Here is a 57671-nt window from a genome sequence, read left to right on the forward strand (position 1 = left end):
AATCAACAGACTTATTCATTTAATTAGTGATTTAGAGCAGTTAAATAATTTGGAGTCTCCAGATTTCAAAATCAGGTTGAAAAACGGAGATTTTAAAGATGTCGTTACTCAAAGTGTTGATTCCGTTAAAGAAGCATTTATTCAAAAAAATATTAAACTGGAAATAAGTGATATTGAACATACCATCCTCTATATGGATCAGGAAAGAATGGTACAAGTTCTTATTAACCTCTTAACCAATTCGTTGAAATATACGAATAGTGGTGGGAAAGTATCGGTTTCTTTTAAGACAAGAGACCAAGTATTGCTTGTATTAGTTAAAGATAATGGCGTAGGTATGAAAGAAGAAAACTTGTTGAAAGTGTTTGATAGGTTATATCGTGAAGACCCTTCTAGGAGTCGTAGTTCAGGGGGAAGTGGAATTGGTCTAGCCATTGTTAAACGTTTGGTGGAAGCACATAAAGAACAGGTGTGGATAGACAGTAAAGAAAATGAAGGTACAACGGTATTTGTGCAATTGCCAAAGACATGATAGTAAGAAAAGCCTCGCTTATCCTCCTTGTTTAGCTAATTCAACTTATGAAAATGACTTTCTTCACAAGTTCTTCATATTGTTGAGGTAAATTAAGGCTATATGATGAACTTTATTAGTTATGGAGGTAAGAGCATGCAATTTTTTAGAATCAGAACCATCATGAATATGTTAGTTTTGGCTTTTGCTTTATCGGCTTGCAGTAATAATAATAACGAGCCTAAGGAAGAAATGAATCACGAGAATATGGACCACGAGAATATGGAACAAAATACGGATGAAAGTTCAAAGGGGAACGCCAGTCAGGACAAAATGGTAGCCACTCCACCAAGTGAATTTAACGACAATGCCGCATCAAACTTAATGGTCTCCAATACCAAGAATGTAACAAGACTGGATACAGATGACCCAATCGCAATGGCAGTGATGGTGTCACAGACCGTTTGGGCATCAACACATAAGGAAAGCCAACCGGGTGCTGTCATCTTAGCTCCTGTAGACAACTGGGCTATCACTTTAGCTAGTGCTGACTTAATTCATCACCCAAATAATGGACCCATTCTTTTTATGAACAAAGATGGAATTCCTGAAATAAGCATGAATGAAATAAAAAGATTGAATCCGACAGGAAATATGAATGGTGTTCAAATCATGGTGATGGGTGATGTGGATGATACTGTTCTAGCTTCACTAAAAGATTATAAAGTTGAACAAGTGAAGGGCTCAGATGCTGCAACTTTTGCAAAAGATATTGATGAAACATATGCGAAGTTGACTGGCAGTTATCCGATAAGTGTTATCGTTGGTTCACTCGAAGATGATGCAAGACTTTACACAACGCCAGCTATTCATTGGATTGCACATATGCCTGAACCGATTCTTTATGTAAAGAAGGAAGAAATTCCAGAGGCTACAAAACAGGCATTAAAAGAAAGAAAAAACAAAGCAAATATCTATGTATTAGGACCTGAATCTATCGTTTCAAAAGAAACCGAGAAAGCTCTTAGTGAGTACGGGAAAGTAACGAGAATAAGTGGCGAAACACCTGTTTCTAATTCTATAGAGTTTGCTAAATTTAGAGATGAAGAAGCAAAATTCGGATGGGGATTACAAGACTCGGGTCACGGAATATCCATAATTTCTTTATCAACACCTGACCTTGCACTAGCTGGAGCCCCATTTGCTCATTTAGGAAAACACGCTCCGATGATTTGGACGGATGGCGAACTTACGCAGGAACATTATGATTTCTTTGCTACTATTAAACCAATGTTTAAAGATAATCCAACGGTTGGGCCATATAATCATGCGTTCTTATTAGGTAATCTCAACAACATTCCTTTTAAAACACAAGGAATTATTGACGAACAACTAGAAATTGTTTCAGAAGATGGAATGGGACATGGGGGACATTAACTATAAAGGCCGATTCCTTCACAGGATCGGTTTTTTAGGTTGATATCTGCATAGTCATAATAGATGATCAAAGATCGGCCTCACATTCCCGATTGAATAGGATCTTTGTGAAGCCGATCTTTGTTTATTGTTGCTTCTGTGATTGGTTCTTAGCGGAGGTATGTTCTTCAAACACCTCTGCGGCTTCTTCTGCGGAAAATTCAGGTTCGAATTTACCTGGAATAGGCAGTTTGTTTAGCTTTGTTGCTTGTACTTCTGCTTTAGTCGGTTCATTATTATTTGAGCTGCTCATAATAGACACCTCCTTTCGTAAGGAACAACATTTTATAGTTTTCCAGAAAGGTGAATATTTTATCCAGAAGCACCTTGAGATTCTCTTGTAATACGTGTGAACATCGTCTAACATGTAAACTATTCTTATCACGGAAACACCGAGTTCCTGTTCAACAATTATTTTAATACACATATGATTGGGAGGATATTAAATGGTACAAACCATTAAAGTTTTGGCGATATCGGGGAGCCTGCGTCACAATTCCTCCAATACGGCATTAATGAACGCGATGATTGCATTAGCTCCGGCTAACATGGAATTCATTACTTATGGCGGATTAGGCGACCTTCCGCATTTTAACCCCGACATCGATATCGACGTTGGACCAGCTCCGGTAGCAGGGCTGAGAAAACAACTTAAAGAGGCGAATGGTGTTCTTATATGTACACCCGAGTATGGGAACGGTGTGCCTGGCGTTCTGAAAAATGCCCTTGACTGGATTGTGTCCTCAGGTGAGTTTGTGAATAAACCTACAGCGGTAGTTAGCGCTTCACCAACTCCTATGGGGGGTGATAAAGCACATGATTCACTTCTGCTTACGCTTAAAATGATTAGCGCTGAGATTGTAGAAGGGGGGACGATGATGATACCGCACATCACTTTGAAACTGAATAAAGAAGGTATTATTACGGACCCTGAAACAAAGCAGGAGTTATTAACTGTGATCCGGACGCTCGGGCAAGCTTGTACAAATAAGTAAACAAGTGACTTTTGAAAATCATCCATGAACGACTTTACATAATCGTCATTGTACAAGACAACAGTCTGCTGTTGTAATTCTTAAACGGCTTCGCCGTCCCTTCAAGGACGGCGAAGCCGTTTCTTTTTGCTAGATGGTAGTAAGTTAACCGCATTTCTATCCATACGTTAGCCTGATTTATGTTCAATTTTAGGCTTTGTCGCTTTTTATCAATATAACTGATAGATCCTATAAGAACATTCTAATTGACCCCTTCTAGCTGCTGTGTTAGTTTCAAGAGAGAATAAAATTAATTTGATCGTATTACTGAGAATTAATACATTGCATCCTACGTGAGGTGGAAACTGTTGGAACTCCAAGTAATAAATAGTCCTTTTAATCAGGAGCAAGTGGAACTGCTCAATCGTCTTTTGCCAACGCTAACAGATGGACAACAACTCTGGTTGAGCGGGTATTTAACGGCTCTTCAGGGAACGACAGGAGCGGTGGCATCCGACTTAACACCAGTAGCGCCTTCGGCATCAAATATACCAGTAATTTCCAAAGAGGTGACAATCCTCTTCGGATCACAGACTGGCAACTGTAATGGATTGGCACAGAAGGTGTCCAAGAAACTGAAGGATCGTGACTTTCAGGTCACACTTTCCTCGATGGGCGATTTCAAAACGAACGGCTTAAAGAAGGTACAAAACTTACTTATTCTGGTTAGTACTCACGGTGAAGGAGATGCACCGGACAACGCTATTCCTTTCTATGAGTTCCTTCATAGCAAGAGAGCGCCTCAATTAGAGGGCTTATCGTTTTCTGTACTCGCACTGGGGGACACTTCTTATGAGTTTTTTTGCCAAACGGGTAAGGATTTCGATAAGCGCCTAGAAGAGCTAGGCGGGAAGCGGATAATTCCACGTGTCGATTGTGACGTGGATTTTGACGAATCGGCGGCGGAATGGATGAATCAAGTCATCAGTTCCTTAAGTAAGACATCGGTAAACTCATCTAGCGTCAGTGGCGTCAGTGGAACCTCCCCGATGGAGACGGAATCAGAATACTCAAGAACGAATCCCTTTCAGGCTGAAGTTCTAGAGAACTTGAATCTGAATGGCCGTGGGTCAGACCGTGAAACACGTCACCTTGAGATATCACTGGAGGGATCAAATCTTCAGTATGAACCGGGAGATAGCTTGGGCATCTTTCCGGAGAATCATCCTCGTTATGTAGACGAGTTGATCGAAGCCATGGGCTGGAATGCAGAGGAGTTTGTAGCGATTAATAAGAATGGTGAAGAGCGGAAATTACGCGAAGCATTACATCGTCATTATGAGATCACAGTGCTTACGAAACCGCTGCTTACACAAGTGGCTAATCTTACTTCGAGCAATGAACTAGCAGTGTTAATAGGGGCTGGGAACGAAGCAGAGCTTCGACATTATCTAGGTGAGCGGGATCTATTAGATTTGGTGCAGGACTACTCGCTGAAGGGAATCTCTGCCGGAGATTTCGTTTCAATCCTTAGGAAATTGCCTGCACGGTTGTACTCGATTGCTAGCAGTTCCAAATCATTTCCGGATGAGGTACATGTTACGGTTCGAACCATTCGTTATGAGGCACAAGGGCGCGAACGTTATGGCGTCTGTTCCACGCAACTATCAGAACGAATACAGTCAGGTGATACTCTACCGGTTTTTATACAGCACAATCCGAATTTCAAGCTTGCTGAGAGCCCAAATACACCAATCATCATGATTGGACCTGGCACAGGTGTTGCACCGTTTAGAGCTTTCTTAGGAGAGAAGGAGGAGACGGGATCTGAAGGGAAAACTTGGTTGTTCTACGGTGACCAGCATTTCTCAACAGACTTTCTTTATCAGACAGAATGGCAGCGCTGGCTCAAGGATGGCGTGCTGACACGAATGGATGTTGCATTCTCACGAGATACAGACAAGAAAGTATACGTACAACACCGGATGCTTGAGAAGAGTCAAGAGCTCTATCAATGGCTGCAGGACGGTGCATGCATATATGTCTGTGGTGATGAGAAGAAGATGGCACATGATGTGAACGCGGCATTATTAACGATCCTCGAACAAGAGGGCGGTCTCAGTCCAGAGAAAGCAGCGGAGTATTTAACAGATATGCAACAGCAGAAACGTTATCAACGGGATGTTTACTAAATAGATATTCCATAGATTGCGAGAGGAGAAACCTTATATGTCAGATAATAATTTGATGTCGTCGCATAGTGCTCCGCACAGCGATGTAGAAGAAATCAAGCGCAGGAGTCAATACTTGCGGGGAAGTCTTACCGAGACATTACAAGACCCTATCACGGGATCTATACCCGAAGACGATAATCGATTGATGAAACATCATGGTAGTTACATGCAGGACGATCGGGATTTGCGCAATGAGCGGCTGAAGCAGAAGCTCGAACCCGCTTATCAGTTCATGCTCCGAGTGCGTGCGGCTGGTGGCGTTGTCACGCCGGAGCAGTGGCTCATGATGGACAGTGTTGCACAACAATATGCCAATGGAACCATTCGGCTGACGACCCGTCAGTCCTTTCAACTACATGGTGTACTCAAGTGGAACCTGAAGAATACGATCCGTGAAGTTAATGATGCGTTGTTAAGCACATTGGCAGCTTGCGGAGATGTGAACCGTAACGTGATGTGTAACCCGAATCCATACCAATCCGAGGTTCATGCACAAGTGTATGAGTGGGCTGCTAAGGTTAGTGATCATCTTAATCCACGAACTAGAGCCTATCACGAGATCTGGCTTGATGGTGAGAAAGTGGTGGACAGTCAGGCTCATGATGTGGAAATAGAACCGATCTATGGTGCTGTTTATCTACCTCGTAAGTTTAAGATTGGTATCGCTGTCCCTCCATCTAATGATGTTGACGTGTTCTCCCAGGATCTGGGTCTAATTGCTATTGTCGAAGAGGGACGCCTGATCGGATTCAACGTCGCGGTAGGTGGTGGGATGGGGATGGCACACGGTGATCCTAAGACGTATCCCCAAGTAAATAAAATAATTGGGTTCTGCACACCGGAACAGATGATCGACGTAGCAGAGAAGACGGTCACAATCCAACGGGATTACGGTGATCGTGCGGTGCGGAAGCACGCTCGGTTTAAGTACACCATCGATGACCGCGGCTTAGATTGGTTCATCAATGAACTTACGAATCGTCTGGGTTGGAGTCTTGAGGAAGCACGTCCTTACCATTTTGACCATAACGGGGATCGATATGGCTGGGTGAAGGGCAGTAATGGGAAATGGCATTTCACGATGTTTATTCAGAGCGGCCGGATCAAAGACGAGGATGACTATCTTCTGATGACGGGACTTCGGGAAATTGCCAAAGTGCATACAGGAGATTTCCGACTAACTGCGAACCAGAATCTGATTATCGCCAACATAAGTACACAGAAAAAGAAAAAGATCGAGAGAATGATCAAAGAATATGGACTCACGGATGGGATCCACCATTCTGCATTGCGGAGAAACTCGATGGCCTGCGTATCTTTTCCAACCTGTGGACTCGCAATGGCCGAATCGGAGCGCTACCTACCTACGCTGATGGACAAAATCGAGCCTATGCTTGTGGAATCCGGTCTGCGTGAGAAGGAAATCGTCATCCGTATGACCGGTTGCCCAAATGGATGTGCTCGACCGATGTTGGCGGAGATTGCGTTCATTGGTAAGGCTCCCGGAAAATACAACATGTATTTGGGCGGCGGATTTACTGGAAATCGTCTAAATAAGCTGTACAAAGAAAACATCGGTGAGACGGAGATTCTTGCGTCATTGAATCCGATTATTAGTCAATATGCGAAAGAACGTCAGGAAGGCGAACATTTCGGTGATTTTGTTATTCGTGCCGGCTATGTCAAAGAAGTCCTTTCGGGACAGGACTTTCATTCGTAGACCCGTGTCTTCCATACTGGATCAACCAGTCTCAATAGCTTTCTTTAGAAATAGGCTCAAAAAAACCGAAGTGTCACATCCTATGAATCATAGGTGGCACTTCGGTTTTTTTGAACATACTGCTCAAGCACTGATTTTGGTGTTGAGCCTGTAAATAAGTGAATGAGTTAAAGGCTCATCCGTAGACAAAAATGTTGACTTAGAGTAGACTCCAAGTTATATAACTTATCCAGATAAGAAGCACTATCACAGGTTAAAATAATCGAACACTACACCATTTAGAATAATTGGAACTGCATAATCTCAATGACAAAAGAATGGAGCTAAATAATTATGTATCGCAATTTAGAAGAATGTATCATCGATTTAGAAAAGAATGGACATTTAGTCCGCATTAAAGAAGAAGTCGATCCCTACCTTGAAATGGCTGCAATTCACATGAAAGTTTATGAGGCTGGCGGTCCAGCGTTGTTATTTGAGAATGTAAAGGGTTCAAAGTTTCGTGCGGTATCTAACATTTTCGGAAAAATCGAGCGTAGTAAGTTTATCTTCCGAGATACCTGGGCATCGGTACAGAATGTAATGGCTCTGCGGGACGATCCCATGAAAGCGTTAAAACAACCATTTCACAATATTGGAAACGGGTTGGCAGCTTTGAAAGCTCTCCCGTTGAAAAAGTTTGGTAGCCTTCCGGTTACTGCACAGGAAATCCAAATAGCAGACCTTCCGCTGATTCAGCACTGGCCTATGGATGGTGGGGCTTTTATCACCTTGCCCCAAGTGTATACTGAAGACCCAGCAAAACCAGGAATTATGAATTCCAATCTGGGTATGTACCGTGTTCAACTGAGTGGCAATGAATATGAGATGAATAAAGAGATTGGTTTGCACTATCAGATTCACCGTGGTATCGGAGTACATCAGGACAAGGCGAACAAACTAGGAGTCCCTCTAAAAGTGAGTTGTTTTGTAGGGGGGCCACCAGCGCACACGTTGTCAGCTATCATGCCCTTACCAGAAGGTCTGAGCGAGATGACGGTTGCCGGCTTGCTTGCAGGACGTAATTTTCGCTACAGCTATGTCGATGGCTTCTGTATTAGTAATGATGCTGATTTTGTGATAACTGGCGAAATTCACCATGGGGAGACGAAACCAGAGGGACCTTTTGGTGATCATTTGGGCTATTATAGTCTCACTCATCCTTTTCCATTAATGAAAGTACATAAAGTGTATGCCAAGCCAAATGCGATATGGCCGTTTACCGTTGTGGGTCGTCCGCCGCAGGAAGATACCGCATTCGGAGAACTCATTCATGAGTTAACAGGGGATGCGATCAAACATGAAATTCCTGGTGTCAAGGAAGTTCATGCTGTTGATGCTGCGGGTGTACATCCGTTACTTTTTGCGATTGGTAGTGAACGTTACACACCCTATCAGCAAGTCAAACAACCGGCCGAGCTGCTCACGATAGCCAATCGTATTTTAGGAACAGGACAACTGAGCTTGGCGAAGTATTTATTTATAACGGCTGAAGAGAATCAACCCATAGATACGCATCATGAAGTGGATTTTTTGAGATATATATTAGAACGTATTGATCTACATCGCGACATTCATTTTTATACAAATACGACCATCGATACGCTAGATTATTCAGGCACAGGATTAAATAGTGGTAGCAAAGTTGTCTTCGCCGCTTATGGAGATAAGAAGAGGGATTTATGCAAAGAGGTACCTGACGAATTGAAAGACATTCGAGGCTTTGAACATGCACAACTCATAATGCCAGGTATTGTGGTCATCCAAGGACCTGCATTTATTGATTATGCACAAGCACAACAGGAACTACAAGGGTTAAGCAATGCTATTCAATCCAAAGGACCTATCCCATCTTGTCCGATGATCATTCTGAGTGACGATAGCTCATTCATGAGTGCAACAATCCAGAATTTCTTATGGGCTACATTCACGCGCAGCAATCCTTCACATGACATTTATGGAGTGAATGGTAATTACGAGAACAAGCATTGGGCTTGTGATAATGTGATTATTGATGCACGTAGTAAGCCACATCAAGCACCGCCATTAATACCCGATCCAACGGTAGAGAAGAACATCGAACGATTATTTGCCAAAGGGGCTAGCCTGGGTGAAATAAAGTTAGGGTAAATGAACAGATTTGAAAAAAAGCCGACAATCTCAAGGATGAGTTTGATCGGCTTTTTGGTGTTGAGTGTTGTTATTTATATAGATTGAACTAAAGTTTACACTCTCCAAACTCTATAGATTCTAGTAAAGATCATCAATATGAGGGTTCGTCTTTAGTTCATTCTATCTATTTAGCTTTAATATACATCTCGTTAAAATATTGTTCAAGCATACGCTTGGTTGCGAACTCCTCGCGGGTCGTCTCAATACTCTTCTTCATCATGGAGACCCACTTTGGACGGTTTTCATAGTACGTTGGTAGCACTTTGGTAAGTAACGTATTGTACAAAGCTGCCGTATCATGGCGGTCTAATTCCTCGAAATCGGTTGTCTCGTAGCCATCCCCGATCTGCCAACCATTCTCACCATCGAGACAGGCCTCTGGCCACCATCCGTCCAGAATAGAGCAGTTGAGTACGCCGTTCATCGCTGCTTTCATCCCTGAGGTTCCGCTGGCTTCAAGCGGTCTACGTGGATTGTTAAGCCAGATATCTGAGCCTCGGGTAAGCATGGCTCCAATGGTCATATCGTAATTTTCTAAGAACACGACGCTCTTCGGATATTTCTTCATCATAGCTACCAGGTTGCTAACTATTTTCTTACCAACATCGTCTAAAGGATGGGCTTTACCTGAGAAGACGATCTGAACTTTCCCAGATTCCAGATAGGGTTCAATAATTTCAGGAGTTGAGAAAATGAGATCACTTCGTTTATAGGGCGCCGCTCTACGGGAGAAGCCGATGAGTAGATTATCTACGTTTAACTGGATACCAGAGCGTTCTTTAATGAAATCAATCAACTCTTGCTTCATTTCCATATGTGTCATCCACAGATCACCGTCATTCTCGAAGGTACGAGTGATACGCTCATCGACCCAAGTAGGTGTATGGATGGCATTCGTGATGCCGATAATAGGAGACCTACCAGCAACCTCCTTCCACATTTTGTTGGAGGTATCGGCATGCAGTTGAGCTACGCCATTAGAGATACGTGAAAGACGTAACCCAGCTACGGTCATATTGAATGGATTGCCACCTATACGCTCCATCTGGTCACGGGTCAAGCCATTGAAAGCCGTCATATACTCAAGACGTTCGAGTGGATGAGTTTCGTTACCTTCTTTGATTGGTGTATGTGTGGTGAATACGACTTCTTCTTTGGTCGCTCTCCAAGCCTCTTCGAAAGAATGACCAGCACACATCTTTTCGCGGATTAGTTCGGTAGCCGCAAGAGCGGCATGCCCTTCATTGAAATGGTAGACGTCTATCGGGATTTCCATCGCACGCATCGCCTTGACGCCACCAATGCCGATTACGATTTCTTGCGCAATTCGTTCTTCACCAAACCAACCGTATAGCTGACCGGTAATCCAAGCATCGTTGTTCTCAGGTATATCTGTATCAAGCAAATAGAGTGGGGTATTGCCAAAATGCTCTGTTTTCCATACTTTGCACACCACATCGCTATTTCTAACTTTAACCGTTACTTTAACACCAGTATCCTCAAGAAAATCGTAAACGTAGTTATGGTAAGTGTCGTAAGGTTTTCCCTCTGCATCAATTCTTTGATCTGTATAGCCTTGTTTCCATTTCAGCCCGATTGCTACAATAGGCATGTTGATGTCTTTTGCTCCCTTGATATAATCTCCGGCAAGAATGCCTAGACCACCTGCATACATTTTGAAATCCGAATGAAGTCCATACTCCATGCTAAAGTAAGCTACGGTTGGCAATTTTTTCTCACTCAATGGACAAGCCTCCTAATCATTTCATTGTGGGGGTCCGTATACAACTTGAAGTGTCACAATGTAGGTGCAAACGTTTGCTCGAAAAAAATTACTCCAAATTATTCCAAGTGATTCCACCCATAGGTTAGCATATCTCTAAGGAAAAAGTCTATAAAGAATAGCCGAATGGGTTAGTTCTTTTATTAGCTTTTTTATAATGTGAAACAGTTGTGGTTTCCTTCGCTAGCAATCGAAGTTGCATTATTTGTAAAACAAAAGTAATATCTTTCTAGTGGTACCTTGCAAAATATAGTACTAAGCAAAGTGGTGATGTGTACTTATGAACGTACAGTTTAAAAAAGGTGTATTGGAATTGTGTGTATTAAGCTTGACTGCCAAGAAAGATATGTACGGATACGAATTGGTTGAAGAAATTTCAAAAAACTTTGAGATTTCAGAGGGCACGATCTATCCGTTATTAAGAAGGCTTACTAAAGAAGGGTTATTTTCCACCTATCTTATGGAATCAACAGAGGGCCCCCCAAGGAAGTACTACAAATTAACGCCAAAAGGATTGGATCTAAAAAATGAACTCGTTATGGAATGGAAGGAATTTGCTAAAGGCGTAGAAAAAATGACTGAGGAGGAGTAAGGGGTGAACAAAGAGGTCTATTTAGCCGAAATTCGCAAATATTTAACAATACTCCCCAAACAGGAACAGGATGAAATATTAACAGATTATGAGGAGCATTTTGAACAAGCACGATTAAGAGGTCGTACGGAGAGTGACACTATTCAAAGTTTCGGGGAACCTCATGTGATTGCGAAGGAAATATTAGTTCAATATGAAATTACTAAGGCGCAAGTGAATCCATCATTGAATAGCGTGACGAGAGCCGTGTTTGCCGCATTGGGATTAGGAGTTCTGAACTTATTGTTTGTTTTAGCTCCATTTATTTTGGGTTTAGCAGTTCTTGTTGCATTGTTTGCGTGCTCTATCTTTCTGTTAGCCTCTCCCATTCTCTTGTTAATCCAAGACGGCTTCACATTCACGTATGTCAAAGAATTGTTTTCTATTATCGGTCTTGTCGGTATTGGTCTACTCATACTTCTAGGGGCGCTGAAAATCACGACTCTTTATTATAAATGGATGATTAACTATTTGAAGTTCAATCTGAGAATGGTAAGGAGGAATGAGAGTTGAAGTGGAATACGAAAAAGATCATCCAAATCGCTTTCGGTTTGGTTGTAGTAGCCATCATTGGAAACGTCCTGTTGTACATGTTCAATCTATCTCCGTTTAATTTAGCAGTGATTGATCAATCGCGTTCAGTATCTGCTGCTAACGTAACTGATATTCACGTCAATTCTAATACGGCTAATGTTAATATCGTACCGTATGACGGTACAGAAATTCAAGTTCATATGAAAGGCAAGTCAGAAGAGAGATGGGCAGATGACTTCCAATTATCGGTTGAGGAGAATGGAAATCAGGTCACCATAGAAGCAAACGAATTGGAAAAGACACGAATATTTGTACTCTATTCTGGTGATTATGAACTTCTGGTTCAATTGCCGCAGAAAAACTTTGAACGACTTCAGGTACAGACGGAAGCAGCGGATATAGACGTTGAGGGAGTGCAGATTAAGCGATCGTTCTTAGAAGCAGGTGTTGGCAATATAACAAGCAAGCAATTGCAAGGGATCATTAACGGTGTAACGGGAGCTGGGGATATTTACGTACAACTGCAATCCGTCGAGAATGATATAGAAGCAAAAACATCAGTTGGAAATATAACGGTAACAACGGAGATTGCGCCTGAAGCTATCCAAACGGAGTTAAGGAATGGTTTGGGCGAACGAACAATAGATTTTCCAGGCTTACCCAACGCTGAAGACGGTTCAGTAGGGACTGGAGGACCGAATGTTAAACTATCGGCGGAAGTGGGCGACTTGGCACTATTGATGGCAGATCATTAACCATTAGGCATGTGATCTCTATTTAAAATGACAAAAGTAGTCTGCGATCTATACAGTTTGTGAATGGATGATTTTGGACGGCAAGACCACCACGAAATTCGTGCTGGTCTTTTTTGTGGTACATCTGGCATGATGAGGTTGGTCGCCTTTCAGTGAATGTACAGCTAAACGGCTCTCACATGCGCAATTTATGATTGCATAGCGTAAGCACTTTATAATAAATGAATTTAAGTTTACATAGTTACCAAATTTAGTAAGTTACCATGTAATAGCCGCCCCATGTAGAATAGTTCAGGTCACCATAATTACGGTTAGCTGTGTTTGGATCAACAATAAAATTTGAACTAGCATCTCTATAATCAATTGCAGTAAGTCCACGTTTATGTGACCAACCACCATCAGAATCTTGTCTATACCAGTGATAGTCATAGCCTGGCGAAATTACTAAGGCCACTTTATATTGATGATAACCTGGAACTTCAGAGTAAGAAGAATTACTAATAGATTTACCTAAGTAAGGCATATCTGCTAAAGTAGCATTATAGATGTTGGATGTAGTTAGACTCGTAAACTGACTCCCAGCAAGTTCGCCTGGCTGTAATTTATGTCCTGAATAAGTAGATACATTCAACATATAAGCATAACAATTTGCTTTATCTGTTAAGTTTGCCCATGTACTAGGTGAATATGGATGTTCCCACCCTCCTGTTGGCATGGATTGAGCAAATGGCACGATTGGTGGTTCTTTAGATGATTGTTTTAATTCGGCGGGACTATTTGGAGTTTCTTGGAAAGATATTGAACTTTTAGTCAGTGAAGCAAACTCAGCTGGTCTATAATTAATCTGCAATTGTACTTCTTTTGGTAAACTGTTAAACCATTTTAGCCATTCCTGAGTATCAGGAGAAAAATTTGCTAAAGGATCAATGAATTTTTTCGATTCTGCATTGCCTGTTGGAGTTTCTTGGTTAGAAATGAAGTTTTCATTTAATGAAGTAAACTCGGCTGGTCTATAATTGACCTGCAATTGTTCTTCTTCTGTTAAGCTGTTTGACCACTTCATCCATTCCTGAGTATGAGTAGAATAAGTAGTTAAAGTGGAAGCGATTCCAGTATAAATGACCTTATTATTTACATTAGGACTAGCAAAAATGGGATTTGTGAGTAATGCCAGCATTACTACAGACAAAAGAACTGAAAACAATTTCTTCATATTTCTCTCCTCCTTGGAATAATTAAATTGTTGTTAAAATAAAACCTTTACACATCCTGATTTAGTTTCACTAGTAATCACCTCCTTGTTAGTAGTTAAAAAAAAGTAAACAGTCTATCAACTTTAACTATAAATAATATGTCATAATTGTTTTATTTTGTAAATAAAATAATATAATACAAATAAATCATATGTATGGAATAATTAATGTGTGTTATCATTACATTGAAATTTGATGGTTACTTCAAGGAATGAAAAATCATAGAAAGAAGGTACCCAAGAATGAAAAATAAGCATAGTATCATGACTATAATATTTTTTATTGTACTGGTTACATTTTCTGCTTGTGACATTAATTATGATAGTGATAACGATACAATATTGTCATTAGATAAGTTGCGATCTTTAGCAAAAAAAGGTGAAGTGTTATCGTGGAACGATTTTGAAGGTTATCCCTTTGAAGACATTGGTTCAGGATTATACATTCGTAAATATGAAATTGAAGGTAAATACCATTTATTAATTAGTGGCAGAAGTATTAACAATGCTCCTGATAATATCTATCTTGTCAAGACAACCGGAGAGCAGATCGATATTCGATATGATGACATAGATTCTTTTATTCTTAATTGAACTTAACATGTATAAATGCCGCCATTGGGCGGCATTTTGTTTATCAACCTATCCAATATGATACAATAACTGTCATCATGCGTATTCTCAAAGTAAAAATAAGTTAGGGTGATCTTCAAATGAAAATTTTGCTTGTGGAAGATGATAAAACGATCGCATCAGGACTTGAATATTCGCTACAACAAGATCAATTTTCCACGGTTCTTTGCTATGATGTTGCATCTGCTAAAGAAGTGCTAGCTGAACAGTTAGATCAATTCACGTTATGTTTATTTGATATATCGCTGCCAGATGGTAGTGGCTATGAATTGTGTAAAGTAGTGAAAGAGCGGAGCGATATTCCCGTCATCTTTTTAACAGCGATTGATGATGAGGTTAATGTTGTGATGGGGCTTGATATGGGAGCAGACGATTATATAACAAAACCCTTTCGTATTCGTGAGCTTCTCTCTCGGATCAAATCGGTGTTACGGAGATATCATAAACAGACTCAGACCAAATCAATTATTGAGATAGAAAATGTCCGGATTAACACGCTTGAAGGTAAAGTTTATAAGAATGGCGATGAGATTGCATTGACTGCCTTAGAGTATCGCTTATTACTTATCTTCGCTAACCATATTGGACAGGTTCTCTCAAGAAATCAACTTTTAGAGAGGATATGGGATGTGGCAGGAGACTTCGTGAATGATAATACATTAACCGTCTACATAAAAAGGTTACGGGAAAAGTTAGAGGATAATCCGCAGAATCCCACGATTATCAAAACAGTACGCGGTTTGGGTTATAAGGTGGGTGATTAGCATGCTACGTAATAGAGAAATCCTCATGTTATTGCTAACGATGTGCTCGATCAGTATAGTGGCGGTAATTGTATTGGTTATGGTCTCGCTTGCTGCGGCAGTGCTCACTTTAATCACTTCAGCTCTGCTCATTGGATGCAGTTTGGTATTTACGAGATGGAGATATCGCGAACTCGAAAAACTTTCTGGATATTTGCGCCAAATTAGTGGTGGTGATTATTCGCTTGATGTTCGTGATAATCAAGAGGGTGAACTTAGTATTCTGAAGAACGATATTTATAAAGTGACGCTAATGCTATCCGAGCAGAAGTCACTATTGCAACATGATAAAGTCCAGCTAACCAATGCTATCTCCGACATATCTCATCAGCTCAAAACCCCACTTACCTCCATGACGGTAATGGCAGATTTGTTAAGTGAACCCGAGCTACCTATAGAGAAAAGAACGGAATTTACACGCAATATTCGTATTCAGCTCGAACGGATCGGGTGGCTTGTTTCTTCGTTATTAAAGTTCTCGAAAATTGACGCCGGAACGGTACAATTTAAACAAGATCGCATTTCGGTGAAAAAGCTTCTTCAAAAAGCGTTAGAGCCCGTGCTGATTCCGATGGACATTAAGGAACAAACAGTTTCGATTAAGGGTGAAGATACCGTCTCTTTTCTGGGTGATCTGAATTGGACAGCCGAAGCCGTAATCAACATTCTGAAGAATAGTGTCGAGCACACACATGAAGGTGGTGAGATCTTTATTTCTTTTTCAGAAAATACACTGTTTACGGAAGTTATCATTGCAGATAACGGTAAGGGAATCCCGAAGGAAGAGTTACCCTATGTTTTCAAACGATTTTATAAAGGTAAGAATGCAAGCGAAGATAGCATCGGTATTGGGCTTGCTCTGGCTCACAGCATTATTACAAGTCAGAACGGTGATATTGAGGTTAAGAGTGAAAGAGGAACGGGTACACAGTTTCGTATTAAGTTTTACAAATAGGTGATTTAAATGAAATTGGCGGATGGTCAAGCCAAGTGCGACGACGGGGCTCGACATCGCCTAAGTGACTAGACTGTCATTTTCGAGTCACTTTAAAGTCATGTTAGGCAGATATACTGATCTCATCAGCATAAATGGAGGTCTTATCATGGATATATTAACAATAGAACATCTGTCTAAAACATATGGGAAGGGCGAAACGGCGGTAAAGGCACTTGATGATGTTTCTTTCTCGGTAAAAAAAGGGGAATTCGTCGCGATTATCGGTCCATCAGGTTCAGGGAAATCGACGATTTTGCACATACTTGGTGGAGTGGATAGACCAACAAGTGGAAAAGTACTCGTTGACAACACGGACATTTATGAGCTTAATGAAACACAGCTAGCGATCTTTAGACGTAGACAAATCGGCTTAATTTATCAGTTTTATAACCTTATTCCCGTTCTAACCGTTGAGGAGAATATTAAACTACCTTTACTGCTTGATGAACATAAGGTAGATAAGAAGCAGTTTGATGATATCGTAAAGACTTTAAATTTGGGCAATCGCTTAAATCATCTACCCAATCAGCTATCTGGCGGACAACAGCAACGTGTCTCAATTGGTAGAGCGTTAATTAGTAATCCTGCGATTATGCTAGCAGACGAGCCAACCGGCAATCTAGACAGTAAGAATGGTAATGAAATCATAGACCTATTAAAAATGTTTAATAAAACCTTTCATCAGACGCTAATCATCATTACCCATGATGAACGGATTGCGCTACAAGCGGATAGAGTCATTACCATTGAAGATGGAAGGATTGCCAAGGATGAGGTGATTCGTCCGTGAACATTGTTAATAAATTAACAGTACGACATTTGAAGCAAAATAAAAGACGTACACTTGTTACAATCATAGGCGTCATTATTTCAGTGGCTATGGTAACGGCTGTTTCAACGCTTGGTGTATCTTTTATGAATTTAATGCAAAAGCAAGAAATCGCAAGTGATGGAGAATGGCATGTCTTTTACAAAGATGTGAACAAAGCTCAGCTTGAAGCGGTTAAAGCCGATGAAGCAACAAAAGCACTTGTGGTTTCAAGAGACCGTGGCTATGCCCCTTTAGAAGGGGGACACAATGAAAACAAGCCATATTTGTTTATCAAGGAATATAATACACAAGGTTTTACACAGTTTCCGATTGAACTAAGTTCGGGGCGACTTCCCCATGCACATAATGAAGTTGTTATTTCGGAGGAAATTGCTTCGAATGCCAAAATTGAATACAAGATTGGTGATACGTTGACACTTGATGTTGGCGAACGATTCATGACTGAAGAAGAGCATGGTGGTCAAGCGCTAACGCAGAATGACGCATTACAATCGGTCAAGGATACGATTACTGAAACGATAAAAAATATAACAGCTGAAAGTTACACTGTTGTAGGCTTCATTAAGCGTCCTACATGGGAACCGACATGGGCGCCGGGGTATACAATCCTAAGTTATGTGGATGAGAGCATGTTGGGTGCGGACGATACAGTGAATGCGACGGTTGTATTAAATAAGGTCAAAAGATCCTTATATACTCATGCAAAGGATTTGGCAAAGACAAACAACATTGAGGACATTGGTTTCAATAAAAATTTATTACGTTATTATGGTGTGACGAATAACGACGGCTTACGCAGCACGATCGTTTCATTGTCAGCGGTCATTATGGCAGTCATTGTTATTGGTTCCGTTTCGTTAATATATAATGCTTTCGCTATTTCCGTCTCGGAACGTTCTCGTCATTTAGGGATGCTCTCGAGTGTGGGGGCTACGAAAAGGCAGAAGAGAAATTCGGTGTTTTTTGAAGGTGCAGTGATTGGCTTGATCAGTATTCCCATTGGAATCATTTGTGGTCTTGTCGGGATCGGTATTACCTTTTGGTTCATTAACTCCATGATCCAAGGAGCATTAGGGGTAACAGAAACATTAACGGTGTCCGTCACACCATTGTCCCTATGGATTACTAGTGCGGTTTCGATCCTAACGATCTTTATTTCAACGTATCTACCAGCAAAAAGAGCATCTAAGATCTCTGCTATTGATGCGATTCGACAAACAACGGATGTTAAGCTTACAGGTAAAGCAGTAAAAACGTCCAAATTTATTCGCAAGCTTTTCGGAATCGAAGCAGAAATAGGTTTGAAAAACTTAAAGAGAAACAAGCGCAGGTACCAAGCAACGGTGTTCTCACTTATCATTAGCATTGTTCTGTTTTTAGCGGTATCATTTTTCACATCCAATTTGGAAAAATCCCTCGAGCTCTCACAAGATGTCTCACAAGAGGGTGTGAATTATGATATTCAGGTCTATATGGGCAATGATATGACTGATAAGGAAGAAGATCGGTTGATACAATCGATAGCAACCCTTGATGGTGTAACAGAATATAGCGATATACAACGTATGTATGTAACCTCTTGGATTGAAGAGGCATCGATTGCAGAAGAATTGAAAAAGAATGTGAAAAATGATCATAGTATCCTTAAGAACGGAAAATACCCTTACTATATTCAGTTAAATGCATTAAATGAACAGAAACTAAAAGCTTATGCAGAAGCAGTCGGTACAGATTATGATCAACTAATTGACCCGAAACGTTTAGCTGCCATTGTGATTGATACGATTTCCTATGAAGATAAGGAAGCAGGGAAATATGTAGAAACGAAGGCTATTCAAACGAAAATTGGACAAGTCATTGATTTAATCTATAAAGATTGGGAAACCGAAGAAGAGACGAATTTAAACAAAGTAGAAATCGCCACATTGACAGATCAATTCCCAATGGGTATTCATTCAGTAGAGGTAGGCGGGTTAAATATCATTGTCTCCGAACAAGTCATGGACAAACTAACGAATGATAAGATGATTAACGACATTGAGACCTATCTTTACCTGAAGAGTAAGAATCCATTAGCAACGCAACAGGACATTGAGGAAATGAAAGAAAGTAATATATATGTTCACAATGTGTATCAAAATAGACAACAGGATGAACAGATGGTCATGTTAATGTCGGTATTTGCTTATGGTTTCATCGTATTAATTACGTTGATATCGATTGCGAATATTTTCAATACGATCTCGACGAGCATATCACTTCGAAAACGAGAATTTGCGATGTTGAAATCTGTTGGGATGACGCCAAAAGGCTTTAACAAGATGATAAATTATGAAAGTATATTTTATGGAATAAAATCGTTACTCTATGGGCTTCCGATCAGTATAGTAGTCATGTATTTGATCTACAGGGCATTGATGAACAGTTTTGACTATGGATTCACTCTGCCTTGGACAAGTATTGTATATGTCGTTGTTGCTGTATTTATCATGGTTAGTTCAGCAATGCTATACGCCAGCTCAAAAGTGAAAAAAGAAAATATTATTGATGCATTAAAACAGGAAAGTATATAACCATTATGATGGAGGCAGCTTGAAACGAAACATGATGCTGAGAGCAAATTGCATACCGATGGGTATCAATCTGCTCTTTTTGTGTGAGATAGGATACAAATGAATAATTTTTTACACTTTGCAAAGAAGTGACTAGATTCATATAGACGTATCAAGAACACTAATGTAGAATATATCCATTGTTAGTATCTAAAGGAAGTGGAGGGAGCCAATGAGCGAATTACTGATCGACTTGAAAATAACGGAGGGAGTTTTGGATGCATCACCTGAGGAGGTAGCGATTGACACCCAACAACTGAATAAATTGGAAAGCCACTTTCAGAATCTAATTTCGCAGGAAAAAATTCAAGCGGCAAGTTATCTTGTTGCACGCCATGGAAGAATCGCAGCGTGGAAATCGATGGGGAGACTTCATGGAGCGACAGAACAGGGGAACTTGCAACCAGATTCCCTTCGTAAGATGTCTTCAATTACGAAGGCGTTTACAAGTGTATCCATCGTGAAATTGATAGAGGACGGTAATCTGTACATCGATCTACCTGTATCTACTATTTTGGAAGAGTTCAATACTCCTGTGCATAAGGATATCACCCTGTTTCACTTGTTAACGCATACGTCCGGTATTTTACCGGTGACGGGGTACTATAATGAACCCTATCCGCGGGAGTGGTGGGGCGCGAATGGTATGGAGAACTGGATCCGCAAAGTGCTGCAGGGCCCGCTCGTTTGCCAACCGGGGGATGCCTATAACTATTCCACAGTGGGCTTTGCTCTACTTGGTGAGATCGTCTCGCGTATATCCGGTAAGAAGTATGAAGACTATGTGATAGAGAACATCATTCAACCGCTCAGGATGAAACGGACCTTTTTTGACGTGCCCGAGCATCTGCATTCGGAGGTGTGTACGGTAGACAAAATGGATATCGAGAGACTGTGCGCGCAAGACGATAGTTCATCTACACCTCCACGTTCGGACAGTGGCCTATATTCTACCCTGTTTGATATGTGGAAATTCGGACAAATGCTCCTTAATGGGGGAACCTTTGAAGGTCAGCGCATCCTTGGAAGAAAATCTGTGGATCTGCTGACCCGACGCCATCTATTCAATGTTCCGGCATACCATTGGGGAGGTCAAATCAAGGACAAAGGTCATGCACTAGGATTTGACCTTGCCATTAATAATCTTACCTTTGAGTCAGAGGGGACCTTCCAACTGGAAGGTGCAGGCAGATCAGGATTTTTCGTCGATCCGGTGGAAAAATTGATTGTCGTCCTGTTCGTACCTTCCATTTATTCTTGGGTGCCCGAGTCAGTGCTCGGCACGAAACAAATTATTTGGTCGAGCTTGATGTAATATATGACAGTGGGAGGCTACCAGATGGTAGCCTCTTTTTTTATGGCTTTGTAACATAACATACAGAAGAGCCCGGCGTATATATCCCGCACCGGGCTCTATAGGAGATGGAAAGGGTCTCTATAACGAGAGCCATCACCACCCCAACTTAGAGAGTATCGGCAAGTGTTTAATACGTCCTTTCTAGTCATTAATGAATTTTCCATTGTAGGGTGACATTGTGTCGTTTATACTCATAACAACATACTACTTTTGTTAGTGTGACAGTTTGTCCGAATATGTAGTCTAAGCAACTCATAGATTCAAAATGTAAGCGTATTAATAAGGGGTGACTCTATGTCCAAAGTACACGATTACCCAGATGTTCGTGTTGTGCGTACCCGCAAGTTACTCAAATCAGCGCTACTTTCACTTCTGGATGTTAAGACCTTCGACGAGATCAAGATTAAAGAAATCGCTGAAAAAGCCGGCGTAAACCGGGTTACATACTATGACCATTATTCAACCAAAGGGGAACTTCTTTCCGAGCTCATCGAGGACGTGCTATCCGAATATGAAGATATTATTGAAGGAATACAAGCGGTTACACACTCTCAATGGCCTTCGGCCGAATATATGAAAACGATCAGGTTGTCCGTAGGACATATCAAGAAATATTGCGATTTCTACAGGATCATGCTATTGACCCATGGAGTGCCTGACTTATCCAATCGACTTCACAACCAAATGAGTCAATCCTTGCATCATGTTATGCGCCGGATGAACCACGTTCATCCAGATATCGAATCGGATTTGCTTGTGAATTGGATTATTGGAGGGGCCATTGGAGTATATAAATACTGGCTTCAGAACGGAATGCGGCAGTCAGAGGAAGAGATTTCGCGTCAGCTACTGAAGATCACACTTGCATCCTACCAGGTGTATAATCCTCGTAAGTAGTTAATTAAAGTATATTTTTGTCTGATTAATGTCACGATCTATATGCTATTTCCGTTAATCCGCTATGATATAATGTACTAAATTGCATTGAAACAGCTCTAATTAACAATGGAAGATGGTGTTATCGCTTTGAAAACAGTCGTCGTGATCGGCGGGGGAATGACCGGATTGTCCACCGCTTACTATTTACAGAAATCCATACAAAATAACAACTTGGACGTTAACATCGTACTGGTTGAAGCCAGTGATAGACTAGGTGGAAAGATCAGAACGCTACATGATGGAGATTTCACGATAGAGTCGGGTGCAGATTCTATTGTGACACGTAAGACTAATGTCGCTCCCCTAATTGAAGAGTTAGGTCTTCAAGATGAGGTCGTATATAACGCAACAGGAATATCTTATATCTACACCGAGGGTAAGCTTACGCAGATTCCGAAGGATGCTGTTTTTGGAATACCGCTAAGTATCGAGTCGCTTGCCAAGACGGAACTCATCTCCGCCGAAGGAAAGGTAGAAGCTCTGAAAGATTTATACACTCCGAATGACAGGTTCACGAAAGATGACTCAGTTGGTGAATTTCTAGAAGCTTTCTTCGGAAAAGAACTTGTTGAGAAGCAAATTTCACCTGTCCTCTCAGGTGTCTATTCTGGTAAATTGGATGATCTTACGATTGCATCAACACTTCCTTATTTAATTGATTATAAGAATGAATATGGCAGTATTATTCAAGGTTTATCCGCGAATAAGGCTAAATTTCAAGGGAATGGCGATAAGAAGTTCATGTCTTTCAAAGACGGGGTATCTGCATTGATTGACTCCATGGAGGAGCATTTGTCTGATACGGAGATCATTAAGGGTGTTCAGGCAGAGAGAGTAGAAAAACAAGGGGATCAGTACCGTGTATCTCTTGCTAATGGTCGTACTGTAGATGCTGATATTGTTGTAATGGGAACGATGCATTCTACAGCACAAGCTCTGCTTCAAGACGAACAACTGGATGAGGATTTCAATCAATTATTTAACAGCTCTCTAATCAGTATATATCTGGGATTTGATATCCCTGACAGTCAACTACCTGCGGATGGAACGGGATTCATAACAGCTAATAGCGATGATGTGAAATGCAATGCTTGCACGTGGACAAGCCGCAAATGGGCGCATACTTCAGAACATCAGCGTCTGCTCGTCAGACTCTTTTACAAGAGCTCAGGACCTTATTATGATACGCTCATCAAGCTCTCGGAAGAGGAGCTGCTGAAGGTAGCTCTGCAAGACATTCAATCCAGTCTTGGCATTACAGGCCAACCTATATCCTACGATGTGACGAAATGGCATGATGTCATGCCGAATTATCACATCCGTCATCATCAGATCGTAGAGTCTCTTGAGAAGAAGATGGCTAATAGTTATCCTAATATAATTCTTGCCGGATGTTCTTACTATGGTGTGGGTATTCCAGATTGCATTGCGAATGGGGAGACGACAGCAAAGCTTATCATGGAGCAAGTTAGTTCGAATTCCTGATATACAGTAGTTTGCACCTGAAGGAGTCTAAAGGTATGGTAGAAACAATAATGGGATATCCGCTCGAGGGACATGAGCATTTCTGAGTTAAACTCAATAAAACGCTGCTAAAATCAACAAAAACCCTTATTTCATAAGGGTTTTTGTTGATTTTAGGGATGGATTTTTTTCAGGGGTAAATGACACAATTATTCATATTCGCTAGAAGTTAGGTACCAATCGAATAAGTTTATCCGGAGTGCCGTCCCCGTTCTTATCGCCATTGTTGCTAGTGACGAAATAAAGCGAACCGTCCGGCGCTTCGACAATGTCGCGGATGCGGCCGTATTTATTCACATACAAATAATTAAGATTACTGCTGTTGATCGTTGGCTTGCCGTTCTGCTCTCCAATTACCATGCGAATAATCTGTTTGCCTTTCAAATTGGTTACTAGCAGATTCCCTGCCCATGGCCCTTGGGTTACAAAAGTCATGCCAGAGGGTGCCCAGGTTGTGCCATTGGCATAAATAAGCGGAGGCGTAATTCCTGATTGATTCTGATTACCGCCCTCATATTTGGGCCAACCGTAATTGTTACCGGGTTGGATGAAGTTGATCTCGTCCTTAGAGGACTCACCATGCTCCGATACAAAGAGACGATTCGTGCCAGGCTGCCAGGCTAATCCTTGAGGATTCCGGTGCCCCCGGCTATAAATCGGAGAGGAAGAACCAAACGGATTGTCGCTTGGAAAGGTACCGTCCAAATTCAGGCGGAACATTTTTCCTCCAAGGTAAGTCAGTGTATCATCTTTATTTCCGTAGTTACCGTCACTGAAATACAGTTTGTTGTCAGGGCCTATTTTCACACGTCCGCCATTATGATAGACCGCACCTGGAAGATTAGTGATAAGAACCTTATCCAATGTTGCTTTGTTGTTATTTTCCTTAAGGCGAACAACCTGATTGGCCACTTTGTTATCGGATGTTTTGTAGGAATGGTAGATATACATGTAATGATTGGTGGCGAAATTGGGATCTAGCGCTATTCCCAATAAGCCACCTTCGCTCTTAGGCATATAATAAAAAGGGGAGCCTAGAGTCATGACTGGTGTTGATTTCAATTCCCCGTTCACAACGACACGAATTCTGCCACTATTACGTTCTGTAAAGAATATCCGTCCATCTGGTGCTAATGCGATAGCCCATGGCGTTTCTAAATTGCTTGCGACTACCTCTGGTGTATAAGGATCGGAAGAGGCAGGGTTGGTTTTGACAGACAACGCTTTGCTTGCTACGGATATATTTCCTGCTAAATCCCTTGCTTTCACGGTGAAATTGTACGTAGTATTTGCCGTAAGTCCTGTCACATTGAAGGATGTCGCAGGTGCGCTGCCGGCTAGTGTGTCATTTCTATAAATATCGTACTCATACACGCTTACGTTGTCTGTCGATGGCGTCCAGGTTAAATTGACTGTCGAGGATGTTTTGCTTGAGCTTACAAGTCCTGTAGGGGCAGTCGGGGCCTGCGTATCAATTTGGTTTGTCGTTTTCACCGTTAGAGGGCTGCTGGCATTGGAAATATTCCCTGCCGCATCTTTGGCCTTGACAGTGAAATTATAAGTGGTATCCGGCGTTAAGCCGGTAAAGGTATAGGTAGTGTTCGTTACATTCGCTTGCGTCAATACATTGTCTTTGTACAAGTCATAGTCCTTGACCCCAACATCATCCAGCGATGCGGTCCACGATATGTTAGCCGTTGTATCCGTTACACTATTTGCCTGTAAGTTTGTCGGTTCGGTAGGTGGGAACACATCACCGGTGGCATTTACTTTCACTTTGTCAAAGGTGGCCGTGCTTAAATTGGATACATTATGGCTGGTGACAGCCAATCCTACATACAACGAGGCATTCATGTTGATGGTCAAGTTGCCCAAATCGCCCCAGTTCAGCCCATTGTTGGATACATATCCTTTGATGATGTTACCTTTGCGTTCCAGCTTTACCCAGGTTGGACTCGTCGAGGCTATTTTCTCACTTTGGGAAGTTCCACCTGTTTCAGTCCGGTACTGGAATGTGAACCCGTTAGTAGGCGTCAATAGCAAATCGACATGCTTGGAATCAGCATTCAGCGTTTCCCTTATCATGATACCCGCCTTCGCGAAATCGTGTGAGCTTGTCTGAGAAGAGACAAGGGCAACAATTGAGCCGTCTCCTGTCCAGGGCTGATACACATAATTGAACTGATCCGATTTACCCCAAATGTCCGTACCTGCGCCGCTTACGGAAAATTGGTCAGCAGCCAGATCGTAAGAAGCGCTACCCGTCATTGCCGGCGAACCGATATTTTGTTGCTTCCACGGATTCGGCACAGCTCCTGCGGAAGTTTCTACCTCAACCTCAACCTCTGCCTCGGCGAAGCCTGATGTAGGCAATAAAGTGAGTAGCATACAAATGCAGAGACTTAAAGCCATAATTTTGCTTCGTGTAATCATCATCGATACACTTCCTTTTTAGTTTTTGGAATGACGATAGGGGATGGCTTTGACAGACAATGAAATCCTCCTTCCTCAAAATTAAACCGCTTATACTTTCAATTTATACTTTAACACATTTGGATAAAAAAGGAATACAATTCCAAAGAAATAGAAATTATTTTGTTTTCCATTATGTTGGATGAAAATGATTGGTTTATAATGTAAATAATTTTAGACGGAGGCTACAATCCATGAGGAAGTAGCGCCCACGCTAGGCTCAGAATATATCATTAAATCCATGGGGGAGATAATGATAACTCGACCTCTTTGCAAAGTACGACCAATTGATGAACGCCATAAAATTGCTGACGATTGCGCTGATGGATGTTCAACAGCGCATTTTCTGTGACTTTTTTTGCTTGTTCAATGCTCTGATGTTCTACAGCCCGAACAATTTCCTTCATATTCTCCAAAAAGTAGACTGTCCGTCGCAATGTGCGAATGAGCAAAATTTGCCGTATATGTATTGGCGTAAAAATTCGGTATCCATTATCAGGATCTCGTTCTGGTGATAGTAGTCCTTCCTTTTCCCAATGTCGAATCGCCGACTCTTGTACATTGGTAAGAGTAGCGACTTCGCCAATGGTCATATCGTTTTTCATCTTTTTACTTGAAATAAGTGGTAGTTCAGTATCTTGAAGTAAATCAAGTGTCTGGTCGGCAACGATTTTGTCTTGTTGTAGATTGGCTTGTTCTTTATTGACAATCCAGAATGCTGTGTCCATATCACCGTTTTGAATGTGACGAAGCACATTACAAGTGATTGCAACACCAAATCCGGGAAACATTGCACGAAGGCAACGAAAATAAGCCAAATGCACCTTTGTATAGAGGCGATAACCATTGGCAGCACGAGTGGGTGTTGGAATGACTCCCCAAGATTCATAATGTCGCAAAGCACTCGTACTAATGTTGAGCTCTCTAGCAATCTCAATTGGCTTATAGTAGTCCATTGTCTGTTCCCCCTTAAGTAGATTTTTACTATACCAAATGAACTTGTGTTAAACAAACATTAAATTAAAAGATTAAAGTATAATGATAAACTTTACGTTTCATATCTACGTGAATTTACAAAAAACCTTATCACTTGCATGAATGTTGTAATATTAATGATACAGGTTGTATATTCCCTATCGTCCCTCTCATTAGCAAAGCCTCCAAATCTTGACTTACATTAGCGAACATAGTAATTTTATCTTAACCGAAACATTAGTAGTCATTTAAGTAAACCCTCCTATATAAAAAATGAAAGGTGATTTTAAAAATGATGATATATAATCGTCTTGCAATAATGATGCCCCCATTTCCCTAGCTAAGCTTATATTGTTGTATTTCTAGGATATAAGCTTGTAGGAGGGCGAAAATAAAATGAAAAAATATGCAGCACCATCTTTGCTTTTAATGATTGTTCTTGTGGCTTTTCCACAAATTAGTGAGACAATCTACACACCATCTTTACCAGATATTTCTGCAGCACTCAGTGTCTCAAATAGTTCCGTACAGTTAACTTTAAGTATATATTTTATCGGATTTGCTTTTGGTGTTTTCTGTTGGGGATGGCTTTCTGATTTTATCGGACGGAGGCCTGCCATGCTAGGTGGCCTCATTGTATACGGTATCGGAAGCTTGATGTGTTTTTACTCTGAATCAATTAGTTTACTTCTTGTCAGCCGTTTCATACAAGCATTTGGAGCAGCAACAGGATCGATAATTACACAAACGATTCTTCGTGAAAGTATATCAGGAAATAAACGACATGTTATGTTTGCCCAAATATCCGCTGTAATTGCTTTTACGCCTGCAGTAGGGCCACTTATTGGCGGATGGGTCGACCAAGCTCTAGGCTTTAGAGCCGTTTTCTTTACGCTTGTGATTATGAGCGCACTGTTGTTTATGTATGCTTTTTTAAAACTGCCAGAAACAACTGATGTTTCCATAAGAAAAAAGGTTTCTATTCTACCTATCATTAAAAGAATGCTTTTATTACCACGTGTACTGGTGTTTGGGTTACTAATCGGCGGCATAAATGGGGTTTTATTCAGTTACTATGCTGAAGCTCCCTTTATATTCATTGAACACTTTCATATATCGCCGGGAGTCTATGGTTTTCTAGGCATTATTGTAGCCTTAGCGTCGATTGTTGGTGCAATGATTTCAAAAAGATTATTGTCCGTCTATGTACCAGAAAAGATCATTCATATCGGTTGTCTAGTTATGACAATCGGGGCTTTACTATTAACATTCGCGAGTAGTCTAGTAACGTTGCCGAATATAATAGTTATCGTATGTATTTTAATAACCATGTTTGTCATGTTAATGGGGGCTGGTATTGCTTTACCTAATTGTCTAAGTCTTGCCCTTGTCAATTTTCATGATGTTGTGGGCACAGCAGGCGCGATATTTAGCTTAGGATATTACTTGCTAGTTAGCTTAACGACATGGGGAATGAGCTCTCTTCATAATGGTTCATTGATGACGATGCCTATATATTTCTTAGTTATAAGTGGCGGAATGTGGTTGCTTGGTAAAAGGTTTATTGTAAAGGAATAACTTATTCTGTAAAAGTAACTTGTTTGAAAAGTGCTTTCTCTATTGTGCCTAAAAGGAGAAGTGAAACGGGGCCCTTACCACCTTTGTGGGATCAACAGTTCAATAAAAATGGCAGTCTAGAACTTTATTTTAATGTTCTGGACTGCCATTTTTTATATTGGTCCTATAGCTTATTTTGAGACCCAATTCCTACTTATATCTATGAACAAGGAGCACTAAATTAAGAAAAGTCCCTTGCTCTGTAAACGGCGGTTGCTTCAACTGAAAAGTTGTCCGAATGATATAGTTAAATAATTCCATTCATTTATTTGCGTCTTTTAAGAGAAACCGCGCGTCTAATCCATGTAAACTTCATGAAGCTACGAAAACATACAAAACAACATAAGGAGATTATAAACATGAAAAAACAAGTCATTGCAATATGTACTACTACAGTATTAGTCGGATCCATATTCGCCGGAATACAGAGCATAGCCCGGGCAGATCATTCCGAGGCGCAGACTCGACAAAGCTCACAGCAGCAAATGTCAAAACCAGCAGCCACAACTGAAACAACCAACAAACAAGCATCCGCAACGTTTCGCAACATTAAAACGGATCGAATCGAACAATTCAAGCTGACAGGTAAAGCCCGTGTATTTGAGGGAACTTATCAATATATCGTGAAGCAAGGTGAGCGTGTTATAGTCAAAGGCTTCGGGACGGCATCGCAAGGTGGACCAGAATGGGGTACGATTTCACAAACCATCTCGATTCCAAAAAGCAAGCTGTACGGCAAGCAACCATTAACGCTGGGATTATTTGAAATAGATGAAGAGAGCGGCGCTGTCGTAAATAAATTGACTGTTCCACTGAACGCAAGTAAAACAAGAAACAATAAGGTGTTTCATAATATTAAGCTTACTCCTGCAACAAAAACAACGATTGAATATACAGTGACAGGCCAAGCCAGCGTATTTGAGGGTACCTATCAATATGCCGTGAAACAAGGTGAGCGCGTGATTGTCAAAGGTTTCGGGACGGCATCGCAAGGTGGACCGGAATGGGGTACGATTTCACAAACGATTTCGATTCCAAAAAGCAAATTGTACGACAAGCAGTCGTTAACTCTGGAATTGTTTGAAATTGATGCAGAGAGCGGCGCTGTAGTAAATAAACAGACTGTTCCACTGAACGCAATTAAAATAGTAAACAACAAGGTATTTCGAGATATTAAGCTTGTTCCTGCAACAAAAACAACGATTGAATACTCGGTGACAGGCCAAGCCAGCGTATTCGAGGGCACCTATCAATATGTCGTGAAACAAGGTGAGCGTGTGATAGTTAAAGGCTTCGGGACGGCATCGCAAGGTGGACCAGAATGGGGTACGATTTCACAAACCATCTCGATTCCAAAAAGAAAACTGAACGGTAACCAACCGTTAACGCTGGGATTATTTGAAATAGATGCAGAGAGTGGCGCTGCCGTAAATAAATTAACTGTTCCATTGAACGCAAGTAAAACAAGAAACAACAAGGTGTTTCGTAATATTAAGCTAACTCCTGCAACAAAAACAACGATTGAATATACAGTGACAGGCGAAGCCAGCGTATTCGAGGGTACCTATCAATATGCCGTGAAGCAAGGTGAGAGAGTGATAGTCAAAGGCTTCGGCACGGCATCGCAAGGTGGACCGGAATGGGGTACGATTTCACAAACGATTTCGATTCCAAAAAGCAAGCTGTACGGCAAGCGACCGTTAACATTAGAATTGTTCGAAATAGATGCAGAGAGCGGCGCTGTTATAAATAAACAGACATTAGCTCTGAAATAATTGTCGTTTGGTCCTCCACGTATAATGAACGGCAATCAAGGAGATTCCATCACTGTTACATTATGCAACAGTGATGGAATCTCCTTTTCCCTAACACAAAGAAGAACATGATTTGAACGGCAGATGGGTCATCATATTTACATGCGTGGTGGTTAAATCTATATAAATGACAAGATGGAAGGAAGTGCAATACGTGAAGCAGACAGAGCTGGCAGCAAAAGCGATTGCTGGTGATGAAGATAGTTTTACCTTACTCATTGACGAAATGCAAGGGCGTTTATACCGGATGGCATTCTCATATGTGAGGAACAAGGATGATGCGCTGGAAATTGTACAAGAGACTGTCTACAAAGCCTTTATCTCCATTCATAAATTAAAGAAGCCGCAATATTTTAGCACGTGGATCATAAAAATATCCGTAAACTGTGCATTGGATTATATTCGTAAATCCAAAAAAATCATTTTTATGGATAAAGATCCTGAAGTCAGTTATGTCCCAGAAGATAGAGGAGAAGCGATTGATTTAAATGAAGCGCTGAGCGTCCTTGATGAAAAATCAAGAATCGTGATTGTAATGAGGTACTTTGAGGATATGCCGCTGAAGGAAATAGCAAATATATTGGATATGCCGCTGAGTTCTGTCAAATCAATGATCTACCGAGGATTAGAGAAATTAAAAATAAATCTGGAGGAGAGTGAGTACTTTGGATGAGAAACTGAAACGATTACAGCAAGCCTATAATGATATTGAAATTTTTGAAGAACTGTCTTTGGCCACTCGTAAAGGAATTGAGAGAGGCAAGTTTCATAAACAGAAAATACGCGCGACAAAACGCCGCGTGAAATGGATAGGCTCAACTGTAGCGGGTGTGTTGATTTCTTTTACGATCAGCGTCAATACGTTGCCTGCCTTCGCAGCTAGTCTAGAACAGGTGCCGGTACTCGGCAAGCTGGTGAGTGTATTGCAATTCTCCAAAGGAAGCGCCGAAGGCGGAATAATTCAGGATGGGACAGACGTTAATTTTATTACGGTGAAGCAACTGGAGAACAGTGATCATATTATTTTGAACTTTGTACAAAACAGTGAAGCACAGCAGATGGCAAGCTCGTTTAACATGAAATTTACGGAGTACCCCAATACGATGACAATTTCGGTTGGCGGGGCAAGGAAATTCTCCGCAGCCAAAGATCTTGAAACGTTGAAGCAAAGTAACTATGTTCAAGATGCTTATGAAATCATTACGTTGGACGATTCAGCAATTCGCTTTAATGTCACGTTTAAAGAGCCGGTTACCTACGAGGTGAAAGAGTACAAGGATCCTGCGCAGGTTATCATAAAGCTGACATCCGATGCGGAGAACTCTGTAAATCTTCCGCCTGTTTACTCTCTACGAACCGCTTCACTACCCTATGGAGAGGGCCTAGGCTCGGCTGAAGAAATGCTGTATGGGTTAGAGGGCTTGCGTGTATTGAAAGATCGGCAAGGCTCATTCTTGGTGGAGGCTGGATATTACAATACGGAAGCTGAGGCGTTGGCTCAGATGAAACGAATTCAGACTGAATATGGTTTTGAGGATTCGTTGTTTATTGAAAAACGATCATCCCTACAGATTCCGGAGTCCATTTCTGCTGAAAATGAATAAAAAAACAGCACTGAGGTGATGGTGTTTCTAATCATTTTTATGGATTTTTATGATGTTGTAGTGAATCAAGGGATAGAGTACAATGCATCGTATACAAAAGGGTAAGAAAGAGAGGTATACGATAACCTTAAATATATTAAATATGGAGATTCATGATCTTTTTGATCAATTTACTAGACTAACAGAGGGGCATGTTCAGCAAAACAGATGGGAACAACGGCTTACCATCCCCTCACATATTGGCAAGGGAAGCGTTACACGGACGCGGATTCGTCCAGGTATGGAGATCATGTATACGGATATTACATTCGAATAAGATATGAAGCTCCACATCCAGGAGGCTTGTCCGTTGTTCGAATTAAGCTATTGCGTAAGCGGCGAAATCTATTGCGAATGGAACGGTAAGGAAAGCCACACGGATAATCAAACAGGCAATGTTCTATTTCTAGAGGATGTTCAGGTATATGAAGAGAAAAAGGCAGGAATCCGAAATCAGTTGCTGGAAATAAGGCTAACTCCTAACGAACTGCTGCATTATGCCGAAGATCTGTCGGAGAAACAGCAAATGGAAACTTGGCTTAGACATCATCACGGAAATATTGATCGTTATCCGGAGACTACGGCAATCCAAAGATGAATGATAATCATTATCATATTGCGTTACAATGTTCAATCCACAAGTATGGTCTTTCTGCCTTTAGGCATCGGTTATTTCTTAACTTCCTTGGTATCGTCTCGCATTGTCAGCAGATGGGGGATGGTTGTGCTGAAAATAGGTGCGCTGGTGATGGGGGGCTGCAGCATGTTACTCATTGGGTCGCTGCATGTTGTGATGCAATGAATATGCTGCATTTCCGAAATATATTGATATTATTAATATATGGTTTCGGTCTCGGTATGATCACTACGCCGCTTGTCAACGTCGTTCTCAGCGTAGTACCAATGAAGGATGCTGGGACGGGTTCGGGCTTGTTTACTACATTTATGTATTTGGCAAATTCCTTAGGGGTGGCGTTGATCAGTATATTGTTCTCTGTCTCGTTGGGGCAATCTCTTATCGAAGCACATCTATCAGATTATGTACGGGCATTTTCCGTTTCTTTAATGGCAAGCGGAGGACTAGCTTTTGCCACGTTTGTTTGTCTTTGCTTCTTGCGAGAGCCAAAAAAATTCAAAAAAATCCATAAGTCAAACTTGGAGGTTCTGTATGAAGACATTATATGAGGTAGAATTACAATTTTACAAACCTGAAAATTTTGAGTCTCTTAAGGCATTTATATTACCGGAAGAACAAGAACAATTTACTGCATTACCCATCGAAATGTTGGAAATAACTCACGAGCGGCACCCTATTGTAATATTGAGTAAAAATGAATTAGTGGGTTTTTTTGTATTGCATTCAAGTGCAATAGTTAAAGAATATACTGAAAATCCACACTCTATGTTGTTAACTGCACTTTCAATAAATTACGCTCAGCAAGGTAAAGGATACGCAAAGAAAGGGATGGAGCTTTTAAAAGGCTTTGTAGATCAAGAATTTCCTGAATGTAATGAGATCGTTTTAGCAGTAAATAAAAGGAATATCCCTGCACAAAAGCTGTATGAAAAGGTCGGATATAAGGACACGAATAGAAGAAAGATGGGGCAACTTGGAGAACAATTGATTTTAAGATTGTCTCTTTGGAATAGACCTTTTATTTAAAGATGAAATATATAATGCATTAATCAGAGAAGAAAGAGGTTCATATAGAGGGTATTGGCCGGTCGTTCAACTATTTGATAAGAGCGTTTATACGTATTCCTAGGGTCGATTACATGTCTATGTAATCGATTTTTTTTGCTTCGCTATTACCAGAATACGTTGCATTTTTATTATTAACATCATAATGAAAATGATATCCTCTCCTCCAGTATAACCGGATGTAGCACAAGCGCACATGATGAAGTGGATCATGGGATTCATAACACAATATAGATATCTAGCCATTTATCTATTGCTTGATATTGGATTATCGGTATAATGGAACCTGTTTTTTTGTATTTTTTGGAGAGTTATGGTAACACTACATTGTACTAATGATGATCTGAGAATTCATCAGATGACACTTGAAAGACTTTATATTCCGTTTGCCCATTCGGTGATAAAGCGCCGATCTCTCATGATGAAGACTCAGACTACGGATTTTGACCGTGAAAAATAAATGGGAGCGCGTCAAGAAGGAGGAGGATTCTGTGTTTGCCCGTACAGATGATAAGATAACAACGGCACAAACAACAGTTATAGTTAGTAGCTATATGCTTGGAACTGGGGTTCTTACTCTTCCAAGAACTTTAACTGAGAGCGTTAAGACCCCAGATGGTTGGATATCTATTATTGTGGGCGGGTTGATTATGATGCTCGCAGGAATATGTATCGTGAAACTGTGTCAGCAATTTCCTGGTAAAACCATTTATCAATTTGGGAAAGAAATTGTAGGAAGTTGGATCGGGAGTTGTTTGATTATGGTGATGATCATTTATTTTGTTACTACGTCTGCGTTGCAGATCAGAGTCATGTCTGAAGTGATCATGTTGTATTTACTTGAAGGTACATCTCAGTGGGCAATCATTATGTCTTTCATGTGGATTGGACTGTATTTAATTACGGGTGGAATCAAACCAATCGCTCGGTTGTTTGAGATTATATTACCGATTACGGTTATTGTTTTTATAATTTGCTTGTCTTTGAGCAGCAAATTATTTGATATTGATAATTTACGTCCTGTGTTAGGAGAGGGAATCTTTCCTGTCATTAGGGGATTGAAATCAACCATACTTGCTTTTACAGGCTATGAGATCATGTTCATTCTCACGGCGGTTATGCAATATCCCAAAAAGGGTGTAAAGGCTGTGATTATAGGTACGGCAATACCCTTAGTTCTGTATGTATTTGCTTTAATTATAGCTGTTGGTGCAATGTCTATTGATGGAGTTGTAAGAAGTACTTGGCCAACACTTGATCTTATGCGAAGTTTTGAAATTACGGGCCTCCTTTTTGAAAGATTTGAGTTCTTCTTACTTGTTATTTGGATCATGCAAATATTCGCGACATTTACGATTACTTATTATGCTGCATCGATGGGTTTGGCTCAATTGTTCAAAAAAAAAATTAAACCTATCATATACGGCTTATTGCCGATCATATTCGTCGTTGCTCTGCTACCCAAAAATATGAATGAAGTATTTGATTTTGATGATTTCGTTGGAAATAGTTCTATCTATTTGTTCGGGTTATTACCCGTACTCCTTCTTCTAATCGCAAAAATATTCAAAAAGGGAGGTGTAAAGTAAGATGAATAGCATGAAACCGTTATCGATAGCATTATCAATAACCGGTAAATCATCCTAGCGGATGAAGTGGAAATCAAACTTCACAATCGCCAAATCCATAGCTATATCTTGGGTGGCGATAATCTCCGTTACGGCTTGAATCGAGGGCTCGGCTTCAGCCCCGGCGACCGTTCGGAATATATCCGGGTTCATCCAAACGTATAGATTTCTGTGAGAAAAGAGTCCGGCACTTAATATGCCGGGCTCTTTTCTTCGATATTCGTATTTTTTCTGATTACGAAATCTTACAGATACTTTGGAATTGATTGTATCGATTCATTTACGACAATATCTCTATGAATAATTTATTTTTCGTGATATATTTTACCAATCGAGGAGGGAGGGTATGTATAATAAGGTATTAAATGTATTTACATATATTAAATATTACGATTAAAGAAAAGAGGAAGATGACGAAACATGAAAAAATTAGGAATACTTATTTTAGCGACAGCGATAGGATTAGGTTTCAGTAACAACGTATTCATCCCGGCTGCGGTAGCAGCCCAATCGACTCCAACCACTGTACTGAAAAACTTGGCTGTAAGCGGGACGGCAACGGCTAGTGGAGAGATTGGATCACACCAAGGGAAGGATAAGGCGTTCGACCAGTCCATTTTTTCGAAATGGTTATCATTAAATTCCCCAGCATGGCTGCAATATGAGTTCACTACTGAGAATATCGTTACTTCGTACTCCATTACATCCGCAGAGGATGAACCTTATAGAGACCCGAAAAGCTGGGTATTAAAAGGCTCCAATGACGGGTCTATCTGGACTGTGCTGGATACACAGCAGAATCAAAGCTTTTCCTCCCGACATCAAACCAAAACCTATTCATTTACGAATACAACTGCTTATAAATTTGTGAAGTTTGATGACTTTACTAATCAGTACGGAAGCGGCATGCTGCAGTTGTCCGAAGTCAAACTATTCGATGGCAGCGTACAGACATGGAACACGATCAAGCCTACGGTTACGGGTAGCGGAGAAAATGCGCCTACCGATATCAAAGCGAACTTGGTGGACGGGACAAGCGTTACCAAATGGCTAACTTATGACAATACCGCTTGGCTTCAGTTCGACTTCGGCGAGCAGGTGACGATCGATGGTTACGCACTTACGGCGGCTAACAATACGCCCCAAGGTGATCCGAAGAGCTGGGTCCTGCAGGGGTCCAATGATAATACTAACTGGACGACTCTAGACACGAAAAGCGATGAGACTTTCAAAGTTCGGCATCAGCGTAATCATTATATTCTGAATAACAATACTACGGCTTTTCAATATTACAGGCTTAACAATTTGAAGAATCATAGCGGCTATGTCTTGCAATTGGGTGAAGTTGAATTTTCACGTACAAATGATATGTGGCATGATGTGAACCCGGTCATCGAAGTACAAAATCTTGATTCAGCAGGCTACGGAAGTTTATTCGATCAAGCTCTTCCCAATGCCGAAGAAGATATATTGGTGATCATACGTAAAGTAAACGAAATGTTATATAATAATTCTACAGAGTCGTCTAGCGTAAAGAAAATCCTGGTGACCATTGATGATGTCCCTGGGGTTGCTTGGATTTCGGGAGACAGTGAGCTGAAGACGCTCGGCATAAGTTCACAGTATCTAGGTAGCTTCGTAGCTAGTCCCACAAAATCAATGCGCGAGGAAATTATCGGCATCCTTTACCATGAATTGGGTCATGCTTATCAATATAGTGGACTTGATGTGGAAGCTATAGCTGATAGCCTACGCTATGTAGTGGGTTACCATGACCGTTACACCGCCACCAAGGGTGGAACTTGGCAGAATAACGGAACAGCGAACTTTATTCGCTGGATTGAGGATACCAAAAAAAGAGGGTTCATTCGTGAACTGAATGCGACTCTGATGCCTTACGGACTCGTGGACCCGAATCAAGTTCAATTGTGGAAAGAAAGTCAATTTCAATTGATTACCGGAACAGACGTGAATACGCTCTGGACTCAATATCAAGCGACACTTCCTAATTAATAAAGCTGAGCCTAAAGTAACCCTGACTCATCAATCTAGAACACCCTATGCTTCGAGATTAGATAATAGAATAATGTTGTAACGAATCTACTACGAGTAAGCAGCGCGTGCCGATACACAATCGGTGCGCGCTGTTTGAGTTTAGCTGAAACCGTTGCGGATTGAGGTATGACTAATTCCGTATAGAACAAGCTCCATTTATGGAATATAGAAAAAGCCCATGGGATCAGCGTCCGTAGAAAAAAAGCAAAGCCTCGATCATTCCGGAGCTTTGCCGACAATTATTCTGCCTCTTTCAAGAGAGGAGGAATATATAATTTTCTTTTACTCACACAGGCAATATTTCCCTAATGCTTTCGCGCCCCTTTTTCAATAAAGCTTACATCGCCGGCAACTTGTAGGGATTGTCGAAGCAGTTCAGAAGGGTAAGTTGAGCGAGGCACAGCTTGATAAAGTCGCTCGCCGTATTCTTGATCTTGTACGTAAAACAATCGAAACAGTTATGCTGTAACTTTAACTACATCTATTTAACTCAGCAGGTTTAAGTTTGCTTCTTCAAGCGAAGGTATAAGAAATTTATGATCAATAGGCGATGACATCACGATTAGAATCGTGTAGGTCCCGTATTTATCACATTGATTTCCGAACTCCTCGAGGGCACGTGTGGATTCGGTTATTACTTTCAATAAGTAGTTGTGTTCTCCACTTATACGGTAGCATTCGACGACATCGGGAGCTGAGCGGCAGAAATCAAGGAATGCGTTACAATCCCTTGAATGAAACAACATGTAGGCAGCAGCATGTTTCCCAATTTTTTCAGGGGAAATTATGGTGCGATACTCGCTGATGATCCCTTTTTCCTCCATGCGCCTAACTCTTTCCGTAACTGCGGGTTGTGATAAACCGACACATTTTCCTAGTTCCGTCATAGAAATTCTCGCTTGGCTTTGAAGGTGGAAAAGGATTTGCTTATCAACGTGGTCCATCGAAATCGACTCCTTTAAATTTAAAGTATTCCTTATAAACTAGCTTGTAATTAATCGTTTCAAGGCTAATTTAACTTAGTTACCTTATGTAATCAAGATAACTTATTTTATATAATAAACTTACAATAGTAAAGTGTTCAAGGCTTTAACTATTTCGAAAGGATGAAGACTGTTGAGTATGTTGTATTCAAACAAAGTTAATTCAGAATGTTTACCAGGTCGCATCGATGAGGTAATCGATCGAACGCTTGCCGACAAGCGGTTGGTCGGGGCTGTCATTAAAGTGGCGATAGATGGGGTACTGGTTTATAGCCGCGCTGCTGGTCTTGCCGACCGCGAGATGAACCGGCTCATGCGAGAAGATGCCTTATTCCGGCTCGCCTCGGTTACCAAACCTATCGTTTCAACGGCTGCGCTAGTACTAGTTGCACAAGGTCGCCTACAGCTGGACGACCGCGTTGATCGTTGGCTTCCAGAGTTTCGGCCACGTTTGCAGAACGGCGAGTTCGCGACATTGACGATTCGTCACTTGATGACGCACACCGCGGGTCTGTCTTACCGATTCTTTCAAGAAGAGAATGGTTCATATCAGCAAGCAGGGGTATCGGATGGTATGGATCAGCCTGGCATCACGTTGGAAGAGAACCTGCGTCGTCTAGCCTCTGTACCGCTCCTTTATACGCCAGGCACCGAGTGGAAATATTCTATCGCGACAGATGTGCTTGGAGCAGTAATTGAAAAGGTCACAGAAACACCGCTCAGCGAGGCCGTACATTCGCTGGTGACAAAGCCGCTTGGCATGAGCGACACCGGTTTTATTGCAGCCGATCCAGAACGACTGGCCACTTCCTATGCCAATGATGTACCAGAGCCACGGCCTATACATGATCCCGACAGTATTGCCTTTTTGGAGGGCACGGCGGGCTTCCAGCTTGCTCCTGGCCGGGCACTTGACGACACTGCCTATCCTTCTGGGGGAGCTGGCATGGTCGGCAGCGCCGGGGACTTTTTACAACTGCTGGAAACATTACGCAAGGGCGGAGCACCCCTGCTGCCCGAGTCTATGGTTCGTGAAATGACTACCAACCAGATCGGTGTTCTGCCAATGGCCTTTTGGCCAGGGCGAGGCTTCGGGCTAGGTATTACTCTGCTCAAGGATCCTGTCGCCGCAGATACTCCGGAATCCCCGGGTACATGGCGCATGGGTGGCACCTATGGTCATTCATGGTTCGTCGATCCTAAGCAGCGGCTCAGCGTCGTGGCGTTCACCAATACCGCACTGGAAGGCATGTCGGGTCAGTTTACTGTTGACCTTTGTGAAGCCATTTATGACAGGATCAAGAAATAGAGAACGAACACAAGAGCCTTGATCCGGCATGAGCCGGCCAAGGCTCTCTGTGTAGTAAGATACTGTGAACATTAGACCTTCAGTACGTCACTTCATTCTATTAGGCGATTAATCGCATTGCAGTGGATCATGTAATCTACAATTTATACAAGAGAGGTGCTTCTGAAATGAGCCAAAACATAACTTCTGTCACACAGAGTGCCTCCAGCACTCCCTCTTCTGAACGCCTCCCATGGGCTGGATTACTCGCCCTTGCTATGACGGGGTTTATCTGTATTCTTACCGAAACGATTCCAGCCGGCTTGTTGCTCCAAATAGGTGATGGGCTTGGAGTCTCTGAGGCCCTTGCGGGTCAACTTGTCACCTTGTACGCCCTTGGTTCACTGTTGGCCGCGATTCCCTTAACCACTGCGACGCGCGGTTGGCGGCGGCGACCATTGCTACTAATGTGCATCCTTGGTTTTCTCGTATTCAACACGGTTACCACTCTTTCTTCCAATTATACACTGACGCTGGTAGCTCGGTTCTTCGCGGGCGTATCCGCTGGTGTCTTATGGGGTATGATAGCAGGCTATGCCCGGCGCATGGTGCCGGAGTCACTCAAGGGACGAGCTATGGCGGTGGCGATGGTTGGTACGCCCCTCGCCCTGGCACTCGGTGTCCCCGCTGGAACACTTATCGGTGCCCTTGTGGGCTGGCGCGCTGTCTTCGGGATCATGTCGCTTCTGGCTCTGATGCTGGTCGCTTGGGTGCTTTGGAAGCTACCGGACTATCCAGGAGAGGCACCCGATAAACGGCTCCCTCTCTACAAGGTCTTTGTTATTCCGGGAGTGCGGCCGGTACTGTTTGTCGTTCTGACTTGGGTGCTAGCACATAACATCCTGTATACCTATATTGCACCGTTTCTTGCTCAGACTGGGCTTACCCAGCGCGTTGACTTGGTACTGCTTAATTTCGGTATTACAGCGCTTGTTGGCATCTGGGTCATCGGTGTTTTGATCGACCGCAAACTGCGTCTATTGGTTCTTATCAGCCTCACTGCTTTCGCCCTGGCATCCGTTGCACTAAGCATAAGTAGCAGCCAGCCCGTCGTGATCTACCTAGTGGTTGCTGTGTGGGGGTTGACGTTCGGGGGCGCGGCGACTTTGCTACAGACAGCAGTTGCTGAAGCTGCTGGCGAGAGTGCAGATGTGGCTCAGTCGATGCTGGTGACGGCATGGAACCTAGCCATCGGGGGGGCGGTGTGATGGGCGGGATTCTTATAGAAACACTTGGTGTCGGCTCCTTCCCGTGGGTATTGTTTATTCTACTGATCTTTGCACTACTAGTAGCGTGGCGAGCTAGAGAATACGGATTTCCTTCAAAGAGGCGTTGAGGCACACAAACTTGCAATGACATAATAATCAGCTGTTAACGGTAGTTGAATAAGAAATTAAAAAAATAAGCCAGTAGTACATATTGGTCATGTATAATATGTACTACTGGCTTATTTATATTAGATTTTTAAAATTAGCTCTTGATAAACCTTTATCGCCTTAATTCATGAATGATTTGTCGAGTACATAAAAGGGCGCCCACGATGTGTAGAGAGGTATAATAAATTTGCAGGAGTTAACCCTAAAAGGGGCACCTAATATACAAAAAGAGCAAAGGAAAAGGGAGATACGATGCCAGAGAAAAAAGAAATAATAGAAACAGGATGGAACTTCGACAATAGTTATGCTCGTCTTCCGAAATCAGTTTTTACTAGACTTAACCCATCCCCTGTACGCTCACCAAAGTTGATCATTAATAATGGTCCGTTGGCAACATCCCTAGGGTTGAACGTCAAAGCGCTGCAAAGCAATGATGGCATAGCGGTGCTTGCTGGTAATCAGATTCCCGAAGGTGCTTTGCCTCTTGCTCAAGCTTATGCAGGGCATCAGTTCGGGCATTTTACCTTATTAGGGGACGGCCGTGCTCTTCTGCTTGGCGAACAGATCACGCCCGTAGGTGAGCGGGTTGATATTCAGCTTAAGGGTTCAGGTAGAACCCCATACTCTCGCCAAGGCGATGGTCGCGCAGGACTAGGACCGATGCTGCGTGAATACATCATCAGTGAAGCCATGCATGCGCTTGGTATTGCTACCACCCGTAGTCTAGCGGTGGTGACAACCGGTGAGTCAGTCATCCGCGAAACCGAGCAACCTGGTGCAATTCTGACTCGCGTGGCTGCTAGTCATCTGCGCGTCGGCACCTTTCAATACGTTTCAAAATGGGGCACTGCCCAGGAACTCCAGGCACTGGCTGATTACACATTGCAAAGACATTTTCCAGAAGTTGAAGCTGATGAGAATCGCTATCTGATCCTACTTCAAGAAGTAATTAAGCGTCAGGCTACGCTGATTGCTAAATGGCAGCTCGTTGGCTTTATTCACGGGGTGATGAACACCGACAACATGGCCCTTAGTGGAGAAACCATTGATTATGGTCCTTGCGCCTTCATGGATGCCTATGACCCAGCAACGGTATTCAGTTCCATTGACATTCATGGCCGCTATGCCTATGGCAATCAGCCGCATATTGCCGCATGGAATCTTGCGAGATTTGCTGAAACCCTATTGCCGCTGCTGCATGTCAATGAGGAGAAGGCTGTCAAACTGGCCGAGGATGCGATTTCAGATTTTACCGAGTTGTATCACCGTAATTGGCTCACGGGGATGAGGGCAAAACTGGGGATTTTTAACGAAGAGCTACAGGATGAGTTCCTTATTGAGAGCCTACTCAGTATGATGCAGAAGTATCGTGCGGACTACACCAATACCTTCCGTGCATTAACTTTTGATAAGCTGGAGGATACGGCCCTGTTTGGCACGACGGAATTTGCTCATTGGCATGAGCTATGGCAGGCGAGACTGGTCAGGCAGCAGGAACCAGAAGCCTCCTCGCATCAGTTGATGAGAAACAGTAATCCCGCGCTAATCCCTCGCAACCACCGGGTAGAAGACGCTCTAGAAGCCGCGGTGAAACAAGGGGACTACAGCGTGATGGAGCGGCTTCTTAATGTTCTTTCGAGCCCCTATGCGCACCTTCCTGAACAGGCTGATTACTCCACACTGCCTGCGCTGTCCTCCCATCCTTACCGGACTTTTTGCGGGACCTGATATTATAGAAGCAATAGACCAACGAATTAATTGTGAAGAAAAACTTCATAATGAATGTTTACAGAAAGGGGCTACTAATTAGCCCTTTTTCTATTACTTATATTTCAAAAGGGTTATCTAAAGCGTGCCAAATGAGGTCCGGGGGAGTGCCAAGATCATCTGCCGGTACTAGTACAATATTTTGCGGTTAAGAAGCCAAGACAAGTTAAGGTGAATAGTATTTAAAGAAAATAAAGTGATGGACCAGGATATTATAGTTTTATTAGCGCTTAGTCCGAGCTTTTTGTTCATTTACTTTTGATAAAGCATTACACTACTTAGGCTAAACTTTATGAGATACGAAATCTCTCCAAGGAATGGGGGAGATTTTTTATTTTGAATTGAACGATTTAGTGATCTTACTCGTACTATAGCTGTTCGATATACAACACGGGGAGGTAACAAAAATGAAAAGAGGTCTAACTGCTGTGCTTGCTCTATCTGTCGTATTTACCATGCTCAGCTCAACTGCAGCAAAAGCGGCAAGCAACAAGGAACATCTATTTGAAAAAACGAAGACGGTGGCTGCGGAGAAGGCGGCACTGCTCACGAGCAGCTACGGCACAAACAGTGTACAGTATGCACTTATTGATCATGGCAGCATGATCGTGTCTGGTCATACTGGCAAGAATGATGCAGAGGGGAAGCAGGCTCTAACCGCAGACACGATCTACGGAATTGGATCAACCAGTAAAATGTTCGTTACTGCTGCCGTCATGAAGCTGGTCGACGAGGGAAAATTGAATTTGGATACGCCCGTTACCGCATACATATCTGATTTCAAAATGAAGGACGAACGCTACAAGAAGATCACGCCACGCATGCTGCTGAACCATTCGTCTGGTCTAAGCGGCGCAACCATGGGTAACACGATGTTGTTTGGTGATAACGACACACTTGCCCATGATACATTATTGCAACAGCTGGCAGCACAAAGTCTGAAAGCAGATCCAGGTGCGTTCTCTGTTTACTGCAACGATGGATTCACTCTCGCTGAGATTCTAGTGGAGAGAGCAAGTGGTGAAAGCTTCACTTCCTATATTCATAAATATTTCACCGAGCCATTAGGCATGGACAACACCAAGACACCGCAGGAACAAGTGGAGCCAAGGAAGATGGCAGGACTATACTATCCGACATACCCGGGCCAGCTTCCAAAGGACACAGTTAACGTCATTGGTTCTGGCGGAATTTACTCAACAGCTGAAGATGTAGCGAAATTTTCGCAAGTATTCACAGGTCAAGTGAAAGGCATTGTGTCGGATTCATCTATTCAAGCGATGGAACAAAAGGAGTATAAGAAGGGCTTATGGACAGACGAAGCTGACTCCTCTATTGCTTATGGACTCGGATGGGATAGTGTGAATTTGTTCCCATTCACAGATTACCGAATTCAAGCTTTAACCAAGGGCGGGGATACGATTCTGTACCATTCGTCTCTCGTCGTTCTGCCTGAGTACAATATGGCTGCTGTCGTGCTGTCCTCGGGAGGTTCAAGCCAGTACAATCAAGTGATGGCTAATGAAATGCTGATCAGTGCCTTGCAGGAAAAAGGAATCATTACCGAGTTGAAGCCACAGAAGTCGTATGGCGAACCTATGAAAGCGAAAATGCCGAAGGAAGTAGCGAAGCACGCTGGCGCATATGGCTCATACAACGCGTTGATGAAGGTAGACATCAGCTCGGAAGGAGAAATGACGATATCGATGCTCAATATGCCGAGCTACCCAGTCGAGAAGTATACGTATACCGCAGATGGTTCCTTTGTCAAAGCCGATGGTAGTGCGAAAATAAGTGTTGTCACAGCGAATAATGGTCGTACGTATCTGTGGAATCGAGCATATATCACAATGCCAGGAATAGGGCAGACGGCTTTGTCCCAATATTCAGCAGAGAAGCTTGAAGTGAACGAATTATCTACTGAAGCTGCAGCGGCTTGGTCAGAACGTGAAGGAAAGAAATATTACGAAGTAAATGAGAAATACACATCACAGCTGTATTTCGTGATGCAGCCGTCTTATCAAGTTGCCACTGCGAAGGAGGCTCCAGGCTACTTGGTGAATCGTAAAATAACAGGGGCGAACACAGCGGTCAGCGAGCTGCATATCCCCCTCTTAGGCGGGAGAGATGCGATGCAATATAACTTCTACACGAAGGACGGCGTGGAATACCTCGATGTGGCGGGCAGCCTGTATGTTCGTGAAGAGGCCGTTCAGCCATTCTATGTAGGCATACAATCCAAGGCTACGATTCCAGAGAACGGGCTGGCTAAATGGTATGCAATTCCTACCGAGGCTGCTGGGAAGACCATGAAAGTCACGATGCCAGAAAAAGGTGCGTTCGCTGTCTATAACGAGCAGGGTGCTTGTGTAAACTACACAGTAGTTAGTAAGCAGCATGAAGTGGCACTCCCTCAAAATGGCATGATTGTATTTGCGGGCGAGTCAGGCGCGGAGTTCCATATTGCGCTACAATAAGTTTTCTTTAGTAATGAAATTAAATGTGGAGAACGTAGCCCAAGCGAAGGTGCGGGAGCGTTCTCTTTCTTTGTGCTCCCACGAACGCATCGACTGCAAAGAAAGTATGGTTCGATAAAATGATTCACTGAGAGAGTAAATATTTTGGATGATAACGGTAAGAGGTTTTATTTATGATTTATACTAGTTTCATAATATGAATCTATTTGACATAATATAGAATTAAAGTATAATATTGATTAAAATAATCATATTATTGCTTTTTAGGAGGAATTGAAATGGAAAATGTGAAAATGCAAGATTATCTTGAGGGCAGTCAGCAGCAGTGGGATGAGGAGTACAGTACGGGAGTGTGGGATTATTTATCCGATATCACAGAGTTTGCTAGATATTCGACCGTATATGGATATGTAAGAAAATTAGTAGCAGAGGAAGGCATCTTGGATATGGGCTGCGGCACCGGAATATTGTACGACTTACTTCTGGACAGCGAGAAAAAAGTGTATACAGGCGTTGACCTTTCTCAAGAAGCGATTAAAATAGCCGCAGGTAAATCACCTGAGAACTCATTTTACTGCGGGGATATTCTGACGTATGTCCCTCAGAAGCAATATGATGTCATGATTTTTAACGAATCGCTGCATTATGTGACCAACACTTCGAGCGTTCTTATCAGATATTCCAATTATTTAACGCAGAATGGTGTTATCATTACTTCCTTGTATTCTCACAAAGATACCACTGATCTTGCATTCTCTATTATCGAAAACAAGATCGAAGAAATTGAACAATGCAGTCTGTTTGAAGTGTTGGATAAGGTCACCGTATTTAACCACAAAGCTGGGCTGAAATGGTACATACACCTCTTGAAGAAAGTTTAGAAGATATAAGAAGAGATATATTCACCTATTCGTGACATGACTGATCCTACCATTAGGCGACAGCGACAATCAAAGTGCTAATAACAATAATGACTTTTAGTCCGAAGGTGAACTAAAAATCTATTATCTCATGCTCCGATTAATATCCGCGTATATCGCGGTTTTTTTATTTTATCGGTATAGATTCTGTCACAAGTCAATGTTAAGAATATCGATTAAAATGTTCTGAAAGTAGTGGGAGGCTTCTATAAGATGGCCCGACATGGGAACAAGGAAATTGTGAATGTTCATTTGCACCTCTACCGAGATCAGTGCATACGGATAACGAAACACGTTGGCTCATTATTGAGATGGAGAAATCTTAGCAAACAATATTTTGTACTTATCACGTTGGAGTTGGAAGAGAGTGTGTAATCTCGAGATCATTACCTGAAGACCTAATAAATCAGTGGCATTCTACTTTAAATGATGATCTCTCAATTAATATAAAGTTAGCTATCTTTCACATCTTAATCGTTTTAAATGGAGGGGAAATATCGCAATGCGAGAAGAGGCAGGGTTAAAAAACTCAGGAATAGAAATCGGTATCTACACGCTTGGAGATATAGGAATTGATCCTTATACCGGCACAGCAATCAGCACTCAACAACGAGTAAGGGAAATAATCCAAGCGGCTCAACTCGCTGACGAGGCTGGACTTGATGTTTTTGGTGTTGGCGAACATCACCGCTTAGACTATGCAGTATCAGCTACCCCGGTCGTTTTGGCGGCTATTGCCCAGGTAACCAAACAAATCAAATTGACTAGTGCAACTACAGTGTTAAGCACCGTTGACCCTGTACGTCTGTTCGAGGATTTTGCTACTTTGGATTTAATTTCAGACGGTCGTGCAGAAATAATCGCCGGTCGAGGAGCGACTTTGGAATCTTTTCCATTATTTGGTTATGATCGGAATGACTATGATGCCCTGTTTTCAGAAAATATGGACTTATTTTTAAAGCTCAGCGAAAAAGAAAATATCTCTTGGACGGGTCGCTTTCGTTCCTCATTAAGCACTGCTGCAATTGCACCCCGACCAGTACAAAGTCAATTACCTATCTGGATTGGTGTTTCGAGTACAGAGGACAGCGCAGCCCGCGCTGGCAGGTTAGGCATTGGGATGGCAATAGCTATCTTAGGTGGAGATCCAGCTCGATTTATGCCACTTGTTGATATATACCGTAAAGCTGGTATTGAAGCTGGTCATGCTCTGGAAGATCTCAAAATAGGTGTAACGGGGCATGCGTACATTTCTAAAACATCCCAACAAGCCAAGAAGGAATTTTACCCTTATTATTCAAATTACTGGTCATACGTTAATCGTCAGCGAGGGATGGAATTTAGGATAGCAAGAAGCGAATTTGAAAGAATGACAGGTCCAGATTCCGCATTATTCGTTGGCAGCCCTCGACAAATTACAGCGAAAATCCTTCGCCAATACGAACTGTTTGGGCATCAGCGTTTTATTGCCCAGATGGACATAGGAGGTTTACCATTTAAGAAAGTAGCTGACAGCATTGAGCTGCTAGCTACGAAGGTAGCCCCGATTGTTCGAAAAGAAACGAGTAAGTGATATTAAAGCACTCCGAATTGATTACAAAAAGATGGGTTGGGATGATGCCTATGAAGAACGCGATCGCCAATTGTCTCTTCCAAACCATGTTAAGCAATAAATGAAATAAACAACAAACAGCCGGGTTTCAGAAACTCAGTTGTTTGTTGTTGGAACAATGGCATAACTATGGAGTAATACTACGGGATAAGGTCTTTGCTCTGTATATTCTGGACGAGTATCTTGTACTTGCTATTTTATCAATTGAGTAGTAAAGTGATATTAAGGTTAGCGATGAGGAGGAAAACGAAATGCGTAATAATACGGTAGGATCGTTAATCTGGTTACGTTTAATGCGTTTTACGAACCAAAGTAACCAGATGTCGAATGACTTTCTGAAACGTTTTGATTTAACAACAGCTCAATTTGATGTACTTATGCAAATTCGCATTTATCAGCCACTCACGCAAATGGTGTTAGCCGAAAAAGTGACTGTTACGCAAGGTGGTATTTCGCGTATGCTCGTACGTCTTGAAAAAGAAGGATATATTGTACGTAAGCAAGATTGGAAGACAAAAACGATTAGTCTCACAGCAAAAGCTGAATCTATTTTAGAGCATGTAATGCCTGAACAGTTAGCATTTCAAACGTCATTTTTTGATGATGTATTAAATGAAGAAGAACAAACAATACTTTACACATTGATGACACGTGTGCACAAACATAGCCAACAAAAAGAATTACCGCCTGAGTAATTTTTTTTTACAACATCATTTGATTAGTCAAGTTATAAAAGGGAGGAATAACAATGTATACAATTCCTGGGCATCATCACATTTCCATGATTACAAAAGATGCTCAAATGAATAATCAATTTTATCAAAAAGTATTAGGACTACGCAGAGTAAAAAAGACTGTTAATCAAGATAACCCAAGTATGTATCACTTATTTTACGGAGATTTAACAGGTAGTGCGGGTACGGAGCTGTCATTCTTTGAAATACCCAATGTGGGAAGTACAGTTCGTGGCACGAATGCAATCACACAAATCGGCTTACTTGTTCCTTCATTTGAAAGTCTGGTGTTTTGGGAAAAACGTTTTGAGTTATTAGATGTAAAACATGGTGAAATTACAAGTTATGCTGGCAGAGATGCTTTACATTTTGAAGATTCAGAAGGCTTACGAATGATATTGTTAAATAATAACGGTGAAGAGGTTCCTGACAACTGGTCAGCATGGGAAGACTCTATTATCGAACAACAACATCGCATTTTAGGAATAGGTACAATAGAAATAACTGTGCGCCACCTGGATCGATTAGCGAAAACATTAACAGACATATTTGGTTATGTAGAAGCATCCCACTCTGATAACGAAGCGATTTATCAGTCTGTTGCAGGGCAGTCATTTGGAGAGATTGTTATTAAACAACAAGAAGGTGCAAGTGAGAAACCCGGAAGAGGAAGTATTCATCATTTAGCAATCCGTGTTAACAACGAAGACGAGCTGCACTATTGGGAAGCGGTCGTTAAAGAACGTGGCTTCCACTCATCAGGAATTGTGGATCGTTATTACTTCCAAAGCTTATATTTCCGTGAATCAAACAATATTTTATTTGAAATAGCAACGGATGGTCCGGGATTCACCACAGATTCAACAGTCGAATCGTTAGGACAACAATTAGATTTACCACCATTTTTAGAAGAACGACGTACAGAAATAGAAGCAAATCTAATACCACTCGATTAAATAAATAGGAGAGAATAAACATGGAGCAATATCGTATTGATACAAATAAAGGACTTGAATTCGGTTTATATTCGATTGGGGATCATATACCTAACCCACATACAGGCACAATGATTAGTGCTGAACAGCGTATTCAAGAATTAATTGAGGCAAGTAAGTTAGCGAATGAGGCAGGACTTGATGTATTTGCTGTCGGTGAAAGTCATCAGACGTATTTCACAACACAAGCGCATACGGTCATTTTAGGGGCAATTGCACAGGCCACAAAGCGCATTAAAATTGCTAGCTCTGCAACGGTGTTAAGTACAAGCTAAGAAATAAGGAGTGCTTAGGATGAAGATTGTAGCCATTGCAGGTTCTATTGTAGGGTCTAAAACAAGAACAGCGAGAAGGAACAGAGGCGCTTTCGTCAATGAAATCACCAAAGCTCATTTTGGCGATAACCTGGATCCAGATGTGTGTCGTCATAATTAATGAGTATTTTTCAATTTTAATGAGAAAATTTTTTAGAAATTAGTGAGAAATGAATGAAACCTTGGTATTGAGCCTTTAAATAGAAACAAAATAGACAAAGATTTATTTATTAATTATATTCTTCGACTGGACCACAACCATAAGGTTGGCACATCTGAATTGTCGAAACAGTATTAATAAATCCAGTATAATCATGATATTGATAATAGTGGAAGTCTTTCCTAATGGTTAAAGTCGCAGAAAAATCACTGTGCCTTTCTTCTTTTATGTATGTTTTTTCTATCCAATAGGCTCTTGGTGCATTCATAGAAAGATAATAACCGCCAACGCTTACAAGTACTCCTAATATTTTTCCAGTTGTAGGTCCGCCTATAAAGGAAGCAAGTATACCTGCTAGTGTAGAGGCAGTGGCATATCGTAACTCAGTCGAATTTTGTACCGCTCCTTTATATACAAAACCTTCTGATAATATCTGTGCAGAGGATTCGAGTTTTTTTTGAATGGGTTCAACTTCTTTAATTGCATAATTCACTTCGCCGGTTTGCAGGTTTTCATACTTTACTTTATTATCATCAACTTTTGTGATTTTGAACTCTTCTTTTCCATTTGAATCTGTTGCAATATAGTAATTGTCGTATTGAACTAATGTAGAACCATCTGTAAAAGTGACAGAATTACTGGTTGTGCTTTTAACTAAGTCTGAGAGACTTACAGCTTGATCCATTTGTGATACTGGCAAAGAAGATGGTAAATTTTCCTGATCCTGAGCGAAGGCTGGAATTGCAATAGATGTAGAGAGCAGAACTCCTGCAATAAATGTGTTAGCAATTTTTAATTTTATCATTTTTATCCTTCATTCATTCTTTCCTTTTTTCTATTTCTTTTTTTTGAAGAAATCGAACTTGATCACATAATCAAAGAGAGAGGTAATTACAACAGCTCCAAGTGGAATCATTGCGTATGCCCATAGCGGATTATTTGGAGCTTCACCAGGGGGTGCATCAATTAAAATCTCAAAAAGGACAATACAATAAATTACGGCCAATACAATACCTGTTACGTTTCTATTTTTCATAGCTGTTTTTCACCTCAAATTCACTTAAGAAATTCAAAGTATTGTATGTCTAAATAAAGTTTAACACTGCGCAACAACAAATGAAAGAATTTCTCTCTTTTTTCAACCCTACTTAAAACTCCGTAATATCTGCAAGAATACCAGATTTTGTGAACCCAGATATTCTCATAAAATGTGGGATATAAGAGTAATCAAAACAAATTGGGAAAATGAATTCTCACTCTAATAAAAGAGCCTTAATAAATCAATATTTTTGGTTGATATTTTATCATTAATTATGACGCCCCACACCAGAGGCGATGATCAAATTGATTCAAACCCTTTAAATAAGAAAATAGACGCAAAGACCACTTCAATTTTGAACTGCACCCCAATTGTTAGACACCATCTAACATAGGAGGTGCAGTTTTTCTATGACGAGGTTTAGTACATATGAAAAATTACAAACCATTATTCGTTTTCAAAATGGATCGGAAAGCTTAAACGCTATTGCAAAATCCATAGGGCTCCATCATTCAGTCTTATCAAATTGGATTCGACAGTATGAGCATCATGGAGAAGAAGCTTTTAAAAATGGCTATACATCATATTCTGTACAAGATAAACTAGACGTACTTAATCATTTGAACGAACATGGGACGTCTGTTAGAGAAACTGCTGCGGTATTTAATGTTGCGAGTCATAGTACCATTTTAAGCTGGAAAAGAGGCTTAGAATTACATGGAGTAGACGCCCTACAACCAAAGAAAAAGGGGCGCTCATCTATGAAGAAAGGTCCAAAAGAACGAAAGAATCAAACGCCAGTAGAAGGTTCTGTAGAGGCTTTACAAGTAGAGGTAGAACGTTTGCGCATGGAGAATGCGTATTTAAAAAAGTTGAATGCCTTAGTTCAAAACAAGGAAAAATCACCAAACAAGACAAAGTACAAGTAGTCTATGAACTAAGGAACGAATTTCCGGTGAAAGCACTCCTACAGCTAGCAGATATCCCCCGTAGCACGTATTATTACGGGGTAAAAACGTTCGGTATGCCAGACAGAGATGAGGAGTTAAAAGGCGTCATTCAAGCGATTTACAAGGAGCATCAGGGACGCTACGGATATCGTCGTATTCGAGATGAGTTAGTGAATCGTGGACACCGTGTGAATCATAAGAAGGTGCAACGTTTGATGAAGGTATTGGGTTTAAAGTCTCTAGTACGCATGAAGAAATATCGTTCGTATAAAGGCATGGTTGGCAAGATAGCACCAAATATTTTAGAACGCAACTTTCAAGCTGAAAAGCCTAATGAGAAGTGGGTTACGGATATAACAGAGTTTAAATTATTTGGAGAAAAACTCTATGTATCTCCTATATTAGATCTATATAATGGCGAAATTATTACGTATACGATCGGTTCAAGACCCGTCTATTCTCTTGTTTCCACGATGTTAGATCAAGCATTCAGTCGATTAACAGCTGAAGATAAGCTCCTGATTCATTCTGACCAAGGCTGGCACTATCAGATGAAACAGCCCTTGTGGAACGTGGTATCAAGCAAAGTATGTCTCGCAAAGGAAATTGCTACGATAACGCTGTTATCGAGAACTTCTTTGGAATCATGAAATCTGAATTTCTGTATTTAAAGGAATTTGAAAGTATCGAGCATTTTAAACAAGAGCTCTCTACATACATCGATTATTACAATCACAAGCGAATTAAAGCAAAACTAAAAGGCATGAGTCCGGTACAGTACCGAACTCATGCCCAACAAATCGCCTAATAAAATAACCTGTCTAACTTTAAGGGGTCACTTCATTTGAAGTGGTCTTTTTTTGCACCAACTCTCCTCATCCGGACTACTCTTCCTTGTCTTTACAAATCTTTTAAGTACTAATTCTGCGTCAGGTTTATGGTTTAATACTATGAATCTTGCCTGTGCAGAAGGTGATTTAGAGAGTCGTATCAAATTGAGAAATGAAAGTCACACGTCTTATTCTGTCTTGGTGAGTAAGACGGAATAAGTTTTTTTGTGGAAATATGAACCATTTAATCTAGTAAAACGTACTATATCCTAGTTTGATAATTAAGGAGGAAATTTTAATGAAAAAAAGATTGATATGGATGCTGAGCGCTTTCATTCGCTTGGTTTGATTGCAGCAAAGGATATCTTTAAAAAAGAACACTGGTTAATTTGGGCTTGCTCAAAGTTAACCGGTGTTCTTTTTTATTTTTTAAATATCACTTTTTAAATAATCTAATTTGTAAGTGGGCTAGCCGAGGGGAAAGGTAAAACTAAAGCAGAAATTTTGGAGAGTGGATTTGTGCTTCAATGAAGATGTAGACTGTCTATAATGAGATCGTCTTGCATTGGACAATTGATGGGAATATCAGAATTGATCATCTCATATAAACCGATTTTTTATTTCACAAGTCCCACATGGCAGACTAATCTCAACTGAGCAGCAGTTTAGACGAATTCTGGCTGGAGTAAATAGTTTCACGATCAATACAATCGTATATCAAGTCAACTCCATTTTGATAGCGTTTACACAGCGAATCTGTTCTAAAACTGCTGCATCCAAATATAGATCGTCATCAAACAACCCAACAGCATACAAAAGTTTACCACCACAAACAGACAGCGAAGCCACATCGGTTGATGAAACTGATATAGTGCTTTAGGTTGTCCCTTTCCTTCAATCAAGAACATGATAAGTAAGGTATGAATGACCGAATGGCCGACAACCTCCGTGAACCCGAATACCGTCGTAGTAAGCAAAAATATTCCAGTAAGTATCAGCGCAGTGAATCTGTTCATGATCCCCAGAATGAGCACCCAGCCTAGAGCTAGTTCAATAAAAGCAGATATTAACACGAATTCTTCTATAATAAAACCAAATGTTGGGATCTTATACTCATAGATCAGCGACTGGGAAAGGCCAGGCATCGTCATTTTCTCCATGGAAAGCCAAGCTAAGGATATACCAGTAAGAGTGTACAGCACCGGCATCGCTGATGATTTCAATCTGCTGTTCACTGCGAATAAATAATATACAATTCCGACGTAGAAAAAGTAATCAAGTGAATGAAACAGACCATATTGAAACACTGCTTTTAGATACAAGAAAGCGATTGCAAATCCACTCAGAGGAAGTAGCCGTCTATGAAATAGTCCTAAGATGGCAACGGTGAGTGTTGCGTATGCCCACCAAGAATCTAGCATAAACGTAGGTGCTATATACGAGCCTGTGCAGAGTTGCAACAGCAAGCCTAATCCAATCCCAATCCGGAAGATCGTCAATTGATAGCAATAAAAGCGATTCAAGAAACTTAAAATTTTGCTAACAAATCTGTTACGTTCAATCTGTTGGTTGATGATCGTTGCTAACAACAGGACTAGTAAGGTTATACCAAGCCAGAACAAAAAAGCAGGGGTGATTATCATTTTTAGCGGCTGGGATTTCCAGTCATCATCATCTATAAACCATTTAACATGTGCATATAAATGCCCTGATATTAGAAACTGTGATATTGTCATGTGAATCTCCTTTTAACTTATAATTTTTATTTATACTCAATGTGGTTAATTAATACCCAACCAAAAAGTCATACAACGATAATCTTCACCTGCCTTTTGAAATCATGATAAAATCCACTTTCAGAATTCAATAATACACCATATTTAGGATTTTTAGGATATATTGTTGATGTTAATACCAATTCCATTACCTTCATAACGATTTCGTAACCAAAATGATTCTTTCCCGTATAAGGAATGAACATGATCCGACGAATTTGTTACGGCATGAATTCAAATCAGTTTCCGTTCATGGAGAATCTCTTTCTTCCCTAACGGATACAGGTATAACGAAAATAGAAGTTGAGGTAATGCATAGTATGAATGAGGAATTTAGAGATCATGCCGATACATGGTATCGGCTAGCTGAGCAGAAGGCAGCTCAGTATTTTGCATCACTTTCTGTGCAGCTCATGGAAAAGACTTATGTGCCTAAACTGACAGAAGATTTCCAATTGTGGAAAAGGAACCATATTCATCATCATTCATGGCTATCTTTTTTTTCGAGGAGAAAGAGAAAACCTGATTCTATGGATTATCATAGATATATCCAATGGCTGAATTATACAGGGAAATTGGATGATTACTTGGATCGAAGCGTTTCCTATATTTACATGAGGGATCTGGGTAAAGCTCTTGATTCTCCTGACACACAGACCAGAATTCAGCGAGTAGTTGCCGATATAAAAAATCACTTGATTCATTCCACTGCAACAAACGGGGGGAACCCACCAGAGGTTATGAGTTTGGCCGGGTTGTATCGGAAGGCCCAGAAGGAAGGCATCGAAACCGACATGATCTGGGTGATTAACAAACTTGGTACCGTATCCTCCCATCTACCGAAGGAAATGAATGCCGAGCATGCCCAGCGCAAGCTGATCAAGATCATTATTGGGGTTATTCTTCATGCGGTTGAAGAGATGGACGATGAAATATCGCCTGCGGAACGTGCACTGAGACTTGGTGAAGCCATTAGGCTTGGTTATTCCTATGGTCTGGCCTATCCTTTCATTGACGATCTTCTCGATTCTGGGGTCTTAACGGCTCAAGAGAAAGAACACTTTTCCCGTATGATACGTACCGCGCTTCTCACTGGATCTGTGCCGGAACTGGGCGAGTGGGCCAGAAATAACATGGATATGATTCAATACGTACATTCGGAACTCCGGGATGCTTTTGAGTATATTAAAGACCATCAGCGACCGGAAACACAGAAAACATTTTTCGAGCAGTCCTATGTGTTTTTTCATTCTCAGGAAATGGACCGTGTAAAGGATCTATCCCATGCTGATTACACCAATGAAGAGCTTTTTATACCAATCATTTTAAAATCGTCTTCTTCAAGGTTGATTGTCCGCTCCGTAATTAGTGCGCCTGTAGATGAGGGCTTTGATAATCGAACATTCTTTTATGGCATCTACAATCAGCTGGCTGATGATTTTGCGGATATGTTTGACGATATGAAAGACGGTGCGGTAACACCCTATACCTATTATTTAAAATACCATAATCTGCGTTCGGATCTAATAAACCCCTTTGAATTATACTGGACGGTCATCTCGTATTTGATCCATAACGTGTATCACTCCGATGCCAAGACCCGTGAGGTGATACTGGGTCGTGCAATCAACGGTCTAAAACGTTGTAAAGAACGTATAGGTACTGAAAAGTATAATGAAATTATGGAGGTATTTGCTTCCGGAAATCCGGAATTCAATCGGCTTGTTCAACATATGGTTCTAAAAGCGGATGATGTGGATTTCTTCGATAAACTGCTTCGGGACCAGATGATTACTAATCTAAAAAACGACCGGAAGGAAAAGAAAGACTTTTTCGAGATGATTAAAACTGTCCGCCATCAGGTCAATAACATATTACAGATTCCCAAAGATAAAGGGATTCCGCCGATGAAAGAGCCGCTTATAGATGCTGCAAATTACAGTCTCGAAGGGGAGGGGAAGCGTATACGTCCTATATTAACTTGGGTTATGGGCGTAAACGAATATGGACTTGAGGCATCGGAAATCGTGCCGGTTCTGAGATCATTGGAATATATGCATACTGCCTCCTTGATCTTCGATGATCTTCCATCCCAGGATAATGCGTCTACCCGTAGAGGGCGTCCAACCTTGCATCAGGTGCATGATAGTGCTACTGCGGAATTAACCGGTCTGTTTCTGATCCAGAAGGCAATTGAGGAACAATCGTCACTAGACCATTTCGATGCTAAAACCGTGCTTACCTTGATGCAATATTCGGCCCAAAAGGCAGAAGATATGTGTATGGGACAGGCGATGGATTTACATTCCAAAGGAAAAGCATTGACTCTGGAACAATTGAATATGATCTGCTTTTACAAAACCGGAATTGCGTTTGAGGCTTCTCTGGTTATGCCTGCCATTCTCGCTGAGGTTAAGGCGCCGGAAATCACGGTTTTGAAGAAATTCGCCTATCATGCAGGCATCGCCTTTCAGATTAAGGATGATTTGCTAGATTTGGAAGGAGATCTGCTCTTACTCGGTAAGCACACTGGAAAGGATGTTGAAAACAACAATTCGACTTTTGTGTCCATCCTTGGTCAGGAAGGTGCTAGGAAAGAAATGTGGGAACACTACTGCCTTGCCATGGAAGCATTGAAAGAGATGCCCCGAAATATCGTTTTTCTGAAACATTTATTGAATTATATTGTTAATCGAGATCGTTAAAA

46 protein-coding genes and 3 pseudogenes (1 of these 49 only partly in view) are annotated in these 57671 nt (G+C 41.4%); 40 read left to right on the forward strand and 9 right to left on the reverse strand.

All coding sequences use genetic code 11. The annotated features are described in order from the left end of the window. Nucleotides 1–532: the 3' end of a sensor histidine kinase gene (locus UB51_RS07920; protein WP_044876847.1), read on the forward strand. It extends 542 nt beyond the left edge of the window; the window shows 532 of its 1074 coding nt (coding positions 543–1074); its start codon lies beyond the left edge, outside the window; the stop codon is at nt 530–532. A 135-nt stretch (nt 533–667) separates the two neighbouring features. Beyond that, nucleotides 668–1948, forward strand: coding sequence for a cell wall-binding repeat-containing protein (locus tag UB51_RS07925; protein ID WP_044876848.1), 1281 nt, complete (start codon nt 668–670; stop codon nt 1946–1948). 124 nt (nt 1949–2072) lie between these two features. Here the strand turns inward: UB51_RS07925 and UB51_RS28465 are convergent, their stop codons facing one another. Continuing rightward, nucleotides 2073–2240: a hypothetical protein gene (locus UB51_RS28465; protein ID WP_199924993.1), complete on the reverse strand. Its 168-nt coding sequence runs from the start codon at nt 2238–2240 to the stop codon at nt 2073–2075. Nucleotides 2241–2433: 193 nt separating this feature from the next. Here UB51_RS28465 and UB51_RS07930 point away from each other — a divergent pair, with 193 nt between their 5' ends. From UB51_RS07930 to UB51_RS07945, 4 genes are all read left to right on the forward strand, one after another. Beyond that, the gene (locus tag UB51_RS07930; protein ID WP_044876849.1) at nt 2434–2982 is read left to right on the forward strand and encodes an NADPH-dependent FMN reductase; all 549 of its coding nucleotides are present in this window, start codon (nt 2434–2436) and stop codon (nt 2980–2982) included. A gap of 347 nt (nt 2983–3329) precedes the next feature. Further along, complete coding sequence (locus tag UB51_RS07935; RefSeq protein ID WP_044876850.1) at nt 3330–5153, forward strand: assimilatory sulfite reductase (NADPH) flavoprotein subunit; 1824 nt, start codon at nt 3330–3332, stop codon at nt 5151–5153. A 37-nt stretch (nt 5154–5190) separates the two neighbouring features. After that, nucleotides 5191–6915 carry an assimilatory sulfite reductase (NADPH) hemoprotein subunit gene (gene cysI, locus UB51_RS07940; RefSeq protein WP_044876851.1) on the forward strand — a complete coding sequence of 575 codons (1725 nt, stop codon included), beginning with the start codon at nt 5191–5193 and terminating at the stop codon, nt 6913–6915. Between the two features lie 333 nt (nt 6916–7248). Continuing rightward, nucleotides 7249–9084 carry a UbiD family decarboxylase gene (locus tag UB51_RS07945; RefSeq protein WP_044876852.1) on the forward strand — a complete coding sequence of 612 codons (1836 nt, stop codon included), beginning with the start codon at nt 7249–7251 and terminating at the stop codon, nt 9082–9084. Between the two features lie 166 nt (nt 9085–9250). On the opposite strand, the gene glgP is transcribed toward UB51_RS07945, so the two are convergent. Next, a complete protein-coding gene (gene glgP, locus UB51_RS07950; RefSeq protein ID WP_044876853.1) occupies nt 9251–10870 on the reverse strand; it encodes an alpha-glucan family phosphorylase in 1620 nt (539 codons plus the stop codon). Nucleotides 10871–11189: 319 nt separating this feature from the next. On the opposite strand from glgP, the gene UB51_RS07955 reads away from it, so the two are divergent. Genes UB51_RS07955 through UB51_RS07965 form a run of 3 tightly spaced genes read left to right on the forward strand, consistent with a single transcriptional unit; the run spans nt 11190 to nt 12829 of the window. Beyond that, complete coding sequence (locus tag UB51_RS07955; protein ID WP_044876854.1) at nt 11190–11501, forward strand: PadR family transcriptional regulator; 312 nt, start codon at nt 11190–11192, stop codon at nt 11499–11501. 3 nt (nt 11502–11504) lie between these two features. Beyond that, entirely contained in the window at nt 11505–12053 is a 549-nt protein-coding gene (locus UB51_RS07960; RefSeq protein ID WP_044876855.1) for an HAAS signaling domain-containing protein, read from the forward strand. Beyond that, complete coding sequence (locus UB51_RS07965; protein WP_044876856.1) at nt 12050–12829, forward strand: DUF4097 family beta strand repeat-containing protein; 780 nt, start codon at nt 12050–12052, stop codon at nt 12827–12829. The genes UB51_RS07960 and UB51_RS07965 overlap by 4 nt, the downstream gene beginning before the upstream one ends. Nucleotides 12830–13079: 250 nt before the next feature. On the opposite strand, the gene UB51_RS07970 is transcribed toward UB51_RS07965, so the two are convergent. Beyond that, entirely contained in the window at nt 13080–14042 is a 963-nt protein-coding gene (locus UB51_RS07970; protein WP_052675804.1) for a hypothetical protein, read from the reverse strand. A gap of 282 nt (nt 14043–14324) precedes the next feature. Here UB51_RS07970 and UB51_RS07975 point away from each other — a divergent pair, with 282 nt between their 5' ends. The 8 genes from UB51_RS07975 to UB51_RS08010 all read left to right on the forward strand — a co-directional run bounded on the left by UB51_RS07975 (nt 14325) and on the right by UB51_RS08010 (nt 23739). Continuing rightward, nucleotides 14325–14675: a hypothetical protein gene (locus tag UB51_RS07975; RefSeq protein ID WP_044876857.1), complete on the forward strand. Its 351-nt coding sequence runs from the start codon at nt 14325–14327 to the stop codon at nt 14673–14675. Nucleotides 14676–14794: 119 nt separating this feature from the next. Beyond that, nucleotides 14795–15478, forward strand: coding sequence for a response regulator transcription factor (locus UB51_RS07980; protein ID WP_044876858.1), 684 nt, complete (start codon nt 14795–14797; stop codon nt 15476–15478). Between the two features lies 1 nt (nt 15479). Further along, nucleotides 15480–16472 carry a sensor histidine kinase gene (locus UB51_RS07985; RefSeq protein ID WP_044876859.1) on the forward strand — a complete coding sequence of 331 codons (993 nt, stop codon included), beginning with the start codon at nt 15480–15482 and terminating at the stop codon, nt 16470–16472. A 148-nt stretch (nt 16473–16620) separates the two neighbouring features. After that, nucleotides 16621–17304, forward strand: a complete 684-nt coding sequence (locus UB51_RS07990; RefSeq protein WP_044876860.1) for an ABC transporter ATP-binding protein — start codon at nt 16621–16623, stop codon at nt 17302–17304. After that, nucleotides 17301–19919 carry an FtsX-like permease family protein gene (locus UB51_RS07995; protein ID WP_044876861.1) on the forward strand — a complete coding sequence of 873 codons (2619 nt, stop codon included), beginning with the start codon at nt 17301–17303 and terminating at the stop codon, nt 19917–19919. The genes UB51_RS07990 and UB51_RS07995 overlap by 4 nt, the downstream gene beginning before the upstream one ends. A gap of 211 nt (nt 19920–20130) precedes the next feature. After that, on the forward strand, nt 20131–21273 hold the full coding sequence (locus tag UB51_RS08000) for a serine hydrolase domain-containing protein (protein ID WP_044876862.1): 1143 nt from the start codon (nt 20131–20133) through the stop codon (nt 21271–21273). Nucleotides 21274–21609: 336 nt separating this feature from the next. Further along, the gene (locus UB51_RS08005) at nt 21610–22212 is read left to right on the forward strand and encodes a TetR/AcrR family transcriptional regulator (protein ID WP_044876863.1); all 603 of its coding nucleotides are present in this window, start codon (nt 21610–21612) and stop codon (nt 22210–22212) included. A 129-nt stretch (nt 22213–22341) separates the two neighbouring features. Further along, complete coding sequence (locus UB51_RS08010) at nt 22342–23739, forward strand: protoporphyrinogen oxidase (RefSeq protein ID WP_044879972.1); 1398 nt, start codon at nt 22342–22344, stop codon at nt 23737–23739. A gap of 201 nt (nt 23740–23940) precedes the next feature. On the opposite strand, the gene UB51_RS08015 is transcribed toward UB51_RS08010, so the two are convergent. Together UB51_RS08015 and UB51_RS08020 are read right to left on the reverse strand one after the other, a co-directional pair. Continuing rightward, nucleotides 23941–26214 carry a PQQ-dependent sugar dehydrogenase gene (locus tag UB51_RS08015; protein WP_234405564.1) on the reverse strand — a complete coding sequence of 758 codons (2274 nt, stop codon included), beginning with the start codon at nt 26212–26214 and terminating at the stop codon, nt 23941–23943. 269 nt (nt 26215–26483) lie between these two features. Further along, nucleotides 26484–27206 carry a MerR family transcriptional regulator gene (locus tag UB51_RS08020; protein WP_044876864.1) on the reverse strand — a complete coding sequence of 241 codons (723 nt, stop codon included), beginning with the start codon at nt 27204–27206 and terminating at the stop codon, nt 26484–26486. Nucleotides 27207–27621: 415 nt separating this feature from the next. Here UB51_RS08020 and UB51_RS08025 point away from each other — a divergent pair, with 415 nt between their 5' ends. The 11 genes from UB51_RS08025 to UB51_RS08070 all read left to right on the forward strand — a co-directional run bounded on the left by UB51_RS08025 (nt 27622) and on the right by UB51_RS08070 (nt 37642). Beyond that, nucleotides 27622–28803, forward strand: coding sequence for a multidrug effflux MFS transporter (locus UB51_RS08025; protein WP_044876865.1), 1182 nt, complete (start codon nt 27622–27624; stop codon nt 28801–28803). A 398-nt stretch (nt 28804–29201) separates the two neighbouring features. Next, entirely contained in the window at nt 29202–30617 is a 1416-nt protein-coding gene (locus UB51_RS28800) for a Gmad2 immunoglobulin-like domain-containing protein (protein ID WP_234405565.1), read from the forward strand. 166 nt (nt 30618–30783) lie between these two features. Then, entirely contained in the window at nt 30784–31329 is a 546-nt protein-coding gene (locus UB51_RS08040; RefSeq protein ID WP_234405566.1) for a sigma-70 family RNA polymerase sigma factor, read from the forward strand. After that, nucleotides 31322–32260 carry a DUF4179 domain-containing protein gene (locus UB51_RS08045; RefSeq protein WP_044876866.1) on the forward strand — a complete coding sequence of 313 codons (939 nt, stop codon included), beginning with the start codon at nt 31322–31324 and terminating at the stop codon, nt 32258–32260. The genes UB51_RS08040 and UB51_RS08045 overlap by 8 nt, the downstream gene beginning before the upstream one ends. A gap of 82 nt (nt 32261–32342) precedes the next feature. Beyond that, nucleotides 32343–32576: a hypothetical protein gene (locus UB51_RS26305; protein WP_052675805.1), complete on the forward strand. Its 234-nt coding sequence runs from the start codon at nt 32343–32345 to the stop codon at nt 32574–32576. 33 nt (nt 32577–32609) lie between these two features. Continuing rightward, complete coding sequence (locus tag UB51_RS26310) at nt 32610–32897, forward strand: hypothetical protein (protein WP_052675806.1); 288 nt, start codon at nt 32610–32612, stop codon at nt 32895–32897. After that, on the forward strand, nt 32894–33484 hold the full coding sequence (locus UB51_RS28805) for an MFS transporter (protein WP_234405567.1): 591 nt from the start codon (nt 32894–32896) through the stop codon (nt 33482–33484). Before UB51_RS26310 ends, UB51_RS28805 begins: the two co-directional genes overlap by 4 nt. Continuing rightward, nucleotides 33468–33962: a GNAT family N-acetyltransferase gene (locus tag UB51_RS08060; RefSeq protein ID WP_044876867.1), complete on the forward strand. Its 495-nt coding sequence runs from the start codon at nt 33468–33470 to the stop codon at nt 33960–33962. Before UB51_RS28805 ends, UB51_RS08060 begins: the two co-directional genes overlap by 17 nt. 530 nt (nt 33963–34492) lie before the next feature. Beyond that, nucleotides 34493–35590 carry a spore germination protein gene (locus tag UB51_RS08065; protein WP_044876868.1) on the forward strand — a complete coding sequence of 366 codons (1098 nt, stop codon included), beginning with the start codon at nt 34493–34495 and terminating at the stop codon, nt 35588–35590. A gap of 66 nt (nt 35591–35656) precedes the next feature. After that, nucleotides 35657–35794 carry an adenylyl-sulfate kinase gene (locus UB51_RS26950; RefSeq protein WP_324607753.1) on the forward strand — a complete coding sequence of 46 codons (138 nt, stop codon included), beginning with the start codon at nt 35657–35659 and terminating at the stop codon, nt 35792–35794. Between the two features lie 255 nt (nt 35795–36049). After that, a complete protein-coding gene (locus UB51_RS08070; RefSeq protein WP_044876869.1) occupies nt 36050–37642 on the forward strand; it encodes a basic secretory protein-like protein in 1593 nt (530 codons plus the stop codon). A gap of 527 nt (nt 37643–38169) precedes the next feature. Here UB51_RS08070 and UB51_RS08075 read toward each other — a convergent pair. Beyond that, nucleotides 38170–38628 carry an Lrp/AsnC family transcriptional regulator gene (locus UB51_RS08075; RefSeq protein WP_044876870.1) on the reverse strand — a complete coding sequence of 153 codons (459 nt, stop codon included), beginning with the start codon at nt 38626–38628 and terminating at the stop codon, nt 38170–38172. Nucleotides 38629–38806: 178 nt separating this feature from the next. On the opposite strand from UB51_RS08075, the gene UB51_RS08080 reads away from it, so the two are divergent. The 10 genes and pseudogenes from UB51_RS08080 to UB51_RS28170 all read left to right on the forward strand — a co-directional run bounded on the left by UB51_RS08080 (nt 38807) and on the right by UB51_RS28170 (nt 50331). Further along, nucleotides 38807–39976 carry a serine hydrolase domain-containing protein gene (locus UB51_RS08080; RefSeq protein WP_044876871.1) on the forward strand — a complete coding sequence of 390 codons (1170 nt, stop codon included), beginning with the start codon at nt 38807–38809 and terminating at the stop codon, nt 39974–39976. 167 nt (nt 39977–40143) lie between these two features. After that, nucleotides 40144–41351: pseudogene (locus UB51_RS08085) on the forward strand (MFS transporter). Between the two features lie 292 nt (nt 41352–41643). Further along, nucleotides 41644–43119, forward strand: coding sequence for a protein adenylyltransferase SelO (locus UB51_RS08090; RefSeq protein WP_044876872.1), 1476 nt, complete (start codon nt 41644–41646; stop codon nt 43117–43119). Nucleotides 43120–43565: 446 nt separating this feature from the next. After that, nucleotides 43566–45635 (forward strand): serine hydrolase domain-containing protein, encoded by a 2070-nt coding sequence (locus tag UB51_RS08095; protein WP_044876873.1) that lies wholly within the window; start codon nt 43566–43568, stop codon nt 45633–45635. A gap of 278 nt (nt 45636–45913) precedes the next feature. Continuing rightward, a complete protein-coding gene (locus tag UB51_RS08100) occupies nt 45914–46516 on the forward strand; it encodes a class I SAM-dependent methyltransferase (protein WP_044876874.1) in 603 nt (200 codons plus the stop codon). Nucleotides 46517–47057: 541 nt separating this feature from the next. Then, nucleotides 47058–48128 carry an LLM class flavin-dependent oxidoreductase gene (locus tag UB51_RS08105; protein WP_044876875.1) on the forward strand — a complete coding sequence of 357 codons (1071 nt, stop codon included), beginning with the start codon at nt 47058–47060 and terminating at the stop codon, nt 48126–48128. Nucleotides 48129–48418: 290 nt separating this feature from the next. Further along, nucleotides 48419–48862: a MarR family winged helix-turn-helix transcriptional regulator gene (locus UB51_RS08110; protein ID WP_044876876.1), complete on the forward strand. Its 444-nt coding sequence runs from the start codon at nt 48419–48421 to the stop codon at nt 48860–48862. Between the two features lie 53 nt (nt 48863–48915). After that, on the forward strand, nt 48916–49857 hold the full coding sequence (locus UB51_RS08115; RefSeq protein WP_044876877.1) for a ring-cleaving dioxygenase: 942 nt from the start codon (nt 48916–48918) through the stop codon (nt 49855–49857). Between the two features lie 20 nt (nt 49858–49877). Then, a pseudogene (locus tag UB51_RS08120) lies at nt 49878–50168 on the forward strand (LLM class flavin-dependent oxidoreductase); the annotation flags it as partial. Nucleotides 50169–50190: 22 nt separating this feature from the next. Beyond that, the gene (locus tag UB51_RS28170) at nt 50191–50331 is read left to right on the forward strand and encodes a hypothetical protein (protein WP_160297235.1); all 141 of its coding nucleotides are present in this window, start codon (nt 50191–50193) and stop codon (nt 50329–50331) included. Between the two features lie 109 nt (nt 50332–50440). On the opposite strand, the gene UB51_RS08125 is transcribed toward UB51_RS28170, so the two are convergent. Further along, nucleotides 50441–51175 (reverse strand): hypothetical protein, encoded by a 735-nt coding sequence (locus UB51_RS08125; protein WP_044876879.1) that lies wholly within the window; start codon nt 51173–51175, stop codon nt 50441–50443. A gap of 30 nt (nt 51176–51205) precedes the next feature. Further along, nucleotides 51206–51406: a hypothetical protein gene (locus UB51_RS08130; protein WP_044876880.1), complete on the reverse strand. Its 201-nt coding sequence runs from the start codon at nt 51404–51406 to the stop codon at nt 51206–51208. 413 nt (nt 51407–51819) lie between these two features. Here UB51_RS08130 and UB51_RS26955 point away from each other — a divergent pair. Next, nucleotides 51820–53167 (forward strand): annotated as a pseudogene (locus tag UB51_RS26955) (IS3 family transposase). A 783-nt stretch (nt 53168–53950) separates the two neighbouring features. Here UB51_RS26955 and UB51_RS08145 read toward each other — a convergent pair. After that, complete coding sequence (locus UB51_RS08145; protein WP_044876882.1) at nt 53951–54925, reverse strand: hypothetical protein; 975 nt, start codon at nt 54923–54925, stop codon at nt 53951–53953. Between the two features lie 350 nt (nt 54926–55275). Between UB51_RS08145 and UB51_RS08150 the strand changes: the two genes are divergently transcribed. Next, nucleotides 55276–57669 carry a polyprenyl synthetase family protein gene (locus tag UB51_RS08150; protein WP_044876883.1) on the forward strand — a complete coding sequence of 798 codons (2394 nt, stop codon included), beginning with the start codon at nt 55276–55278 and terminating at the stop codon, nt 57667–57669. The last annotated feature ends 2 nt before the right edge of the window (nt 57670–57671 follow it).

The sequence above is a fragment of the Paenibacillus sp. IHBB 10380 genome, from assembly GCF_000949425.1.
Taxonomy (GTDB): Bacteria; Bacillota; Bacilli; order Paenibacillales; family Paenibacillaceae; genus Paenibacillus_AQ.

Coding starts and splice junctions, on each gene's coding strand:
- UB51_RS08125 (WP_044876879.1), bottom strand. CDS start 51,175: ATGATAAAATTAAAAATTGCTAACACATTTATTGCAGGAGTTCTGCTC.
- UB51_RS07975 (WP_044876857.1), top strand. CDS start 14,325: ATGAAAAATAAGCATAGTATCATGACTATAATATTTTTTATTGTACTG.
- UB51_RS08060 (WP_044876867.1), top strand. CDS start 33,468: ATGAAGACATTATATGAGGTAGAATTACAATTTTACAAACCTGAAAAT.
- UB51_RS08005 (WP_044876863.1), top strand. CDS start 21,610: ATGTCCAAAGTACACGATTACCCAGATGTTCGTGTTGTGCGTACCCGC.
- UB51_RS08100 (WP_044876874.1), top strand. CDS start 45,914: ATGGAAAATGTGAAAATGCAAGATTATCTTGAGGGCAGTCAGCAGCAG.
- UB51_RS07980 (WP_044876858.1), top strand. CDS start 14,795: ATGAAAATTTTGCTTGTGGAAGATGATAAAACGATCGCATCAGGACTT.
- UB51_RS08020 (WP_044876864.1), bottom strand. CDS start 27,206: ATGGACTACTATAAGCCAATTGAGATTGCTAGAGAGCTCAACATTAGT.
- UB51_RS08015 (WP_234405564.1), bottom strand. CDS start 26,214: ATGATGATTACACGAAGCAAAATTATGGCTTTAAGTCTCTGCATTTGT.
- UB51_RS08025 (WP_044876865.1), top strand. CDS start 27,622: ATGAAAAAATATGCAGCACCATCTTTGCTTTTAATGATTGTTCTTGTG.
- cysI (WP_044876851.1), top strand. CDS start 5,191: ATGTCAGATAATAATTTGATGTCGTCGCATAGTGCTCCGCACAGCGAT.
- UB51_RS08105 (WP_044876875.1), top strand. CDS start 47,058: ATGCGAGAAGAGGCAGGGTTAAAAAACTCAGGAATAGAAATCGGTATC.
- UB51_RS28800 (WP_234405565.1), top strand. CDS start 29,202: ATGAAAAAACAAGTCATTGCAATATGTACTACTACAGTATTAGTCGGA.
- UB51_RS28465 (WP_199924993.1), bottom strand. CDS start 2,240: ATGAGCAGCTCAAATAATAATGAACCGACTAAAGCAGAAGTACAAGCA.
- UB51_RS07925 (WP_044876848.1), top strand. CDS start 668: ATGCAATTTTTTAGAATCAGAACCATCATGAATATGTTAGTTTTGGCT.
- UB51_RS07955 (WP_044876854.1), top strand. CDS start 11,190: ATGAACGTACAGTTTAAAAAAGGTGTATTGGAATTGTGTGTATTAAGC.
- UB51_RS07970 (WP_052675804.1), bottom strand. CDS start 14,042: ATGAAGAAATTGTTTTCAGTTCTTTTGTCTGTAGTAATGCTGGCATTA.
- UB51_RS28805 (WP_234405567.1), top strand. CDS start 32,894: ATGAATGATAATCATTATCATATTGCGTTACAATGTTCAATCCACAAG.
- UB51_RS28170 (WP_160297235.1), top strand. CDS start 50,191: ATGAAGATTGTAGCCATTGCAGGTTCTATTGTAGGGTCTAAAACAAGA.
- UB51_RS07985 (WP_044876859.1), top strand. CDS start 15,480: ATGCTACGTAATAGAGAAATCCTCATGTTATTGCTAACGATGTGCTCG.
- UB51_RS08090 (WP_044876872.1), top strand. CDS start 41,644: ATGCCAGAGAAAAAAGAAATAATAGAAACAGGATGGAACTTCGACAAT.
- UB51_RS26305 (WP_052675805.1), top strand. CDS start 32,343: ATGCATCGTATACAAAAGGGTAAGAAAGAGAGGTATACGATAACCTTA.
- UB51_RS08110 (WP_044876876.1), top strand. CDS start 48,419: ATGCGTAATAATACGGTAGGATCGTTAATCTGGTTACGTTTAATGCGT.
- UB51_RS08040 (WP_234405566.1), top strand. CDS start 30,784: ATGACAAGATGGAAGGAAGTGCAATACGTGAAGCAGACAGAGCTGGCA.
- UB51_RS08145 (WP_044876882.1), bottom strand. CDS start 54,925: ATGACAATATCACAGTTTCTAATATCAGGGCATTTATATGCACATGTT.
- UB51_RS08095 (WP_044876873.1), top strand. CDS start 43,566: ATGAAAAGAGGTCTAACTGCTGTGCTTGCTCTATCTGTCGTATTTACC.
- UB51_RS07990 (WP_044876860.1), top strand. CDS start 16,621: ATGGATATATTAACAATAGAACATCTGTCTAAAACATATGGGAAGGGC.
- UB51_RS07945 (WP_044876852.1), top strand. CDS start 7,249: ATGTATCGCAATTTAGAAGAATGTATCATCGATTTAGAAAAGAATGGA.
- UB51_RS08150 (WP_044876883.1), top strand. CDS start 55,276: ATGCATAGTATGAATGAGGAATTTAGAGATCATGCCGATACATGGTAT.
- UB51_RS08115 (WP_044876877.1), top strand. CDS start 48,916: ATGTATACAATTCCTGGGCATCATCACATTTCCATGATTACAAAAGAT.
- UB51_RS08000 (WP_044876862.1), top strand. CDS start 20,131: ATGAGCGAATTACTGATCGACTTGAAAATAACGGAGGGAGTTTTGGAT.
- UB51_RS07930 (WP_044876849.1), top strand. CDS start 2,434: ATGGTACAAACCATTAAAGTTTTGGCGATATCGGGGAGCCTGCGTCAC.
- UB51_RS08070 (WP_044876869.1), top strand. CDS start 36,050: ATGAAAAAATTAGGAATACTTATTTTAGCGACAGCGATAGGATTAGGT.
- UB51_RS08075 (WP_044876870.1), bottom strand. CDS start 38,628: ATGGACCACGTTGATAAGCAAATCCTTTTCCACCTTCAAAGCCAAGCG.
- UB51_RS08130 (WP_044876880.1), bottom strand. CDS start 51,406: ATGAAAAATAGAAACGTAACAGGTATTGTATTGGCCGTAATTTATTGT.
- UB51_RS08080 (WP_044876871.1), top strand. CDS start 38,807: ATGTTGTATTCAAACAAAGTTAATTCAGAATGTTTACCAGGTCGCATC.